Annotated in this window: 58 protein-coding genes and 1 riboswitch (1 of these 59 only partly in view); of the genes, 31 read left to right on the forward strand and 27 right to left on the reverse strand. The window is 68.5% G+C overall.

The window, feature by feature from the left end:
• Positions 1-66: 66 nt before the first annotated feature.
• Genes AC6EUH_RS11475 through AC6EUH_RS11490 form a run of 4 tightly spaced genes read right to left on the reverse strand, consistent with a single transcriptional unit; the run spans position 67 to position 3139 of the window.
• On the reverse strand, positions 67-1116 hold the full coding sequence (locus tag AC6EUH_RS11475; protein ID WP_499738710.1) for a sulfate/molybdate ABC transporter ATP-binding protein: 1050 nt from the start codon (positions 1114-1116) through the stop codon (positions 67-69).
• Positions 1113-1961: an ABC transporter permease gene (locus tag AC6EUH_RS11480; RefSeq protein WP_499738711.1), complete on the reverse strand. Its 849-nt coding sequence runs from the start codon at positions 1959-1961 to the stop codon at positions 1113-1115. Before AC6EUH_RS11480 ends, AC6EUH_RS11475 begins: the two co-directional genes overlap by 4 nt.
• Positions 1962-1967: 6 nt before the next feature.
• A complete protein-coding gene (gene modA, locus AC6EUH_RS11485; protein WP_499738712.1) occupies positions 1968-2732 on the reverse strand; it encodes a molybdate ABC transporter substrate-binding protein in 765 nt (254 codons plus the stop codon).
• Entirely contained in the window at positions 2729-3139 is a 411-nt protein-coding gene (locus AC6EUH_RS11490) for a TOBE domain-containing protein (RefSeq protein ID WP_056430616.1), read from the reverse strand. The genes modA and AC6EUH_RS11490 overlap by 4 nt, the downstream gene beginning before the upstream one ends.
• Before the next feature lie 172 nt (positions 3140-3311).
• On the opposite strand from AC6EUH_RS11490, the gene AC6EUH_RS11495 reads away from it, so the two are divergent.
• The 3 genes from AC6EUH_RS11495 to AC6EUH_RS11505 all read left to right on the forward strand — a co-directional run bounded on the left by AC6EUH_RS11495 (position 3312) and on the right by AC6EUH_RS11505 (position 6837).
• Positions 3312-4646, forward strand: coding sequence for an FAD-binding oxidoreductase (locus AC6EUH_RS11495; RefSeq protein ID WP_499738713.1), 1335 nt, complete (start codon positions 3312-3314; stop codon positions 4644-4646).
• A 102-nt stretch (positions 4647-4748) separates the two neighbouring features.
• Positions 4749-5942, forward strand: a complete 1194-nt coding sequence (locus tag AC6EUH_RS11500) for an AI-2E family transporter (protein ID WP_499738714.1) — start codon at positions 4749-4751, stop codon at positions 5940-5942.
• A 25-nt stretch (positions 5943-5967) separates the two neighbouring features.
• Complete coding sequence (locus AC6EUH_RS11505) at positions 5968-6837, forward strand: DUF4031 domain-containing protein (RefSeq protein WP_499738715.1); 870 nt, start codon at positions 5968-5970, stop codon at positions 6835-6837.
• A gap of 25 nt (positions 6838-6862) precedes the next feature.
• On the opposite strand, the gene AC6EUH_RS11510 is transcribed toward AC6EUH_RS11505, so the two are convergent.
• On the reverse strand, positions 6863-7375 hold the full coding sequence (locus AC6EUH_RS11510; RefSeq protein WP_499738716.1) for an SRPBCC family protein: 513 nt from the start codon (positions 7373-7375) through the stop codon (positions 6863-6865).
• Between the two features lie 22 nt (positions 7376-7397).
• The gene (locus AC6EUH_RS11515) at positions 7398-7811 is read right to left on the reverse strand and encodes a YccF domain-containing protein (RefSeq protein ID WP_056430626.1); all 414 of its coding nucleotides are present in this window, start codon (positions 7809-7811) and stop codon (positions 7398-7400) included.
• Positions 7812-7943: 132 nt separating this feature from the next.
• Here AC6EUH_RS11515 and AC6EUH_RS11520 point away from each other — a divergent pair, with 132 nt between their 5' ends.
• Positions 7944-8102 carry a hypothetical protein gene (locus AC6EUH_RS11520; protein WP_499738717.1) on the forward strand — a complete coding sequence of 53 codons (159 nt, stop codon included), beginning with the start codon at positions 7944-7946 and terminating at the stop codon, positions 8100-8102.
• Positions 8103-8127: 25 nt separating this feature from the next.
• Positions 8128-8523 (forward strand): hypothetical protein, encoded by a 396-nt coding sequence (locus tag AC6EUH_RS11525; protein ID WP_056430629.1) that lies wholly within the window; start codon positions 8128-8130, stop codon positions 8521-8523.
• Between the two features lie 19 nt (positions 8524-8542).
• Here the strand turns inward: AC6EUH_RS11525 and AC6EUH_RS11530 are convergent, their stop codons facing one another.
• From AC6EUH_RS11530 to AC6EUH_RS11550, 5 genes are all read right to left on the reverse strand, one after another.
• Entirely contained in the window at positions 8543-9088 is a 546-nt protein-coding gene (locus AC6EUH_RS11530) for a YceI family protein (protein ID WP_056431017.1), read from the reverse strand.
• Between the two features lie 121 nt (positions 9089-9209).
• The gene (locus AC6EUH_RS11535) at positions 9210-10247 is read right to left on the reverse strand and encodes an LLM class flavin-dependent oxidoreductase (protein ID WP_499738718.1); all 1038 of its coding nucleotides are present in this window, start codon (positions 10245-10247) and stop codon (positions 9210-9212) included.
• A gap of 394 nt (positions 10248-10641) precedes the next feature.
• Complete coding sequence (locus AC6EUH_RS11540; RefSeq protein ID WP_499738719.1) at positions 10642-11088, reverse strand: hypothetical protein; 447 nt, start codon at positions 11086-11088, stop codon at positions 10642-10644.
• 154 nt (positions 11089-11242) lie between these two features.
• On the reverse strand, positions 11243-11920 hold the full coding sequence (locus tag AC6EUH_RS11545; RefSeq protein ID WP_499738720.1) for a TM2 domain-containing protein: 678 nt from the start codon (positions 11918-11920) through the stop codon (positions 11243-11245).
• Positions 11921-12021: 101 nt separating this feature from the next.
• Positions 12022-12633: a phosphoribosylanthranilate isomerase gene (locus AC6EUH_RS11550; RefSeq protein WP_056430641.1), complete on the reverse strand. Its 612-nt coding sequence runs from the start codon at positions 12631-12633 to the stop codon at positions 12022-12024.
• A gap of 179 nt (positions 12634-12812) precedes the next feature.
• On the opposite strand from AC6EUH_RS11550, the gene AC6EUH_RS11555 reads away from it, so the two are divergent.
• Complete coding sequence (locus tag AC6EUH_RS11555; RefSeq protein ID WP_499738721.1) at positions 12813-13475, forward strand: HutD/Ves family protein; 663 nt, start codon at positions 12813-12815, stop codon at positions 13473-13475.
• Here the strand turns inward: AC6EUH_RS11555 and AC6EUH_RS11560 are convergent.
• From AC6EUH_RS11560 to AC6EUH_RS11575, 4 genes are all read right to left on the reverse strand, one after another.
• Positions 13472-14299, reverse strand: a complete 828-nt coding sequence (locus tag AC6EUH_RS11560; protein ID WP_056430647.1) for an ABC transporter permease — start codon at positions 14297-14299, stop codon at positions 13472-13474. The genes AC6EUH_RS11555 and AC6EUH_RS11560 overlap by 4 nt on opposite strands.
• 41 nt (positions 14300-14340) lie before the next feature.
• Positions 14341-15270, reverse strand: coding sequence for an ABC transporter permease (locus AC6EUH_RS11565; RefSeq protein WP_082492714.1), 930 nt, complete (start codon positions 15268-15270; stop codon positions 14341-14343).
• A 1-nt stretch (position 15271) separates the two neighbouring features.
• On the reverse strand, positions 15272-16459 hold the full coding sequence (locus tag AC6EUH_RS11570) for an ABC transporter substrate-binding protein (protein WP_056430651.1): 1188 nt from the start codon (positions 16457-16459) through the stop codon (positions 15272-15274).
• 62 nt (positions 16460-16521) lie between these two features.
• Positions 16522-17598 (reverse strand): ABC transporter ATP-binding protein, encoded by a 1077-nt coding sequence (locus AC6EUH_RS11575; RefSeq protein ID WP_056430653.1) that lies wholly within the window; start codon positions 17596-17598, stop codon positions 16522-16524.
• Positions 17599-17823: 225 nt separating this feature from the next.
• Here AC6EUH_RS11575 and AC6EUH_RS11580 point away from each other — a divergent pair, with 225 nt between their 5' ends.
• The 6 genes from AC6EUH_RS11580 (at position 17824) to AC6EUH_RS11605 (ending at position 22133) form a co-directional block, all read left to right on the forward strand.
• Positions 17824-18564 (forward strand): FadR/GntR family transcriptional regulator, encoded by a 741-nt coding sequence (locus AC6EUH_RS11580; RefSeq protein WP_499738722.1) that lies wholly within the window; start codon positions 17824-17826, stop codon positions 18562-18564.
• A 28-nt stretch (positions 18565-18592) separates the two neighbouring features.
• On the forward strand, positions 18593-19306 hold the full coding sequence (locus AC6EUH_RS11585; RefSeq protein WP_499738723.1) for a cache domain-containing protein: 714 nt from the start codon (positions 18593-18595) through the stop codon (positions 19304-19306).
• Between the two features lie 197 nt (positions 19307-19503).
• Positions 19504-19568: riboswitch (guanidine-III (ykkC-III) riboswitch) on the forward strand.
• 9 nt (positions 19569-19577) lie between these two features.
• Complete coding sequence (locus tag AC6EUH_RS11590) at positions 19578-19901, forward strand: DMT family transporter (protein ID WP_499738724.1); 324 nt, start codon at positions 19578-19580, stop codon at positions 19899-19901.
• 26 nt (positions 19902-19927) lie between these two features.
• Positions 19928-20296 carry a DMT family transporter gene (locus AC6EUH_RS11595; RefSeq protein WP_499738725.1) on the forward strand — a complete coding sequence of 123 codons (369 nt, stop codon included), beginning with the start codon at positions 19928-19930 and terminating at the stop codon, positions 20294-20296.
• Between the two features lie 153 nt (positions 20297-20449).
• Positions 20450-21460, forward strand: coding sequence for an aldo/keto reductase (locus AC6EUH_RS11600; RefSeq protein ID WP_499738726.1), 1011 nt, complete (start codon positions 20450-20452; stop codon positions 21458-21460).
• A gap of 22 nt (positions 21461-21482) precedes the next feature.
• A complete protein-coding gene (locus AC6EUH_RS11605; protein WP_056430668.1) occupies positions 21483-22133 on the forward strand; it encodes an MBL fold metallo-hydrolase in 651 nt (216 codons plus the stop codon).
• Between the two features lie 149 nt (positions 22134-22282).
• Here AC6EUH_RS11605 and AC6EUH_RS11610 read toward each other — a convergent pair whose 3' ends face one another.
• Positions 22283-24190 (reverse strand): DEAD/DEAH box helicase, encoded by a 1908-nt coding sequence (locus AC6EUH_RS11610; protein ID WP_056430671.1) that lies wholly within the window; start codon positions 24188-24190, stop codon positions 22283-22285.
• A gap of 330 nt (positions 24191-24520) precedes the next feature.
• Positions 24521-24895: a hypothetical protein gene (locus AC6EUH_RS11615; RefSeq protein ID WP_235500240.1), complete on the reverse strand. Its 375-nt coding sequence runs from the start codon at positions 24893-24895 to the stop codon at positions 24521-24523.
• Positions 24896-25094: 199 nt separating this feature from the next.
• Between AC6EUH_RS11615 and AC6EUH_RS11620 the strand changes: the two genes are divergently transcribed.
• From AC6EUH_RS11620 to AC6EUH_RS11670, 11 genes are all read left to right on the forward strand, one after another.
• Positions 25095-25760, forward strand: a complete 666-nt coding sequence (locus tag AC6EUH_RS11620) for a methyltransferase domain-containing protein (protein ID WP_499738727.1) — start codon at positions 25095-25097, stop codon at positions 25758-25760.
• A gap of 156 nt (positions 25761-25916) precedes the next feature.
• On the forward strand, positions 25917-26408 hold the full coding sequence (locus tag AC6EUH_RS11625; RefSeq protein ID WP_056430677.1) for an Asp23/Gls24 family envelope stress response protein: 492 nt from the start codon (positions 25917-25919) through the stop codon (positions 26406-26408).
• The gene (locus AC6EUH_RS11630) at positions 26405-26596 is read left to right on the forward strand and encodes a DUF2273 domain-containing protein (RefSeq protein ID WP_056430679.1); all 192 of its coding nucleotides are present in this window, start codon (positions 26405-26407) and stop codon (positions 26594-26596) included. The genes AC6EUH_RS11625 and AC6EUH_RS11630 overlap by 4 nt, the downstream gene beginning before the upstream one ends.
• Entirely contained in the window at positions 26593-26964 is a 372-nt protein-coding gene (locus AC6EUH_RS11635) for a hypothetical protein (RefSeq protein WP_200913047.1), read from the forward strand. Before AC6EUH_RS11630 ends, AC6EUH_RS11635 begins: the two co-directional genes overlap by 4 nt.
• The gene (locus tag AC6EUH_RS11640) at positions 26961-27542 is read left to right on the forward strand and encodes a hypothetical protein (RefSeq protein ID WP_499738728.1); all 582 of its coding nucleotides are present in this window, start codon (positions 26961-26963) and stop codon (positions 27540-27542) included. The genes AC6EUH_RS11635 and AC6EUH_RS11640 overlap by 4 nt, the downstream gene beginning before the upstream one ends.
• Positions 27539-28144 (forward strand): hypothetical protein, encoded by a 606-nt coding sequence (locus tag AC6EUH_RS11645; RefSeq protein ID WP_499738729.1) that lies wholly within the window; start codon positions 27539-27541, stop codon positions 28142-28144. Before AC6EUH_RS11640 ends, AC6EUH_RS11645 begins: the two co-directional genes overlap by 4 nt.
• 64 nt (positions 28145-28208) lie before the next feature.
• Entirely contained in the window at positions 28209-28439 is a 231-nt protein-coding gene (locus AC6EUH_RS11650; RefSeq protein WP_499738730.1) for a CsbD family protein, read from the forward strand.
• 118 nt (positions 28440-28557) lie between these two features.
• A complete protein-coding gene (locus AC6EUH_RS11655; protein WP_499738731.1) occupies positions 28558-29160 on the forward strand; it encodes an RNA polymerase sigma factor in 603 nt (200 codons plus the stop codon).
• Entirely contained in the window at positions 29157-29783 is a 627-nt protein-coding gene (locus tag AC6EUH_RS11660) for an Asp23/Gls24 family envelope stress response protein (protein WP_056430698.1), read from the forward strand. The genes AC6EUH_RS11655 and AC6EUH_RS11660 overlap by 4 nt, the downstream gene beginning before the upstream one ends.
• Entirely contained in the window at positions 29780-30115 is a 336-nt protein-coding gene (locus tag AC6EUH_RS11665) for a hypothetical protein (RefSeq protein WP_056430700.1), read from the forward strand. The genes AC6EUH_RS11660 and AC6EUH_RS11665 overlap by 4 nt, the downstream gene beginning before the upstream one ends.
• Positions 30116-30550: 435 nt before the next feature.
• Positions 30551-32032: an amino acid permease gene (locus AC6EUH_RS11670; RefSeq protein ID WP_056430704.1), complete on the forward strand. Its 1482-nt coding sequence runs from the start codon at positions 30551-30553 to the stop codon at positions 32030-32032.
• An 83-nt stretch (positions 32033-32115) separates the two neighbouring features.
• Here AC6EUH_RS11670 and AC6EUH_RS11675 read toward each other — a convergent pair whose 3' ends face one another.
• Positions 32116-33546: an MFS transporter gene (locus AC6EUH_RS11675; protein WP_499738732.1), complete on the reverse strand. Its 1431-nt coding sequence runs from the start codon at positions 33544-33546 to the stop codon at positions 32116-32118.
• 164 nt (positions 33547-33710) lie between these two features.
• Here AC6EUH_RS11675 and lhgD point away from each other — a divergent pair, with 164 nt between their 5' ends.
• A complete protein-coding gene (gene lhgD, locus AC6EUH_RS11680; protein WP_499738733.1) occupies positions 33711-34916 on the forward strand; it encodes an L-2-hydroxyglutarate dehydrogenase in 1206 nt (401 codons plus the stop codon).
• Positions 34917-35075: 159 nt separating this feature from the next.
• Here the strand turns inward: lhgD and AC6EUH_RS11685 are convergent, their stop codons facing one another.
• On the reverse strand, positions 35076-36308 hold the full coding sequence (locus tag AC6EUH_RS11685; protein ID WP_056431026.1) for an MFS transporter: 1233 nt from the start codon (positions 36306-36308) through the stop codon (positions 35076-35078).
• A 143-nt stretch (positions 36309-36451) separates the two neighbouring features.
• Positions 36452-37060, reverse strand: a complete 609-nt coding sequence (locus tag AC6EUH_RS11690; RefSeq protein ID WP_056430711.1) for a class I SAM-dependent methyltransferase — start codon at positions 37058-37060, stop codon at positions 36452-36454.
• 86 nt (positions 37061-37146) lie between these two features.
• Between AC6EUH_RS11690 and trmB the strand changes: the two genes are divergently transcribed.
• Both trmB and AC6EUH_RS11700 read left to right on the forward strand, forming a co-directional pair.
• Positions 37147-38070 carry a tRNA (guanosine(46)-N7)-methyltransferase TrmB gene (gene trmB / locus AC6EUH_RS11695; RefSeq protein ID WP_499738734.1) on the forward strand — a complete coding sequence of 308 codons (924 nt, stop codon included), beginning with the start codon at positions 37147-37149 and terminating at the stop codon, positions 38068-38070.
• 171 nt (positions 38071-38241) lie between these two features.
• Positions 38242-39048: a DUF1206 domain-containing protein gene (locus tag AC6EUH_RS11700; protein ID WP_056430719.1), complete on the forward strand. Its 807-nt coding sequence runs from the start codon at positions 38242-38244 to the stop codon at positions 39046-39048.
• Between the two features lie 29 nt (positions 39049-39077).
• On the opposite strand, the gene AC6EUH_RS11705 is transcribed toward AC6EUH_RS11700, so the two are convergent.
• The 3 genes from AC6EUH_RS11705 to AC6EUH_RS11715 form a co-directional block, all read right to left on the reverse strand.
• Positions 39078-40856, reverse strand: coding sequence for a hypothetical protein (locus tag AC6EUH_RS11705; RefSeq protein WP_056430722.1), 1779 nt, complete (start codon positions 40854-40856; stop codon positions 39078-39080).
• Positions 40857-40990: 134 nt separating this feature from the next.
• Positions 40991-41668, reverse strand: a complete 678-nt coding sequence (locus AC6EUH_RS11710) for an anti-sigma factor family protein (RefSeq protein ID WP_499738735.1) — start codon at positions 41666-41668, stop codon at positions 40991-40993.
• Positions 41665-42165, reverse strand: a complete 501-nt coding sequence (locus AC6EUH_RS11715) for a sigma-70 family RNA polymerase sigma factor (RefSeq protein WP_056430727.1) — start codon at positions 42163-42165, stop codon at positions 41665-41667. Before AC6EUH_RS11715 ends, AC6EUH_RS11710 begins: the two co-directional genes overlap by 4 nt.
• A gap of 205 nt (positions 42166-42370) precedes the next feature.
• Here AC6EUH_RS11715 and AC6EUH_RS11720 point away from each other — a divergent pair, with 205 nt between their 5' ends.
• A complete protein-coding gene (locus AC6EUH_RS11720; protein ID WP_499738736.1) occupies positions 42371-42898 on the forward strand; it encodes a COG4315 family predicted lipoprotein in 528 nt (175 codons plus the stop codon).
• 37 nt (positions 42899-42935) lie between these two features.
• On the opposite strand, the gene AC6EUH_RS11725 is transcribed toward AC6EUH_RS11720, so the two are convergent.
• Positions 42936-43808 carry a DMP19 family protein gene (locus AC6EUH_RS11725; protein WP_499738737.1) on the reverse strand — a complete coding sequence of 291 codons (873 nt, stop codon included), beginning with the start codon at positions 43806-43808 and terminating at the stop codon, positions 42936-42938.
• A 602-nt stretch (positions 43809-44410) separates the two neighbouring features.
• Here AC6EUH_RS11725 and AC6EUH_RS11730 point away from each other — a divergent pair.
• On the forward strand, positions 44411-44761 hold the full coding sequence (locus AC6EUH_RS11730; RefSeq protein WP_499738738.1) for a DUF3846 domain-containing protein: 351 nt from the start codon (positions 44411-44413) through the stop codon (positions 44759-44761).
• Between the two features lie 225 nt (positions 44762-44986).
• Complete coding sequence (locus tag AC6EUH_RS11735; RefSeq protein ID WP_056430737.1) at positions 44987-48499, forward strand: DEAD/DEAH box helicase; 3513 nt, start codon at positions 44987-44989, stop codon at positions 48497-48499.
• Between the two features lie 14 nt (positions 48500-48513).
• Here the strand turns inward: AC6EUH_RS11735 and AC6EUH_RS11740 are convergent, their stop codons facing one another.
• Positions 48514-48981 (reverse strand): hypothetical protein, encoded by a 468-nt coding sequence (locus tag AC6EUH_RS11740; RefSeq protein ID WP_056430740.1) that lies wholly within the window; start codon positions 48979-48981, stop codon positions 48514-48516.
• A gap of 9 nt (positions 48982-48990) precedes the next feature.
• Positions 48991-50925 (reverse strand): primary-amine oxidase, encoded by a 1935-nt coding sequence (locus AC6EUH_RS11745; protein ID WP_499738739.1) that lies wholly within the window; start codon positions 50923-50925, stop codon positions 48991-48993.
• A gap of 118 nt (positions 50926-51043) precedes the next feature.
• On the opposite strand from AC6EUH_RS11745, the gene AC6EUH_RS11750 reads away from it, so the two are divergent.
• Both AC6EUH_RS11750 and AC6EUH_RS11755 read left to right on the forward strand, forming a co-directional pair.
• A complete protein-coding gene (locus AC6EUH_RS11750) occupies positions 51044-51643 on the forward strand; it encodes a TetR/AcrR family transcriptional regulator (RefSeq protein WP_499738740.1) in 600 nt (199 codons plus the stop codon).
• Positions 51644-51769: 126 nt separating this feature from the next.
• Positions 51770-52741 carry an AraC-like ligand-binding domain-containing protein gene (locus tag AC6EUH_RS11755; RefSeq protein WP_499738741.1) on the forward strand — a complete coding sequence of 324 codons (972 nt, stop codon included), beginning with the start codon at positions 51770-51772 and terminating at the stop codon, positions 52739-52741.
• 111 nt (positions 52742-52852) lie between these two features.
• Here AC6EUH_RS11755 and AC6EUH_RS11760 read toward each other — a convergent pair whose 3' ends face one another.
• Positions 52853-53757: the 3' portion of an APC family permease gene (locus AC6EUH_RS11760; RefSeq protein ID WP_499738742.1), read on the reverse strand. Its footprint extends 565 nt past the window's final position; only the last 905 of its 1470 coding nucleotides appear in the window; its start codon lies beyond the right edge, outside the window — the gene reads right to left on this strand; it ends in the stop codon at positions 52853-52855.

A 53757-nucleotide genomic window follows, 5' to 3' on the forward strand; every position in this document is an offset into this window, starting at 1 on the left:
AGGGCATGTCCCCTCGTGTTCGCCGGGCACGCCGTGGCGACCGCCGCACCCGCACCCCGGCCGCCGTCACGACGGGTAAATCGACACCGCCGCCGCCTTGACCACGAAATAGACGTCGAGGCCGGGAGCGAGGCCGAGGTCCGCGGAGGCAGCCGCGGTGACGTCCGCGGACAGCTCCCCGGCGCGGACCCGGATCTGGTCCCCGTGCGGCTCCAGGTCAGTGACCGTGACACGGAACGAGTTCCGCGGGCTGCCATGCGCCTCGCCCAGGAACACCGAGACGGCCGACGGCGGGAATGCCGCCACGCCGGCTTGCCCGGCGACGAGCGGCGCGTCGTGCTGGCCCGCGAATTCGAGGCCCCCGGCAGTCCTGATACCCGCTGACGTCACAGTGCCCGAGACCAGGTTCAGTCCGGCCAGCCCGGCGGCGAAGCGGCTGCGCGGCCGCCGGAGCACCTCGCGGGTGGGCCCGTCCTCGGTGATCCGGCCCTCCTCCATAACAATCACCCGGTCCGCCAGCATGTAGGCGTCCAGGACGTCATGGGTGACGATGATGGCGCGCCGCCCGGCCAGCACCCGCTTGAGCAGCCTTCGCAGCAGCGGGGCCGCGTGGATGTCCAGGGCGGACAGGGGCTCATCCAGCAGCAGCACCTCCGGATCCACGGCCAGGGCACGGGCCGCAGCCACTCGCTGCGCCTGCCCGCCGGACAACTCCCCCGGTCGGCGGTCCGCGAGATCCGCGGCGTCCACCTCGGCCAGCCAGTGCCGGGCGGACTCCCGGGCCTCCCGTTTGGGCATCCCGGCACTCCGGGGCCCGAAGGCGACGTTTTCGAGGGCGCTCAGGTGCGGAAACAGCAGGGGATCCTGGGCCAGCAGGGCGGTTCCGCGGCGGTGCGGCGCGGTCCACGTGTGCACGCCGGGACCCAGCTCGAACAGGACCCGCCCGTTCACCTCGGCCCGGCCGGTGTCCGGGCGCAGCAGCCCGGAGATCACCGAGAGCAGGGTGGATTTTCCCGCCCCGTTCGGGCCGAGCACGGCCACCGTCTCGCCCGGCGCCAGGCTCAGTGACACGTCAAAGCGGCGGGCGGCGAGGGCGGCGTCGAGCGTAAACGTCATGCCGGCACCCGCCCGGGGGTGCCGGTACGCGCTGATCTGCCGCCGGACCCGGCCGGCGCCGGTCCACGGTAGGAGAGCCCGACGACGACGACCGCCACCACAACGAGGAGCAGGGACAGCGCGACGGCGGCGTCGGCGTCGGTCTCCCGCTGCAGGTAGATTTCCAGCGGCAGCGTGCGGGTGACCCCCGGCAGGCTCCCGGCGAAGGTGAGCGTGGCGCCGAATTCGCCCAGGCTCCGCGCGAAGGAGAGCACCGCCCCGGACGCGAGCCCGGGCAGGACCAGCGGCAGGGTGACCCGGCGCAGGACCGTGGTGGGGCGCGCGCCGAGGGTGGCGGCCACGGACTCGTACCGGCTGCCGGCCGAGCGGAGGGCGCCTTCGAGGCTGACCACAAGGAACGGAAGCGCCACGAACGTCTGGGCGAGGATCACCGCCGTCGTCGTGAACGCGATCTGGAGGCCGGCGATGCCGAGGCTCTGCCCCAGGAGGCCCTGGTGGCCGAAGGCGTAGAGCAGCGCGATGCCGCCCACCACGGGGGGCAGCACCAGCGGCAGCAGGACGAAGGACCGCAGCAGCCGCTGGCCGGGGAAGTCGCCGCGGGCCAGCACCAGCGCCAGCGGCACCCCGAACAGCACGCACAGCACCGTGCTCGCGGCGGCCGTGCGGAGGCTGAGTCGCAGTGCGGTGAGCGAGGATTCGGAGGTGATGAGCGGGATGAACTGCGGCCAGTTGACCCGGCCCAGCATGGCCGCGAGCGGCAGCAGCACAAACAGCGCCCCGACGGCGGCAATGGCCGCGACCCAGCGCGGGATCCCGGTGTACATGGTGTCTCTCCGGCGTTTCATCAGGGCCTAAGGCGTTCCGAAGCCGGCGCCGCGGAGGATCCGCTGGCCGTCGGTGCCCGTGACTGCCTCGATGAAGGCGTCCGCGAGGTCCTGGTTCTTGCCGGTCCGCACCGCAGCGATCGGGTAGGTGTTGACTGCTTGCGCGGACTCGGGGAAGGGGATCGCCTGCACTTTGTCCCCGGCGGCTTTCACGTCCGTGACGTAGACCAGCCCGGCGTCGGCTTCGCCCGAGACGACCTTGCCCAGGACATCGGTGACGGACGATTCCTCACTCACCGGTGTCAGCGTGGTGCCGGTTTCCTGTTCGACCCTCTTCGTGGCCGCGCCGCACGGGACCTGCGCCGCGCAAATCACGGTCCTGACCCCCGGCTTGGCGAGATCCGCGAAGGAGGCGATGGACGCGGGGTTCTCCGGGGGCACCGCGATGGTCAGCACGTTGGTGGCGAAGTCCCGGGGTGATCCTTCCACCAGGCCTGCGTCACCGAGCTTGGCCATGTTTTTCGTGTCGGCGGAGGCGAAGACATCCGCCGGTGCGCCTTGGCTGATCTGGGTGGCGAGGTCGGAGGACCCGGCGAAGCTGAGGGTCACGGTGGTCCCCGGGTGCGCGGCCTCAAACGCCTCGGCGAGCGCAGTGAAGGGGGTCTGGAGGGATGCCGCGGCGAAGACTGTGAGGGTTTTGCCGGCGTCTCCGGCCGGTGCGGCGCAGCCCGTGAGGACGGCGGCAACGGTTCCTGCCGCCAGCACCGCGGCGGCCCTGATGCCGGGCCTCATATAACGCCCTTGCCCTTGGGCGTTTCGATGATCACCGTGGTGGCCTTGACGACGGCGGTCGCCACCGAGCCGAGCTCCAGGCCCAGCTCCCGCACGGCCTCACTGCTCATCAGCGACACCACCCGGAACGGCCCGCACTGCAGTTCCACCTGGGCCATCACGGTATCGGCCGTGATGGCGGTGACGAGGCCAACGAAGCGGTTGCGGGCCGAACTGCCCGCCTTGGCCGGGTCGTCGGGAAGCTGGGCCTGCTCCCGGGCGAGCCGGGCGAGTTCCAACCCGTCCACGGCGAGTCGGCCAGCGTCGTCCTTGAGCGGGGTCAGGCTTCCGTTCTCGGTCCAGCGCCGGATGGTGTCGTCACTGACGCCCAGGAACCGGGCCGCCTCGGAAACGCGAATATTGGGCATAATGACACCCTAACCCGCATTCACGGAACTTTGATGGGATTCTGCCCGCGATTCCGAATCGGCGCGCAGGCCCCCTCCGGCCGCCACGCAGGTTTCTCCCCTAGCCCCGGCGCCGCCACGGGACTTAAAATTTCTGCGAGGGGTGGAGCCGCGGTCGCCGAGGAGCACCGCCGTGAAGTGGATTACACCTGTTGACCCGGGCTACAACGAGTCCCGGACGCTGTTCAACGCCATGATCGACCGCCACCCGGCGGTGATCGCCCCCTGCAGCGACGCGGACGACGTCGCCGAGGCCCTCAAATACGCAGGGGAACACCACCTTGACGTCGCGGTCCGCGCCGGCGGCCACTCGGTGGCGGGCATGTCACTGAACGACGGCGGCCTGGTGATCGACGTGCGGCCGATGAAGTCCGTCCGTGTGGACCCGGACGCCCGCACGGTCACCGCCGGCGCCGGACTGACATGCGGGGAATTCGACCGGGCCACCCAGCAGCACGGCCTCGCCCTCACCGGCGGCCGGGTGTCCACCACGGGCCTGGCCGGGTTCACCCTCGGCGGCGGCTCCGGCTGGCTGGAGCGTGCCTTCGGTTTCGCCTGCGACAGCCTCCTCTCCGTGGACCTGGTGACCGCTTCCGGGGAACGGGTGACGGCCAGCGCCACGGAGAACCCGGAGCTGTTCTGGGCCCTGCACGGCGGCGGCGGGAATTTCGGCGTCGCCACCTCCTTTACCTTCGGGCTGCACCGGCTGGGGCCCCGGGTCCACGCGGGCCTCATGCTGTGGCCCGGCGACGCGGCGGATGAAGTCAGCCGGGGCTTCCGGGAGCTGGCGCTCGCGGCACCGAACGAGGAAACCGGGGCCATCATCTACCTGACCGTCCCGGACGAGCCCGACATGCCGCCGGAGATGGTCGGCAAGATGGCGGTCGCCGTCGTCTACCTCTACGCCGGGGACGCCGCGGAGGGGGCTGAACACACGAAGCCCTACCGCGCGCTGAAGCCTGCCGCGGACTTCCTGGAGGACATCGACTACGCCGACTTCCAGTGCTCCCTGGACGATCCGCCGGGCAAGTACAACTACTGGAGCGCGGACTACCACGACGACCTGTCCGACGACGCCCTCGACGTCATCGTTGATTCCGCTCGGAACCTTCCAGGGCCGAGTTCGCAGCAGCTGATTGCCCGATGGGGCGGGGCGGTGGGCGGCCCGGCCGCGACGGCGACCCCGCTGATGAACAGAAACGCCAGCTGGGTGACCCATCCCTTCGGCCTGGGCGAAACACCGCAGGGCGGGCAGGAAGCGAAGGCCTGGGTCAAAAGGTTCCGCCAGGACATCGCGCCGTATGCGACCGGCGGCGTGTGGCTGAACTTCATCGGCGATGAGGGCCAGGAACGGGTCCGGGCGGCCTTCGGCGAGGAGAATTACAGCCGGCTGGCCCGGGTCAAACAGGAGTTCGATCCGGAGAACACCTTCCACGGAAACCAGAACATCCGGCCAGCCGCGTCCTGAGGCCCCGGACAGCGTGTGCGGGCAAGTCCCGCGGGTCTGCGGCTCCGGCTGTGAGACGGTTGGTAAGTAACATGACCAACCGACAGTGGGAGACACATCAGCATGGGCAGTCCGGACAAGACAACCCCCTGGGGCGACAGCCTGGGCCGCGCCAGCATCAGGACCGCCCAGGTGCTCCTGCTGCTGGTCCTGACCGTCGTGGTGGTCTATGCCCTGATCCAGGTGCGGCTCGTGGTGATTCCGGCGCTGCTGGCCCTCATCCTCGCCGCCGCGATCGCCCCGTTCGTCCACTGGCTGCGCCGCCGCGGCTGGCCCAGCACGGCCGCCACCACCCTGTCGTTTGTGCTGCTCCTGCTCGCGTTCGGGGCCGTGATCACCGGCATCGTCTTCGCCGTCATGAGCCAGGCGGACGAGCTGGGCAGCAAGGCCACGGAGGGCTTCGACCGGGTCTACGACTTCATCCGCACCGGCCCCATCCCAATCGATGACCAGCAGATCCAGCAGGCGCGCGACGCCGCCATCGACTTCGCCACCAGCAGCACCGTCGGCGCCGGCGCCATTTCCGGACTCAGCGCGGCCGGCAACTTCATCACCGGCGCGGTGCTCATGGCCGTGATCCTGTTCTTCTTCCTGAAGGACGGCGAGAGCATCTGGGCCTTCATGCTGCGGGCGTTCAAGGGCCAGAACCTGGTGAAGGCGCGCCGGGCCGGGGAGCGAAGCCTCAACGTGCTGGGCGGCTATGTGCGCGGTACCTCCATCGTGGCCTTCGTGGACGCGTTCTTCATCGGCCTCGCGCTGGTAATCATGGGCGTGCCGCTTGCGCTGCCGCTCGCCGCGCTGACCTTCATCGGCGCCTTCATCCCGCTGATCGGCGCCACCCTGGCCGGCATCCTCGCGGCGCTCGTCGCGCTGGTGGCCAACGGACCGCTCGCGGCCCTGGTCGTCATCATCGTTGTGATCGTCGTCAACCAGCTGGAGGGCAACTTCCTGCAGCCCGTCGTGATGGGCCAGGCGCTCAACGTCCACGCCCTCGTGATCCTGCTGGCCCTCACCGCCGGCACCATCCTCGCCGGCATTATCGGCGCGATCCTCGCCGTTCCGCTGGTGGCCGTGGCGTGGGCCGCGATCAAGGCCTGGAACTCAGGGGGCGACATCACCCCCGAGGCCGTTGCCGAGGCCGAGCATGAGACCCGGCTGAACGAACAGGGCGAAGGCGTCCGTTCCAAGCCGCGCAGTGCACGGACGCAGGACGAGGAGCAGTCCGACACCGCTGCCGCCGACGCCAGCCATGGCTGATCCGGCGCCGGAATAGACTTCCCCCATGGCCATCTACATTGATCCTCCGCTCTGGCCGGCGCACGGAACGCACTTCTCGCACCTGATCTCGGACACGTCCCTGGCGGAGCTGCACGCCTTCGCGGCAGCGGCCGGCATTCCGGACAGGGCGTTCGACGGCGACCATTACGACGTCGCGGAAGCGCGCTACGGCGCACTCGTGGCGGCCGGGGCCGTCCCCGTGGAGGGGCGGGTCCTGGTCCGCAAACTGATCGCCAGCGGCCTGCGGATCCCGGCCCGGCGGCGCAGCAGCTCCCTCAAGCTTCCCCTGCTGACACGCTGGAACGCGGTGCTGCCCGGCCACGACGCGCTCTTCCTGGACCTGCTGGACCGCTGGGGCGAGGAGCACCGGAAGTACCACGGCCGCACCCACCTGCTCGCCGTCCTGGAGGCCCTGGACCTCCTCACCGAACCGGCTGATCCGCCCCGCACCGTGCTCCTCGCCGCCTGGTTCCACGACGCGGTCTACCGCGGGGTCGCGGGCCAGGACGAGGAGGAGTCGGCCCGGCTCGCCGAGGACCGGCTGGCCCAGGCGGGCCTTCCTGCGGCCGAGGTGGACGAGGTGGCCCGCCTGGTGCGGATGACGGCCGACCACCGGCCGGAGGCCGGCGACGGCGCGGCCGCCCTGCTCAGCGACGCTGATCTCTCCGTGCTGGGCGGGGAGCCGGCAGCCTACGCCCGGTACCTGGCCGCCGTCCGGCAGGACTTTGCGCACATCGGCGACGACGACTTCGCCGCCGGACGCGCCGCCGTCGTCCGCCAGCTCCTGCAGCTGGATCCGCTCTTCCACAACCCGCGGGGCAGGGACCTGTGGCTGGACGCGGCGCGGCGGAACCTGCAGGCCGAACTCGGGTAACCGGGCCGACGCCAGCGACGCGGGGTCAGGCGCCCCGGCGGAGGTGTTCGGCGAGGCGGTCGAAGGATTCGCGCCAGCCGACGCCGTGGCCGTCGCGGTTGTCGATGGTGTCGAAGGGGCCCTGGATGAACGTCATCCGGGTGCCGCCGTCGATCTCGTCCAGCTGGAAGGTCACTTCGGTTTCGAAGCCGCGGGTGCCGTCGGGTTTGTCCCAGGCGTGGGTGAAGACGAGGAGGTTGGGCGGTTCGATGTCCGTGTGGACGCCGCTCCACCACTGCTCCTCCCCCGTGCTGTCGTGGACCATGCAGGCCCGGTAGAGGCCGCCGATCTCCAGGTCCGCGTCAATACTCTGCCTGGGGGTGTGGAAGCCGCGCGGTCCCCACCACGCCGTGGCCTGGTCCGGGTCCGTGAGGGCAGACCACACCCGGGTAATGGGGGCCTGGAATTCACGGGTAATGACCAGCATGAGATCTTCGGCCGGAGCGGGGGATTCACTCTGGCCGGTCGTTGCCGGAACAGCGGTGACATGCTCGGACATTGCGGTCCTCCTCTGATGGTGGCTAGCGGTAGGCTTTGCTGTAGGTCGTCACGAAGGGCCTGTCAGTCGGGACGATCTGTTTGCCCAGGGGCATGAGCGAGACCGGAATGAGCTTGAGGTTGGCGATGGCCAGCGGGATGCCGATGATGGTGATGGCCATGGCAAAGGCGGTTACCACGTGGGCGATCGCAATCCAGATGCCGGCGACCAGCAGCCAGATGACGTTCCCGAGCAGGGCGAACAACCCGGTTCCGCCCGGGCGGTCCACCACCGTGCGGCCAAACGGCCAGAGCGCATAGTTGGCGATGCGGAACGATGCGAGTCCCCACGGGATGGTGACGATCAGCAAGCAGCAGATGACCCCGGCCGCGAAGTATCCAAGCGCGAGCCACAGCCCGCCAAAGAGCAGCCAGATGATGTTAAGCAATGTCTTCATGGCTCCATTGTCCTCCGCCGGAGGCCGATCCGGCCTAGGGGTTCACCCTGAACAATTCCTGAAACGGCCCCGGTGACGCCGGCCGCGGGCGGGGAGCTTTGCGAACGCCCAAAAGGGCACAATACTGGGAGCATGCCTGCACTCCTGAAGATCGCCCTCATTGTCGCCCTTGTCCTATTGGTTGTCGGGCTTGTTGTGAAGGCCGTGCAGTTCCTGCTCTACGTGGGCCTCCTGGTCCTGGTGGGCGCAGGCATCCTGTTCGTCGTGCGCCGCTCGCGCGTCACGCGCTGACACCGCCCGTCCGGCCCGCGCGCAGATGACTAATTTCGGGGACCTCCTCGGGCCCATTCTCGAGGTCATGACGTGGGTGGGCTTCGTCCTGGGCGTGCCGCTGCTGGTGTGGGGCTGGATTGCCCGGCGGCGGCACTGCGAGTGGGTGGGGACCACCGGCACGGTGATCAGCGCCGGCGGCTTCACCGGTTACAGCTGGACTGACCACCACGACGCCGACCACCGGTCCCTGTTGCCCGCGGCCGAGTCGCACGGCCTGGTGGTCGGCTCCGACGTCGACCTCTTCTACGACGTGTGCCACCCGTCCCGCTGGGGACTCACCCCGCCGAAGCACGATAACGCGGCGTGGACCCTGGGCTGGATCCTTACCGGGGTGGGCATCCTCTCCACGGTCGGCGGATTCGTTTTGCTGCTTTTCTGATCGGCCGGCGGCCCGCCCGCTAACCCTGCTTCACCATGGCGGCTTCGACGCTGATTTTGACCTTGTCGCTGACCAGCAGCCCGCCGGCTTCGAGCGCGGCGTTCCAGGTCAGGCCGAATTCCTTGCGGCTGATGTCCGCTTCCGCGCTGAACCCCGCGCGGGTGGCGCCGAACGGATCCACCGCGATCCCGGTGAACTCAACCTCCAGGTCCACCGGCTTGGTGACGCCGCGGATGGTCAGGTCGCCGGTCAGCACGTAGTCCTCGCCGTCGCCCCGGATGCCCGTGGCCCGGAACGTCATCTCCGGATACTGTTCGACGTCGAAGAAGTCAGCGCCGCGGACGTGGGCGTCGCGGTTGGCGTCGCCGGAGTCGAAGCTGGCAGTCTTGATGCTCGCATGCAGGCTGGAGTCGGCGAGGGAATCGCCGACGTGCGCCTCCGCCGAGGCTTCGTTGAAGCGGCCGCGGACCTTGCTGATGCCGGCGTGCCGGACGCTGAAGCCGACTTCGCTGTGGGACATGTCCAGTGTCCAGACGCCGGGGGTCAAACCTTCGGGCAGAGTCACAACGGTCTCCTTCGCACGCATGGCGGGCCGGGCCCGCCGGGTCATCGGGGTACTCCCCCAAACAGCCATGCTAGCCACGGCAACGCGGACCGGCTAGCCTTTCGCGGTGCCGCGGCCCGGGCTAGGACCGGGACTTCGGCGCCCAGCCGATGGCCGGGGCGATATGCCGGACCACGGTGCCCAGCAGCTTGGCATTGAAATCCACGCCGAGCTGGTTCGGGACGGTGAGCAGCAGGGTGTCGGCATCCCGCACGGCAGCGTCGGCGGCAAGGTCCTCGGCGATGGCGTCGGGGGCTCCGACGTAGCTCCGGCCGAAACGCGCCACCAGCCCGTCGATCACCCCGACCTGGTCGCGTTTCTCCCGCAGCGCGCTGAGGCCGAAGAACCGCCGGTCCTCCTCGTCGACGATCGGCAGGACGCTGCGGCTGACGGATACGCGCGGCTCGTGCTGGTGGCCGGCGTCGGCCCAGGCCTTGCGGAACATGCCGATCTGCTCGGCCTGCAGCTGGTCGAACGGCACACCCGTGTCCTCGGTGAGCAGCGTGGAGCTCATGAGGTTCATCCCCTGCTCCGCAGTCCAGACGGCGGTGGCACGCGAGCCTGCGCCCCACCAGATCCGCTCGCCGAGCCCGGGTGAATGTGGCTGCACGGGCAACAGCCCGGACCCGCCGCCCGCGTAGCGCGGCTCCGCCTCCGCCATCCCGGCCCCCGAGATCGCACGGCGGAACACCGCGGTATGCCGGCGTGCCATGTCCGCGGCGGTCTCACCGTCCTCCGGCACATGGCCGAAGGCGGCGGCGCCGTCGCGGGCGGGTTCGGGTGAGCCCCGGCTGATCCCCAGCTGCAGCCGCCCGCCGCTGATCAGGTCGGTCGCGGCGGCCTCTTCGGCCATGTACAGGGGGTTCTCGTAGCGCATGTCGATCACGCCGGTACCCATTTCGATCCGGCTGGTCCGGGCGGCGACGGCGGCCAGCAGGGGGAACGGTGAGGCTTGCTGCCGGGCGAAGTGGTGCACGCGGAAAAACGCGCCGTCCACGCCCAGTTCCTCGGCGGCGACGGCCAGGTCAATGCCCTGCAGGAGGGCGTCGCGGGCGGTCCGGGTGCGGGAACCCTCGCCGGGCCCCCAATGTCCGAAGGACAGGAATCCGATGCGCTTCATGTCAGGGGCAACGCGGCGCGGGCCGGCGGCATTCCTGCCGGCTGGTCAGGGGTTCGGCGTCGGCATTGGCGTCAGTGGCTCCGACGTAGCTCCGGCCGAACAGGGCCACCCGTCCGCCCTACACCGACCGGGAGGATGTTGACCGGCCAGGTTGCAGGCGCAGACGTTGAGGCAGACGCTGGCCGGGGGAAGAAACGTTCTCGGCCAAGGCAGGTGTCGCGGGCACTCCGCTGGTCCGAGTGTTCGCCCGGCGCCCCATGGTGGGCGCGGTGTTCCAGACGGTGTAGTTGCCGCCGTCAGTAATGATGTCCCACACCGTGCATTTCCGGGCATTGATCAGTGTCTTGGACTCGTAGGATTTCATGTCACTGTCGGGCCAGTGACAGTCCGGAACTTAGCACTTCGCCGCCGTCTGCAGGTCGCTGACGGCGGCCTGGACGTAGGCTGCTTCGTCTCGCAGGGAACCGACTGCCTGGGTGAGGGTTGCATCGTCGGGAACGTCCTTGACGGCTCGATCGAAGTTCTTTTCGGCCGCTTGAACGGCGTTCACCTCGTCTCTTGCGACGTCCTGGCTGGCCTTGATCAGATCGTCGTAGGTCTTCGCGACCTGGTCTCGCGCCGAGCGGATCTGCTCCACCGTGGCACCAGGCTTCAGCGTCTGCTTGAAGTTTGTCAGGGCTGCCGCGTAGGCACTGGCAGCAGCGCACGCCTGAGAAACGTTCTCCTGCGCTCTGGCGCTGCTGGCGCTCGTCCCGGGGCTGGAGGGGCTGCAGCCCGTGAGTAGCGCTGCGGCTGCCGCGAGTGCGATCGATCCTTCAAGGATTGCGTGACGTCTCGACATTGGAGGCTTCTTTCCGATGAGGGTTGCGACAGGTGGGTCTGCCACTGGCGAGTACGACCATTTTCGGGCCCCACCGGGGGCGCGGACCTCATCCGGGGAAGATGATTCCCGGTGGTACAACAGGCCCGGAGTCTGGGCAACCGGCCGGCCGGCGCTACCCGGGGATCCGGAATTCCTGGGCCGTCAGCGTCCACGCGGTTCCGGTGGCGCTCACTATCAGTGTGTACGTCCCGGGTTCCACGGTGACCCCGATCGCCCCGGCGCCGCCGGCCTTACCCAGGGACAGCACAGTGATGGCGGGTCCTTTCACGGGTTGGAGGTAAGCGACGGCCGGCCCGGTGAACTTGTACTCGATGTGGACCCTGCCGGTGAGGGTCACGAGCGAAGCCGGGGCCTTAGTGCTGGAGGACTCCGCGACGGTGACCCACTCTTTCGTCGGTGGCGGTGGGACCGGGTCCAGCAATGCCTTAATGGCGGTGACAGTCCCTGCGATGGGGGCCGCACTGACGCAGATCAGGACACCCGCAAGTGCGGCGACCAGAACAGCCGAGGCGACGCGCAGGCCTCGGCGCAGTGCGTTCGTCCCGGCCAACGGCATGGATGCACCGTCGGCGGCGTACTCGTTGGTGATCCGGAACAGGTCAATGATCCACCAGATCCCGAGCCCACCGAGCGTCAGCAGCTTCAGGGTGCCGGAGACGGGCTGGCGGAGGTAGAACCGGTCCGCGCCGGCGATGCCCAGGAACAATGCCAGCAGCCACGCCGTGCGCAGGGAGCGCATCGGCGGCAGTTCACCTTCGAAGAACAGCCCATGCTGCTCGGTCAGAGTCACATTTCCGATTCTCGACCGGCCACGCGCAGGATGTCCACGGTCTTTCGGCACGGATGGAACGTCGCAACCCGGGTCAGGACCCGGGATTCAAGGCTTCCGATTCAGGGCTTCGGCGCCGGGGACTTGGCTGCCGACACGAAGTTCCTGATCCTGGCCAGGTCCTTGACCCCGCGGGAGGACTCGACGCCGGAGGAGACGTCCACCCCCCACGCGCCGGCCTGCAACCCGGCGTCGGCGACGTTGGCGGGATCGAGCCCGCCGGCGAGCAGCCACTTGCGCCCCTCCAGTCCCTTGGCGCGCACCGAGGCGTAGTCCCAGGCCTCGCCGGAGCCTGGCACCGCGGCGTCGATCAGGAGCAGGTCCTCGCCCCAGTCCGCAAACGCGTCGGGCGCGGCGGACATGGTGACGGCCCGGATGAGTTTCAACCCGGCGTCGTGCACGGTATCCACGTCCTCCGGCGTGCGGTCGCCGTGGAGCTGAACCCAACCGAGCCCGGCTTCACGGGCGACGACGACGGCGTCCGCCGCCGCCTCGTGCCGGAAGACGCCGACGGCGGGGAGGCCGGCCGGGACGTGGGCCAGGAGCTCCCGGGCCTGCGCCGGAGTCACTTCGCGGGGGCTGCGGGTCAGGACGAAGCCGACGGCGTCCGCCCCGGCCTCCGCGGCGGTCCGCACCGACTCCGGGGTGCTCAGCCCGCATACCTTGACGAACATTCGGCTCCTTCTGGTGTGTTTCCTACTTCTGTCTCCGACGTTTCTGCCTCCGACCGTAGCAAGGACCGAGGCCTGCCGGCTTGCCCGGCCCGCGAGGTGAGACTTCGCGCCCATGTTTGCCGGGAGCATGGGCGCGAAGTCTCACCTCGGCGCTCGTGGCCGGCGGATAGGGTGGAGGGATGGAAATCATCCGCTATGCCGAGCTGAAAGCCCAACCCTGGCGCAACGGCGGCGGGGTGACCCGCGAGGTGGCCAGCCATCCTGCGGGCGCATCTTCCGCGTCCGGCACAGGAGACGGAGGCTGGGACTGGCGCGTGAGCATCGCCGAAGTGTCCAAAGCGGGCGACTTCTCGGCGTTCCCCGGCATGGACCGCGTCCTCACGGTGGTGGAAGGTGAATTGCTGCTGCTGAGCGTCGATGGCGCCGAGCACCCGCTAGAGAAATACCGTCCGTTCCGGTTCTCCGGCGAAGCCGCTGCGGCCGGTTCACTTCCCACCGGCGACATCCGGGACCTCAACGTCATCACCCGCAACGGCGTGTTCAAGGGCTACACCTCCATCATCGAACTCTCCAAGAAGCGGGCGCATCCCGTGTTCGGCGGCCAGCTGGGGATTCTGCTGCAGGGCCAAGCGGCGGTCACCCCCGGCACAGCCGGAGCCGGTCAGGCCGGCGTCGAACCCGCCGACGCCGCACCGGCCGGAACAGCCGGCGCGGCTGGAACCCCGGACGGGCCGACGACGCTGGCCCGCTATGACGCCGTCGTGGGTTCCGATACGGACACTCCGGAGATCCTGGGCCGCGGCTTCCTGGCCGTCGTGTCGATCGACCCGGTCAGCGACTAACCCTCCGCAGCTTTCACCCGCGTTCCGCCGATTCCCACTGAATCCTGCGACAGGCGTTGCGCGAGCCAGATCGGCACAATCGACACGACGATCAGGACGACGGCCACGACGTTGACCACCGGCGCCTGGTTGGGCCGGAAGAGGTTCTGCAGGATCCAGATCGGCAGGGTGGTGTCGCCGGCGCCGATGGTGAACGTGGTGACGATGATCTCGTCGAAACTCAGCGCGAAGGCCAGCAGCCCGCCGGCCAGCAGGGCGGAGCGCAGCTGCGGGAACGTGACCAGCCGGAACGTGGTGAACACACCGGCGCCCAGATCAGCGGACGCCTCCTCCAGGCCTGCGTGCATCCGGCGCAGCCGCGCAATGACGTTGTTGAACACGGTCACCATGCAGAAGGTGGCGTGCGCGATCACCACCGTCCACATGCTCAGCGAGACCCCCAGGATGGTGGTGAACATGTTGTTCAAGGCGATGCCGGTCACGATGCCGGGCAGCGCGATCGGCAGGATCACGAGCAGGCTGATGACGTCCCGGCCGAAGAATTTGTAGCGCAGCAGGGCCAGCGCCAGGAGCGTGCCCAGCACCAGCGAAATGACGGTCGACACCGCCGCCACCCACAGCGAGGAAACCACGGCCTCGCGGACGCCGGTGGAATCCAAGGCCCGACCCCACCACTCCAGGGTGAACCCCTGCGGCGGCCAGCCGAAGGTCCGGTCCGCGTTGAAGGAGTTCACCACCACCAGCAGCAGCGGGACATAGATGAAGAGGAAGACCAGCGCGGTGACGACGCCCAGGATGACTTTGGCACTTCGGGAAAGTCTCATGGTGCTCCTGCCGCCTGTTCCGGGCTACACGCCGCCACTGTTCACAGGCTGTTGAGGGCGCCGGAGCGCCGGACGATAAAGAGGTACAGGGTGATGATCGCGATCGGGACCAGCGAGACGGCCGCGGCGAACGGCAGGTTGTTCGCGGCCCCCACGTTCGCGTAAACCACGGTGCCGAGCATCTGGGTGGTGCCTCCGACGATCTGGGCCGTGATGTAGTCGCCCAGCGAGAGCGAGAACGTGAAAATGGTCCCGGCAATGATGGAGGGCACCAGCAACGGGAACATGACCAGGCGCATGGTGGTCAGCGGTTTCGCGCCCAGGTCGCCGGAGGCCTCCAGCAGCGAATCGGGCACCCGGTCGAATCCCGCGTAGATCGGCAGGATCATAAACGGCAGCCAGATGTAGGCCAGCGTCAGGATCACGGCGGTTTCACCGTACCCGGGAGATTCCAGCCCGATCGGCGTCCCCAGCCACTCCAGCAGTCCGCCGTCGGCGAGCACGTTCCGCCACGCGTAGGCCTTCACCAGGTAGCTCGCCCACAGCGGCATCAGCACGGCCACCACCAGCAGCTTCTGCCACCGGGGGCTGGATACCTTGGCGATGAAGAACGCCATGGGCAGCGCCAGGACCAGGTCGATCAGCGTCACGGCGATGGCGATCCACAGTGTCCGCAGGGTGATCCGCTGGTAGACGGGATCGGTCAGGACCGTCACCACGTTTTCCGTGGTCCATTCCGTGGACACCTTGCCGGTGAAGGTGTCCACGGTCCAGAACGCGGTGATCAGCAGCGCCGCGAGGGCGGCGATGTAGACGAGCACCAGCCAGCCGGCGGGGGCGGTAACCAGCCCCGCCAGCCGAAGGTTCGGCGAGCGGTGGAGCAGCGCCGAGAACTTGTGGGCCTTGGGCCGGGGCACGGCGGCGGCTGCCGGGGGCGTGCCGGGGACCGGGTGCTGCGTCTGGAGCGCCATGTCAGCCCTTGATCTCCGTCCAGGTCTTCGTCCACTCCGAGTAGTCGGTGCACTGGACGTCCGTCCGGCCGTCCAGGCATTTGGCCACCGGAGTGGTCCAGTACCAGATCTGCTCCGCGTAGGCTTCGTCACCGGAGTGGTAGGTCTCGCAGTGCGCTTTGTCCTTGGTCAGATCGCACGCCTTGGGGTTGGCCGGCGATTCGCCGAAGTACTCCGCCACCGCCGCGTTGGCCTCGGGGCTGGCGATGTAGTCGAGCCACAGGTAGGCGCAGTTCTTGTTCTTGGACTCCGAACCGATCATCCACGTGTCCGACCAGCCGGTGGCGCCCTCTTCGGGGAGCAGGGTCTTCACATTGGTCCCGTTCTCGACGGCGATGTTGGCCCCGACCTGCCACGTGGTGCCCACCACGGTGCTGCCGCTGGCGAAGGCCTGGACCTCCTTAACGACGTCGCTCCAGTACTCGCCGATGTGCTTGCGTTGCTCCTTCAGCAGTTCAACGGCTGCCGCGAGCTGGTCCTTGTCCAGCGCGTAGGGGTTCTTGATCCCGAGTTCCGGCTTGTGCGCCATGAGGTACACGGCCGCGTCCGCGATGTAGATTGGCGAGTCGTACGCGGTGACCTTGCCGCTGTGCTGGGCGGCGTCGTCGAACACGGCCCGCCAGGACGTGGGCGCCGGGGTGACGGTGTCCACGGAGTACATCAGCAGGTTGGCTCCCCAGCCATGCGGCATCCCGTAGTTTTGGCCGTCCACGGTGTTCCACGCTTTGTCCTTCAGGAACGGGTACACGTCGGCGTAGTTTTTCAGCAGGCTCATGTTGACGGGCTCCACGTCGTTGCCGGCAATCAGCCGCAGCGAAGCGTCGCCGGAGGCCGAGACGACGTCGTACTGGCCGGTGCGCATCAGGGTCACCGCTTCGTCCGAGGTGCCGAACGGCTTGAAGCTCACCTTGCATCCGGTCTGGGTCTCGAAGGGTGTCACCCAGTCGACGGCGGGGTCGTTGCTGCCGTCCTCGACGTAGCCCGGCCAGCCGAGGATGGAGAGCTGTCCTTCGCCGGCGCCGATTTCGGTCTTGACCGGCTGCGCGGACGGGCTGGCCGAGCCTCCGCCGGTGGTGCCGCAGCCTGCCAAGGCGAGGGCTGCCGCCGCGGCCACCCCAACCACGAGGGAGGCCCTATTCCTTGATGCCATGATCCTTACCTTTCGTTGGAGGGGTGAATCAGAAGCAGGCTCCGCGTGACGCCACGCCGACGTCAGGTGCCGGTGGACGACGGCAGCCAGACAGCGGCGTCGTCGTCCCAGCTCACCGTGACGCGCCGGTCCACAAGGTCCGCGTCGCCGCCGGGCAGCGTTTCCGGCGCCAGAACGACGACGGCGGGACCGCCGTCGAGCTGCACCCGCACCTGGGTGGCGTGCCCCACGTAGACGAGTGACGTGACGGTGCCGGGGCGGGAGGTGACGCCAGTGCGCGGTTCCGGGGCCGCCGTCCAGGACAGGCGCAGCCGTTCCGGCCGGATGCAGACCTGCTCCGCGCGGCCGTAGAGTTCCTGGGCGTGGGCGGCGTCGAAGATATTGGAGGTGCCCACGAAGTTGGCCACGAACGCCCCGCCCGGGCGCTCGTAGATCTCGTGCGCCGTCCCGATCTGTTCCACGCTCCCATTGTTGAAGACGCCGATCCGGTCGCTCATGGTCAGGGCTTCCTCCTGGTCATGGGTGACGAAGATGAAGGTGATGCCCAGGGAGCGCTGCAGTTCCTTGAGTTCCACCTGCATCTGCTGCCGGAGCTTGAGGTCCAGGGCGCCCAGCGGCTCATCCAGCAGCAGGACCTTCGGCTGCACCACCAGTGCACGGGCCAGCGCCACGCGCTGCCGCTGGCCGCCGGAAAGCTGGGCAGGCTTGCGTCCGAGAAACTTCCCCAGCTGCACGCGTTCCAGGGCTTCGCGGGCCCGCTCGTGGCGCTCCTTCCTGGCCATGCCGCGCACGCGCAGGCCGTAGGCGACGTTGTCGATGAGGGACATGTGCGGGAACAGCGCATAGTCCTGGAACACCGTGTTGAGGTCGCGTTCGAAGGGCGCCATCCCCGTGACGTCCTTGCCCTCAAGTTCGATGCTCCCCGAGGTGGGCAGCTCGAAGCCTGCGATTAGGCGCAGGACAGTGGTTTTGCCGGATCCCGACGGCCCCAGCATGGAGAAGAATTCACCCTGGCGGATGTCCAGGTCCACGGCGTTGACGGCGACGGTATCGCCGAAAACCTTGGTGAGTTTCCGCAGGCGGATCGCAGGAACCGCGTCCGATTGCGTCTGCCTGCCGGCGGCGAGCGTTTCGGTCATGGGATGCGCCCTAACTCCGTTGCCGGATCGTCTCAGATGCGACACAGCGGGGTGTGATCCAGGCCACAACAGGCTGCTGGGCCAAATACTATTACTCCATAGGTTTTGTGTATAGACCCCCGCGAAAGCCCGCATTAGGATGGCTTCAACCGGGGCGCGGGCAGCCCCCAGCGCCCGCTCCTGGTTCTGGAACCGCGACGCCAAAAACTGCCAGGGAGGCCCCGGATGCTGCTGACACCGCAGGGCGCCTCCCGGAGCCTGGCGGCCGTGTTCACGCCGATCAAATCTCGGGGCCTGGTGGATGAGGTGTGCGGCCGGATAGAACAGGCCGTGGAAACCGGGTTGCTCACCAGCGGCCAGCGGCTGCCCAACGAAACGGAACTGGCCGCCGCCCTGGGGGTCTCCGCGGTGACCGCCCGGGAGGCGCTGTCGCAGCTCCGGACCTCGGGCATCATCCGCACGGCCCGGGGCCGCAACGGCGGAAGCTTCATCGCGGATGACGTCCTGCCCTCCCGGGAACGCGCCCTGGACCAGCTCCGGGAACTGACCCGGCTCCAGATCAGTGACCTGGGACTGCACTACCAGGCCATTGCCGCAGCCTGCGCCAGCGTCGCCGCCCGGCGCTCCGACGCCGCGGACATGGCTACCTTGCGGTCCTTCATCCCCAGCACGGAGGTGGATCCGTTGCACTGGCGGCTGGCCCTCTCCGAGTTCCTGCTCGAGGTGGCCGCCATCGCCCGCTCGGCCAGGCTGGCCCGGGAACTGATCCGCCTGCAGGCAGACCTCGGCCCCCTGACGCTGCTGCCATGCGCCGACGCCGGATACCGTGCCAGGACCAGCGGCCTTCTCGAGGAGGTCGCGGCCGCCGTCGAAGCCCACCAGCCGGCGGCAGCGGAAGCCGCGGTGAAAGCCCTGGTGGCCGCCACCACGGACTGGTTGCTGACCGAGCAGTCCCAGCGCTACTGACCCCGTTCCTTCGAGCCAAGGACTCCCGATGCCTGAAACCACCGCCTCCCCGGACCCACTGACCCTGGACGCCGCCGGGGAGCTCGACGCCGCCGTCACCGGCATCGAGGGCAGGCTCGCGGCGTGGGCGTCGGAAACGGGAGCCCCACTGGCTGCGCTCTCCGCCAAAGTCACGGGCACCGCCGTTGACAAGCTCATCCGTCCGGTGGTCGAAGAACTGGTGCGGGCCCCCGACAGCTACGTTGCCGGCGCCGGCTTCCTCGCGAACGCAGGGCTGCTGGGGCCCGACCGCAGCTACATCGCCTGGTGGCAGGGCGAGGAGATGGAGCATGTGGACGCCCTCGCCAACTTCAGCCCCAACTCCATCAGCCGCTACGTCAAGTCCGAGTGGTTCCGCGTCCCGGTGGAAACCGGACAGGCCCACGTGACCGGGCCATACGTGGATTTCCTGTGCACCGACGAATACGTCCTGACCTTCACACACCCGGTGTTCTGCCGCCCGGACGGTCCGGTGGTGGGCATTGTGGGGATGGACGTCACCGTGCAGCGGCTGGAGCGCGGCGCCATGCCCGGCCTGCGCCGGATCGGCGAACGGGCCACGCTGGTGAACTCCGACGGCCGCGCCATCGTCTCGGCAGCCCCGGACATCGCCGCCGGGGACCTCGCCGCCGCCGAGGAGGGCTGCGGCGTTTATCCCGCGGGCCGCAAGTGCCGGATCTGGAGCGGCGCGACGGCGCTGTGACCTGACACTGCGGCCTGCCCTCGAGTGCTCCCCACCGGCTCCCTCGCCCTCGCAAGCTCGGCCAGGGAACCCTGCCGGCGTGGGCCCAACTGCCGTTTGAGGGTGCATAAGGGCATCTGCGGAGCACTTGATGCTGGCTACGACTTCTCCCCGGGCCGGCGGGTTCGCCCCGCCGCCGGGGCGTTGCTAAGCTGGAATGAAGGCCCCATCTTGGGCCTCCGGACGACGGATCAGTACCCGGCACGCGACAAGACTGGCCACAGGAGTAGTCATGTCGTGGTTAATTCTCATTCTTTCAGGCTCGTTGGAGGCCGTCTGGGCTGCAGCCCTGCACCGGACAGCGCAGGCCACGGGCCGCCGCCGGATTGCACCGGCCGCAGTCTTCCTCATTTCCGTCCTCGCAAGCACCGGCGGGCTGGCCATCGCCATGCAGTCCATCCCGACCGGAACCGCCTACGCCGTCTGGGTGGGCGTCGGTGTGGTGCTGACCTCGGCGTATGCCATGTTCACGCGCGTGGAACCGGCGACGGCGGCGCGGATCCTGCTGCTCGGCGGGATCGTCGCCTGCGTGGCCGGCCTGAAGCTGGTGGCGTAACCATGGCCGCGGACCGCACAGCGAAAATGACAAACAAAGCACCGGCCACCACGGTGGTCTGGCTCATCCTGCTCGCGTCCGCCGTGCTGGAGGCGGTCTGGGCCACGGCCCTGGGCCTCTCCGACGGCTTCACCCGGCCGCTGCCCACCCTCGTGTTCGCGCTGACCGCGACCCTGAGCATGGTGGGGCTGGGCCTGGCCGTGAAACGCATTCCGCTCGGCACGGCCTACGCCGTCTGGGTGGGGATCGGCGCGGCCCTGACGGTCGGCTGGGCGATGGTGACCGGCGTCGAACCGGCCAGCCCGCTCAAGCTGCTGTTCATCGCGGGCATTGTGGGCTGCGCGGCGGGCCTGAAGCTGCTGCCGGCCTCCCACGCTGAATCCCCCCGGATTTGAGCCAGTACGACGGTGTGTCCCGGCGACGCGCCGTCGTACCGGCACAGCGAGATTCAGAGGTGGGGAGAATCCGGCGACAAGGCCCGGAATAGCCGCGCGCCCATCGGAGTTCTTGGCTGGGACAACACTTCCGGCAGCGAATGGAGACCCAAGATGACGGCAGCATCAGTCCGGCTCGGCGACGGTTTGACGGTGAGTCCGCTGGGGTTCGGCGGCATGGCACTGACCCCGGTGTACGGGGATGTGGATCCGGCCAAGGCCCTGCGGACCCTGCACCACGCGGTGGATGCCGGCGTCAGCTTTATCGACACGGCGGACATCTACGGCGGCGGCAGCAATGAGGAACTGATCGCCAGGCTTCTCAAGGAACGCCGCGGCGAGGTGCAGCTGGCCACCAAGTTTGGCCTGGTGGGCACCCCGTCGACCGGCTACTCCGATATCCGGGGCGACGCCGACTATGTGCGGCAGGCGGTGGACCGGAGCCTGCGCCGGCTGGGCACCGACACCATCGACCTGTACTACATGCACCGCCGTGACCTCCGCGTTCCGATAGTGGAAACCGTGGAGGCCATGGCGGGGCTGGTGCAGGCCGGCAAGGTGCGGCACCTTGGCCTGTCGGAAGTGACGGCCGAGGAGCTGCGTGATGCCAGCAGCGTCCACCCGATCGCCGCGGTCCAGAGCGAATGGTCCATCTGGAGCCGCGACGTGGAACGCAGCGTTGTTCCCGCGGCGGCCGAACTCGGCGTGGGTTTTGTGCCTTACTCGCCGCTGGGCCGGGGATTCCTCACCGGCACCGTTGACGCGGCGTCACTGGGCAGCAACGACTTCCGCCGCAACATCCCCCGCTTCGCCGAAGCGGCGCTGGACGCCAACCAGGGCGTGGTCGCCGCCGTGCAGGCCGTCGCCGCCGAGATCACCGTCTCCGGTCAGGCTGCAACCCCCGCCCAGGTGGCCTTGGCCTGGCTGCTCGCCCAGGGCAGGAAGCTGGGACTGCCCGTGGTCCCCATCCCCGGCACCCGCAAAGCGGCCCGGATCGACGAGAACCTCGGCGCCTTGAAACTCGACTTCACCGCGGCGCAACTGGAGAAGCTCGACGCCGCCGCGGACGCCGTCGTCGGCTCCCGCTCCGCGGACCCCAACTGGGTATCCGAGGGCCGTGAATAGCGTCTTTCGTAGACTGAAGCCCATGGACTCGCTCATTCACTCATTACGTGACATCACCATCCGCCGGATTTCGGTCAGCGAGATGGACAACAACGTGTACTTGCTCACCGGCAAGGCATCGGGCGCGCAACTCCTGATCGATGCGGCCGATGATCTGGCCGCCATCCAAGGGCTGCTGGCCGACGCCGCCGCGGATACCTCCGCGACGCCGAAGCTGGCGCTGATTGCCACCACCCACCAGCACTGGGACCATGTCCGTGCGCTGCCGGGCCTGGTGGAAGCCACCGGCGTGAAGACGGCGGCCGGGACGGACGATGCCGCCGAGCTGCCGGTGCCGGTGGATGTACTGCTGGATCACGGGGACGTCGGCAACTTCGACGGCTTCGACGTGACGGCAGTGCACCTGCGCGGCCACACCCCGGGGTCGATCGCGCTGGTGTACCAGGACCCGGAGGGCCCGGCGCATATCTTCTCCGGCGACTCGCTGTTCCCCGGCGGCGTGGGCAACACGCAGCAGGATCCCGAGCGGTTCGCGCAGCTGGTCAGCGATGTCAGCGAGCGGTTGTTCGACGTGTACCCGGATGACACGGTGGTGCACCCGGGCCACGGCAAGCCCACCACCCTGGGTGCGGAACGCCCACACCTGGAGGAGTGGCGCGCCCGCGGCTGGTAGCTGGCGCTGCGCTTTCAGACTGGCGCTGCGCTTTCGGACGGACGCTGCGGGAATCCCCGTAGCGTCCGTCCGTTTGCGTAGCGGAAAGCCTGGGGCCACGACCGCCGGGTTCCCTGACCGAGCTTGCGAGGTTAGGGAGCGGTTGGGGATTAGCGGCTGCGGCGTTCGTTCGACGCCGGGGCTGACGCGCGGCGGGGTCCGCCGCTGCGTGCCGGACGGCCTTCGCCGGAGCGGCCGTTGCCGCCGCCTGCGTAGGATCCGCCCGAGGTGCCGCCGGTGTTGGAGGACCAGACAGCCGCGTTGCCACCGGCGTTGCCGGTCTTGGCGCCGGCAGCTGCACGCTGGCCCGTTGCCGGACGTCCGCCACGCTGGCCGCCGGTTGCGCCACCCGTGCGGGGAGCGCCACCCGTACGGGGTGAGCCGCTGCGCTGTGCGCCGCTGCGGGGAGCCGAGGCGCCCCGGGCGTCGCTGCGTCCTTCTGCTGCGCGACCGTCGGAACCGCGGCCGGCCGACGCGCGGCCGCCTGCGGCTGGAACATCGTTGCGGTGGGCGCCGTACGACGTCGAGCGGGCGCGGGCGCTTCGGCGCTCGGCGCGCTCGGCATCCATCCGGTCCTCGTTCCGCTCGATGACACGCTCTGCAGCGTTGCGGGCAGCGGCCTGGCCTTCGTAGGCCACGGCGCGGCGCTCGGCGCGGGGAAGATCGGTGCGGGGAGCCTCGGCTCCGACACGTCCGCGTCCGCCACGGCCGCCCCGGCCACCCGCGGTGGGTGCAGCCTGGGTGGTGCGGCGGGCGCGCTTGCGCTCGGCGTTGGCACCGGTGGAGCTGCCGCCGCCCTGGTTGGACTTGGCGGCCAGCAGCGCGGCGCGGGTGCGCGGATCGATCTTGTCGGCCATTTCGCCCACCAGTTCTGCAACCAGCGGGGAGTTGGCGGTGACGCGTTCGAAGTTGACCTCTACACCGGCAGCCTTCATGAGCTTCTTGACGTCGGACTGCTGCTCCGGCAGGGTCAGCGTGACCACGGTGCCGTCGGAGCCGGCGCGGGCGGTACGGCCCGAGCGGTGCAGGTAGGCCTTGTGCTCCGTGGGCGGATCCACGTGGATGACCAGCTCGACGTCGTCGACGTGGACGCCGCGGGCGGCGACGTCGGTGGCGACCAGGACGCGGACCTCACCCGAGGAGAACTCGGCCAGGTTGCGGTCACGGGCGTTCTGCGAGAGGTTGCCGTGAAGGTCGACGGCGGGGATGCCGGCGTCCGTCAGGGTCTTGGCAAGCTTGCGGGCGTGGTGCTTGGTGCGCAGGAAGAGCACGCGGCGGCCGGAACCCGAGGCGAGCTCGACGATCAGCTGCTTCTTCACGGTCTGGTCGTTGACCACCAGGACGTGGTGTTCCATGGTGGTCACGGCGGCCTGCGACTCATCCACGGCGTGGGTCAGCGGGTTCGACAGGTAGCGCTGGACGATCTTGTCCACACCGTTGTCCAGGGTGGCGGAGAACAGCAGGCGCTGGCCCTGGCTGGGGGTCATGTCCATCAGCTTCTTGACCACGGGGAGGAAGCCGAGGTCGGCCATGTGGTCGGCCTCGTCCAGCACGGTGATCTCGACGCCTTCGAGGGTCAGGATGCGCTGGCGGATCAGGTCCTCAAGGCGTCCCGGGCAGGCAATGACGATGTCGACGCCGGCGCGCAGTGCCTTTTCCTGGCGGGCCTGGGAGATGCCGCCGTAGATCACAGTGGTGTTCAGGCCCATGGCCTTGGCCATCGGCTCGATGGTCGCGTTGATCTGGGTGGCCAGTTCACGGGTCGGCGCGAGGACCAGGCCCATCGGGCGGCCGGGCTTGCGGAAGTGCTTGGCTTCCCGCTCAGCGAGTCGCGCTACAAGCGGGATGGCGAAGGCGATGGTCTTGCCGGAGCCGGTGCGGCCGCGGCCCAGGACGTCGCGTCCGGCCAGCGTGTCCGGCAGGGTCTTGACCTGGATGGGGAACGGTTCCACGATCCCCTGGGCGGTGAGGGTGTCGGCCAGAGCCTTGGGCGTGCCGAGGGCAGCAAAAGTAGTCATAGGTTTCAAAGGTCTTTCAGGCGGTATCCATGCGGATATCGGCCCCCGGTGCCGGTTGGCCCAAGGGTTCGCCGAAGAAAAGTCAGGTGATCAACCGGGCTGCTACCAACCTTGCGGCAGTAGCGGCCGGGACCAAATAGAACGCGTTCATCGACGCAGGATGTGCCTCTCACATGAAAAAATCCCACTCCCTGTGACGGAATCCGTAAGGAATCCAGCAGGGGAACCGGTTGATGAACCGGACCGATCATTCAAGACCAAAGTGGGCATCACTGCACATCAAGTTCCCTCAGTCTATCATCCGGCGAGGCCAGGGCCGTTTCCGCCCGCTCAGGGCACCAGTGCGGGCGCCTGGAACAGCGGAACGTGTGACGCCGGGCGCACGGCCTCCGGCGCCTCCACCGCTGGCAGCCCACGCAGCACGCTCCCTGCCGCTGCGCCGCGCCCGGCCGCCGCGCCGTAGGTACTACCCGCCGCGCCAGACGTGGCCGCCGGAGCCGCCACGCGCACGATCACCAGAGCCTCGGAATCGATCAGCCGCCGGGTTCCGGTCCGCTCATCCAGGATCCAGAACAGGTCCGTCGCCGCAACAGTCCGGACCACCTCGCCCCGATGGAAGAGTCTGCCGTTGTGCCACGCTTCAATCTGGTCCCCCACCGACAACTCCCCACACGATTGAACCTGCCGCGATACCTCTGCAGTCATGGCCTGCTCCTTCCCCGGATCCGGATTCACCCCAGTGTCATTCCGCTCTCCGGCTCCAGCCTCCACCAGAAAGGTTTCGACGGCGTTTCCGTGGGGTGATTTTCTCGTGTCGCCTTCAGGCTGGTTTCGCGGGCAGCCTTCCCCTGCCATGATGCGGGAAACGGCCCAGCCCGACACCTACAGACCTGCGAGGACAACCATGGCGGAGCGCACCCAGCCCGATGACAACAGCGACGTCAGTGCGGCCCAGATGTGGGACGAGATGTACCGCAGCCGGGCCAGGATCTGGAGCGGCGAGCCGAACCCGCAGCTGATCGCCGAGGCCGCGCCGCTTCCGCCCGGGACGGCCCTGGACTTGGGCTGCGGCGAGGGCGCGGACGCCATCTGGCTCGCCAGCCGCGGCTGGAAGGTCACCGCCGTCGACGTCTCCGCCGTCGCGCTGGAACGGGCCGAAGCGCACGCGCAGGAACGCGGCCAGGGCGGGAACATCACGTGGGTGTGGCAGGATCTCGCCGCCTGGGTGCCCGGGGAGCTCTTCGATCTGGTGACGGCGCAGTTCCTGCATTCCACCGTAATGCCCCGGCAGCAGGCCCTGCAGCTCGCCGCCGCGGCCGTGCGCACCGGCGGCACGCTGCTGGTTGTGGGCCACCACCCGGACGGGCTGCCGCCGTGGGGGCAACACCATAATCATGGGCTGGAGCGGTTCTACACGGCTGAGCAGCTGGCCCGCGAACTGGGCCTTGAGTCACCAGACTGGCGGCTCGACGTCGTCGACACCCGGCACCGCAGCGCCACCGGACCCGACGGAGCGGCTGCCGCGCTGACGGACGCCGTGCTGCGCGCCACCCGCCTCGCCGCCCGCTGAGTTAGCAGCGGAAGCGCGTCATCCGCCGTCGACGTCGCCGATTCGGAGGCATGTGACACAGCTCACCCCAATTGGACCGTGAGGTTTCCCGTGCGGGCACCGTCTTACTTGGGACGGCGCCACCGGGCGCCCCCGATCCGATCAGGAGTGATTGCATTGACGATCCAGACGCACACGCCCGCAGATGTTGCCCCTAAAAACGCTCCGGCAAACACCACAAAGGCCCCCGCGCCAGCCGCCCGCCAAAGTGCCGGCCCGGACGGCCGCGGCGCCACCACGGTCGCCGACGGCGTTGTGGCCAAGATCGCCGGCATCGCGATCCAGGAGATCGACGGCGTCTACGCGCTGGGCGGCGGAGCTGCCCGGGCGCTGGGCAACCTGCGGGAAAAGGTCGGGCAGAAGGACCTGACCCAGGGCGTCAGTGTGGAAGTCGGCCAGACCCAGGTGGCGGTCGACGTCACCCTGGTGGTCGAGTACCCGCACCCCCTTCAGCAGGTCGCGGACACCGCCCGCGACGCCGTCTACCGGGCCATCGAGGACCTCGTCGGCATGGAGGTCACTGAAGTAAACGTCACCATCACGGACATCCACGTCCCGTCCGACGACGACGCTGACGACGCCGCCCTTGCTGAGCCGAGGGTGGCATGAACCCCACCGTCACCGGCATGGCCGTCGGCGCCGTCCTCGCCGTTGTGGCCCTTGCGTTCGGCTTCTGGGGCTTCCTGCTCGCGGCGCTCCTGATGGGAATCGGCGCTGTGCTGGGCCGCACTGCCGAAGGACGGCTGGACCTGGGCGGGGTCATCGACGCACTGCGCGGCAAGCGCTCTTCCGTATGACGCGCGCGGGCCACACCCGGATTACCCAGGCGGCCCTGCTGCGCACGGTGGAAGCCATCACGGCCCGGGCCTTTGGTGTTCAAGCCTCCGGGGTCTCGGCCAGACTGGACGACGATTCCGGCAAGCTCGGGGTCGCCGTGTCGGTGCCGCTGGCGCTCCCGTCCTTGCTGGAACCGCGGACGGCAGCCGGCCAGAGCATTGTGGACCGGTCCCGCGAAGCACGGTCCGCCATCATCCGCGAGGGCCTCGCCATCACCGGAATGATGCTGGGACGCGTCGACATCCGGCTGCTCGCGGGAAAGCATCCCGCGCCGGCCGGAACGGTCGGCCCGACGCAAATCCGACGCCAGGAAGGAACGGCCCAGTGAACGCGGAACGAACCAAGCGGCGCCTGATACGCCGGGAAACCCATTCCTCACGGGCCGCGGCCTCCATTGCGGCGGCCGCCGTGCTCGCCGCAGGATTCCTGTGGCTGGCGTCCGAAGCCGTGCTGGCGCTGCTCGGCGGGAACGCGCTGCTGGCTGGTCCCGCGCAGCTGGGGCGGTGGCTCGCAGGGATTCCCGCCGCCACCCTCCCGGCCGGCCTGATGGCCGCCGGGGCAGGAATGGCGCTACTCGGCGTCCTCCTGCTGGGCACCGCCCTCCGGGCCGGCCGCCTCCCGCGGCACGCCCTGGACAGCGAGCGCAGCGCCATCGTGGCGGATGACGACGTCATCGCCGCGGCCCTATCCGCCCGGGCACGCCGCACCGCTGGCCTTGCCCCGGGACAGGTCACCACCACCGTCGGGCACCGTTCCGTCCATGTCCGGGTCCGGCCGACGTCGGGCCTGCCGGCGGACGGGGCTGCCATCAGCGCAGCGGTGGCGAGCGAACTCGCCAGCTACGCGATGGACCGCCGGATCGCACCGCGCGTCACCATCAGCAGGGAAGGGGTGCTGGGGCAATGAGCCAGACCAACAGAACACGCAACCGCATTCTCCTGGCACTGCTGGGTCTGGTGCTGCTGGCGGCAGGTGCGCTGACCGCCGCGGCCGGCGTCGTCCCCGAGGTCTCGGCAGCCTGGACCTCGACGGCGGCATCCGGCCTTGACCGGTCCAGCGAGCTGCTGGCGACGGCATCGCTCCCCGGCGCGGCCCGGAGCTGGTGGGCCGTTGGTCCCGTTGCCGGGCTCGTCCTGGCCGCGGCTCTCAGCGCCGCCTGGCTGGCATCGCAGGGCGGAGGCAGGACGCCCCGCGCCGCCACTGACGTTGACGGGGACCGCGGCAGCACCGTCGTGGACATCGGGTTCGTCGCCGCGTGCGTCAGCGAAGCTCTCGCCGGCAACCGCCAGGTGCTCGGCACCTCGGTGTCGGCCTGGCGCGTTCACGGCACGACGGGCCTGCGGCTGGGGCTTGAGGCACGGAAAGGCGCGTCCCCGCGGGAGATCGCCGACACGGCAGAGGAACTGGTGCTGGGTTTGGACCGGCTGCTGGGCCATCCGGTTCCCGTCCTGGTTCGAATCACCAGCGGCACGCGATCCAGGCTGGCCGGAGTTAAACGCGTGCGCTGACCGCCGGGGACGCAGCGCACCACCGATAGACCGCTACATCAAGGAATCACCGGAAGGCAAGATCATGGCAATGGACTACAAGGTCAACAACACGGTCATCAACCACCTCGGCGCGGCCAAGGAAGGTGCCGGCAGGCTCACCGGCAACGACGAGCTCAAGCGTGAGGGCCAGCATGACCAGGTCCAGGCCAAACTGCAGGAGGCAGGCGAGAAGGTGAAGGACGCGGCGGCGGACGCCGGGGAAAACATCAAGGACGCCGCCCGCAAGCTCAAGCAGGGCTTCAGCCGGGACTAGGTTGCGCACCGGAGCGGTTCCGCCACCGCGGAGCCGCTCCGCGCATTGCACCGCCGCTGAAGACGCCTCCCTCCCGAAGACGCCTCTGGCGGGCCCGATCGTATGAAAGCAGGGAAACGTGACTGGTTCCCCACCGGCGCCGGACCATTTTGACCTCGTTCCCGACGCGCTGCTCGCGGGACGGGCGGCCGACGGCGACACCGTCGCCTTCGAGGCCCTGGCCCGGCGCCACGGTCCCCTGATGCGCGCGTCCGCACGCCGCCTTACCGGCTCCCTCGCCGACGCCGATGATGTGGTGCAGGAATCGCTGGTCCAGGCGTGGAAGCAGCTGGATACCCTGCGCGACGGTGACGCCGTAAAAAGCTGGCTGCTTCGGATTACCGCCAGCCGCAGCATCGACCAAGTACGCCGCCGAAAAAACCATTCCGACCTCAGCGACCTCGACCAACGGCTGGCCGCCGGGTCCGGGCTTGCAGGGGGCGGCGCGGCTGGGGCCGGAAATCCCGAAGCCGCGGCCCTGAGCGACTCCCGGATGGAGGCGCTGAAGGCGGCCGTGGCCGCCTTGCCCGAGGAGCAGCGGCGGTGTTGGGTGCTGAAACAATTCAATGACCAGAGCTATGAGGAAATCGCGCAGACTTTGAACATCAGCGTTGCCAGCGTTCGCGGCCGCCTGGCCCGGGCCCGGGTTGCCCTGGCCCGCGAAATGGAGGGATGGCGATGAGCGCTTCCGGCGACAACTTCGAGTGCGGACACAGCCTCGAGGAGCTAAGCATCTACCTGGATACGGGCGAGTTCAGCGATCCGGGCCACCTGACCGAATGCCCCGAGTGCCAGTCCGGGCTGGCCGCGCTGCGCCGTCTGGCCGCCCTGGGCGATGAGCTGGTCAGCGCCGACATTGCCGCGGCCGGCAGCGGAACGGACGACTGGATGCAGTCCATCCTGGACAATCTGCGGCTGGAGCTGCGGCCCGGCAGGGACATTCCCGTGCGCCCTGACACCCCGGGGGACATCCTGACCGAAACGGAAGGCTCGATTTCCGCTCTCATCCGCTCCGCCGCTGATTCCCTTCCCGGGACGGCCGCCGGCAAATGCCGGCTCGACGGAGACGTCAGCACACCGGGGTCCCCCATCACAGTGCGCGTCGACGTGGCAGTCGTCTTCGGACATCCGCTGGAAGAACGGGCCGACGCCCTCCGACGCGGCATAGCAGCGACGCTCGCCCGGCACACCGAACTCAACATCGCAGCAATCGACGTGACGGTCGCCGATGTCCTTGAACCCGGGTTTCCCGGGCCTGCTGCCGGACCAGCCCGCCCGTCCGAGTCCTCCGAGGAGAAGCCATGAACCAGTCCCTTCTTCCCGGGGACACCACACCCGCGGGCCTGGCCGCCGCACTGCGCGACGTGATCCTGGACGTCGACGGCGTCGCCGAGGTGTTCCCAGCCCGGCCGCTGTGGCAGAACATCGCCGGTGCGGCCCGCTCGGCGGTGACAGGGGAACCTCTGCCGGTTGTGCAGGTCGAGTTCGACGGGGAGGCAGTGGACGTCTTGACGCGCATCGGCGTCAGCACCGCCCTCCCTGCTCCTGCCGTGGCCAGGTCCGTGGCGGCGGCCATCCGGGAGCATCTGGGCTCGCGGACCGCTACCGTCCGGGTGCAGCTTGTCCAGGTCCGCTAGAGACGGCGTCCCGTCGACTTCGCCTATTTCCCAGGCCCCCGGCGGTTTCAGATATGACATGGGACACGGGACGACAACTGAGGCAAGGTTTGTCGACAGATGTCGAGCACGTGACGGCGGCGCACACCCGGCCCGCGGTGCGCGCCGGCCCGGCAGCGGCGGGCTGCTGCCGGCGTCGGGAATTCCCGGACTCGCACCGGAGAAAGCATTCTTCCGGCCCGATCGGGACGGCTCCCGCAACGCCGGCAGGCCCCGCCGCGGGACGCACGACGGCGCCCGGCCGCCGGTCGGCGGCGTCGCGGGGTCCCCCGGATCCCGCCCGTACGCTTAATCCACACGACAAAGTGTTACCTCCGTCACACCTTCGATGGATCCGTGCGGGCCCCGGCGGAATGTCCTCCGCCCGCGGCCCGCCTGTAACAAGGAAGAAGCCTAATGTCTGAACGCACCACCACGGCTGTCCCGAATACCGCCCAGGAGTCCCCCAGCAGCCAAGGCCAGGAACCGCACCTCGCCCGCGCCCTGGGCAACCGCCACATCCAGCTGCTGGCCATCGGCGGCGCGATCGGCACCGGATTGTTCATGGGCTCCGGCAAGACCATCTCGCTGGCCGGCCCGTCCGTCATTTTCGTCTACATGATCATCGGCTTCATGCTGTTCTTCGTCATGCGGGCCATGGGCGAGATCCTGCTCTCCAACTTGAACTACAAGTCCTTCAGCGACTTCGCCGGCGACCTCCTGGGCCCCTGGGCGGGCTTCTTCACCGGCTGGTCCTACTGGTTCTTCTGGGTGGTGACAGGCGTGGCCGACATCGTCGCGATCGCCGGGTACGTGGACAAACTCGCCCCCGGCACGCCGCTGTGGATCCCTGCCCTGATCACGCCGGTTGTGCTGATCCTGCTGAACCTCCCCACCGTCAAGGCCTTCGGCGAAGCCGAATTCTGGTTCGCCATCATCAAGGTGGTGGCCATCCTCGCGCTGATCGGCACCGGCATCGTTATGATCGCCACGAACTTCACCTCCCCCAACGGCGCGGTGGCGAGCCTGGCCAACATGTGGAACGACGGCGGCATGTTCCCGCACGGCATGTTCGGGTTCATCCTTGGCTTCCAGATCGCCATCTTTGCCTTCGCCGGCATCGAGCTGGTGGGCACCGCGGCAGCAGAAACCAAGAACCCCGAGAAGAACCTGCCCCGCGCCATCAACTCCATCCCCATCCGGGTCCTGCTGTTCTACGTGGGCGCCCTGGTGGTCATCATGGCGGTCAACCCGTGGCGCACCATCGATGCCGCCAGCAGCCCCTTCATCGGCATGTTCACCCTGGCCGGACTCGGAATCGCCGCGGTGGTCATCAACCTGGTGGTGCTCACTTCCGCGGCTTCCAGCGCCAACTCCGGCATCTACTCGACCTCGCGCATGGTCTACGGCCTGGCCCAGGACGGCAATGCCCCGAAGGCCTTCGGGAAGCTCAGCATCCGCAAGGTTCCGCAGAACGCCCTGCTGTTCTCCTGCATCTTCCTGCTGGCGGGCCTGGTCCTGCTCTACTCGGGTGACTCCGTGATCGGGGCCTTCACCGTGGTCACCTCGGTGGCGTCCGTGCTCACCATGTTCGTCTGGTCCATGATCCTGATCAGCTACATCGTGTTCCGCCGCCGCCGTCCCGAGCTGCACGCGGCCTCGAAGTTCAAGATGCCCGGCTCGGGCTTTATGCCCTACGTGGTGCTCGCCTTCTTCGGCTTCATGCTGGTGGCACTTGGCCAAGCCGATGACACCCGGCTCGCGCTACTGGTAGCACCGATCTGGTTCATGCTGCTCGGCGGTGCCTGGTACTTCAACCGGCAGACGCCGCTCCAGCAGGCCCGGATGGCGGAATGGAAGGCAATTCGCGACGCCGAAAAAGTCCCCGTAGCGGGTTAGGCGGCACCCGCCTGCCCGGAAGGGCACACCCCCGGGAGCTCCGGCCGGATCCAACCGGCCGGGGCTCCCGTCGTCGCGCCGGCCTACCGGCGCCCGGCGACCCGCGGGGCGACCACAACGGCTGCAACGCCGATCACCGCTGTGAGGGCGAAGACGCCGCCGAAGGACGCCGCCGTCGTCGGGAACGCGGCAAAGATGATCCCAGTGGTGGCGAGGGACAGCGCGCCGCCGAGTGAATCGGAAATGGACATCGCCGAGCTGTTGAAGCCCTCGTTCTCCCGGCTGGACAGGGCCAGGGTCATGACGCTCAGGCGCGCGTACATCAGCCCCATGCCGCCCCCGGCGAACACCCAGGCGGCGATCGCGACGGCGGCCGGCCAACTGAGGAGCGTGGTCACCAGCACCAGGACGACGGCGCCGAGGACGAGTGCCGCTCCAATCCGGACCGCGCGGCGGTGATCAAGCCGCGTCCCGAGCCGGCCCTGGACCGCCGAACCGGCGGCCCAGGAAACGGCTCCGCCCGTAAGCGCCAGGCCGGCGAAGGTGGGCGAAAAATCGTAGCGTTCCACCAGCAGATAGGGCAGATACACCTCGGCGCCGAAGAACGCGGCAGAAGCCAGGCCGCGCGTGAGGATAACGCTGGGGAGGCCGCGGCGGGCCGTCAGGGTGCCCTGCGGCACCAGCGGGCGGACGGCGATGAGGGCCACGGCTACGGCCGCCACAGCCACGACGCCGCCTGCCACCGGAACCCGGGCGGAGAGGTTCAGGCCGAGCACGGCGAGCGCCGCGAGGGCGGCCCAGGCCAGCCTGAAGGAGCCCGAGGGCTTGCGCGGGGCAGGAGTGGGCATGTCCTCCGGCGCGGACGTGCCCCGGGTTCGGGCTGGGGTTCCGTGCGGGGTACTGCCTGGAGCTCCGCGCAGGCCGCGCAGCGCCGGCACAATCATCAGCAACGCGGGAACCACAAGCCCCACGACGCCAAGGAACACCCAGTGCCAGCTGGCCATCTGCGCCACGACGCCCGCGGCGAAGGGTCCCACCAGCGAGGGAATCACCCAGGCCGCCGAAAACGCGGCAAAGATCTTCGGGTGCAGCACGGGCGGATAGACCCGGGCGATCACCACATACAGTGCCACGGTCATGGCGCCGCCGCCCAGGCCCTGGACCAGCCGGCCCGCCACGAGGGCCGGCATGGTCGCTGCTGTTCCGGCGATCAGCAGACCCAGCACAAACATGACCACGGACGCGTACAGCGGCCCCACCGGGCCGCGCCTGTCGGACCAGTTGCCGGCCGCCACCATACCGATGACCCCGGTGGCGAGTGGGCCGGCGAACGCCAGGGCGTAGAGGGCGGCCCCGTCCAGCTCCCGGCTGACCAGCGGCATGATCGTGGTCACCGCCAGGGATTCGAAGGCGGCCAGAAATACGAGGGCGCAGGCTCCCAGGGTCACCAGGAGGTAGTTGCGGTGGAAGATGCCGGCTGATTCGAGAGTCGGCGCGGGGGTGGTTCGGGGCAAGGTGGCGGCCTGATCGGTGGTGATGGACGGGCGAGTGAAACCCGCGGAGCCGGGACGTTCGACTCAAGGGGAAGCATGCCACAGCCGGCGGCCGGGACGCAGCCCCCGCCGGGCGGCCGCGGTCTATACTCGCGGGAAGACCGCGGCGACAAGGACGCAATGACGTGACTGAACGAATCGGAATCATCGGTGGCGGGATTGTTGGCATCGCGCTGGCACGCGCCCTTGCCCGGGCCGGGACCGGTGACGTCACGGTCCTTGAGAAGGAGCACCGGCTGGCCGCCCACCAGACCGGCCACAACTCGGGAGTCGTACATGCAGGCCTCTACTACGCCGAGGGGTCACTGAAAGCGCAGCTGTGTGTTGCCGGGCGCGCCGCCCTGCGGGACTTCTGCCTGCAGAAGAACCTTCCGTACCGGGAAGTCGGCAAGCTGGTGGTTGCAGTCGACGAGTCCGAGCTGCCTGCCCTGGCCGACCTCGAAAGGCGGTCCCGGGCGAACGGCGTGCCCGGCCTGGCCCGGATCAGTGGCACCGCGCGGCTGCACGAGATCGAACCGCACGTTACAGGGGTGGCAGCGGTCCATTCGCCGCACACCGCCGTCGTCGATTTCGCGGCGATTACCGAAGCGATGGGCCAGGACGTGCGAACGGCCGGCGGCACCATCCTGCTCGGACAGGAAGTGGTTGCGATGGCCGTCGAAGGCGGCACCGTACGGGTAGGAACCGCCGGGGCCGAGCACGTCTTCGACCGGGTGATCGCCTGCGCGGGCTTGCAGTCGGACGTGGTTGCCGGCCTGGTGGGCGCCGACCCCTCGCCGAAAATCCTCCCCTTCCGGGGTGAATACTGGTCGCTCAACCCGGAGCGGAACCACCTGGTGCAGGGGATGATCTACCCGGTGCCGGACCCCCGGTTCCCGTTCCTCGGCGTGCACTTCACCCGCGGCGTGTACGACGACGTGCACGTGGGTCCCAATGCCGTCCCGGCGCTCGCCCGCGAGGGCTACGGCTGGCTCTCGGTCTCCGTGAAGGACACCTGGGAGTCGGTGCGGTGGCCCGGAGCCGGCCCGCTGGCGAGAAAGCACTGGCGGATGGGTGCCGACGAGATCAGCGCGTCACTCTTCAAATCGGCCTACTACCGGAAGGCCCGGCGCTTCATCCCCGAACTCACCATGGCGGACCTGACGGCGAAGACGGCTTCCGGTGTGCGGGCCCAGGCCTGGGGCCGCGACGGGTCCCTCGTGGACGACTTCGCCGTGGACCAGGTGGGGCCCGTGACACTGCTGAGGAATGCGCCGTCGCCCGCGGCCACGTCCTGCCTGGCCATCGCGGACTACCTCATCGACCAGTACCTGCGGGTCCGGAGGCCTTAGAAGTTGGCGCAGGGATGGATCCGGGAGCTTCAGGGCCTGTCGTGGAACCTGGTTCCCGTCCTCACCGTGCTGGGCGGAGTCACCGGATGGATGCTTACCGGCCCCCGCCACCCCCGCCACTGAGTAGGCGCTGAGTATGCGCTGAGCCGCCGCCCGGCGTCAGCCGCCGATGAACCGGTTCCGCCCGGCACGGTAGCCGAATACCGCGGCCAGTGAGCCCACGACGAGGAACAGCACGCCTGCCGCCGCGAAAGACCCCGTGGCCTGATGCAATTGCCCCACCATCAAAGTGCCGGTGGAGCCCACGCCGTAGCCCACGCCCTGCATCATGCCGGACAGGTGAGCCGCGGTGTGCCCGTCCCGGGTGCGGACCATGATCATGGTCAGCGCGACGGCGGTCAGGCTGCCCTGGCCCAGGCCCAGCAGCCCGGTCCACAGCCAGATCAGCTCCAGCGGACCGAAAACGCTCAGCGCGAAGCCGGCACCGGTCATCAGCGCCACCACGGTATTGATGCCGCGCTGGTCCCGGAACCGGGTGGCGAGCGCCGGCGCAAACAGTGACCCCAGCATCTGCAGCACGATCGAGACGGAGACGATCACCCCGGCCGTGCCGCCGTCCACACCGCGTTCGCGCAGGATCGGCGCCAGCCAGGCAAACACACTGAAGGACATCATCGCCTGCAGCACCATGAAGATGGTCACCTGCCAGGCGATGCCCGAGCGCCACACGTTCACGCCGCCGTGCGAAGTCCGCTGCCGGCCGTGGCGCTGCCGGACCGCGACCGGCAGGAACAGCAGCAGAACGACGCCGGCGGGCAGCGCCCAGAACCGCAGCGCCGCGGTCCACTCCCCCGTCGCGCTGAACACCGGATAGGTGAAACCGGCGCCGAGGGCCGCGGAGGCGCAGATCGCCGTGGTGTAGAGTCCGCCCATCAGTCCGAGCCGGTGCGGGAAGTCCCGCTTCACCAGGCCGGGCAGCAGCACGTTGCAGAGCGCGATCGCGGCACCGCAGGCCGCCGTCCCGGCCAGCAGCGCGGGGAGGTGTCCGGCGTCGCCGGCGTCCAGGGGCCGCAGCAGCAGTCCGGCCGTGAGCACCGCCATGGCGCCCAGCAGCACACGTTCGGCGCCGAAGCGGCGGGCCAGGATGGGCGCCAGCGGCGCGAAGACTCCCAGCAGCGTCACCGGCACGGTGGTGAGGACCACCACCGCCCAGCCCGGCAGCCCGGCGTCGGCCGTCACCTCCGGAAGCACCGCAGAGAAACTGGAGAAGACCGTACGAAGGTTCAGCCCGATCAGGACAAGGCACACACCGAGGTAGGCCAGTGCGCGGCGGCTGGCCACCCGCGTGGGTTCCGCCGCGGGGACGTCGTCAATTTCGGCGTCCACCAGCATGCCCGGGCGGTCCCGGTCCTCAATGCCGGTGACGGCGGATTCCTGGGCGTTCTTCGGTACAGTCACGGACCCATTCTGGCAGGCTCGTCGCCGCAAGCGTTGTCAACAGCGGCCATGTCAACAGCGCACTCGCGGCCGTCCCGTCACCTCCGGCTGATGAGCAGGTAGCGTTCGTCGCTGATCTCCTTTCCCCACAGCGCCGGGTCGGTCAGCGGAACGACGTCGGCGTGGCGGCGGTGCCGGAGGACAAGTTCCTGGCATGTCCCCGACGGAATGCCGGCACCGGCGCCCCACAGTCCTTCCACTAAGAGCATCGTTCCGGGGGTCCGCAGGAGCCGCGTCCACCGGCCGAGGGCGTCGTCCGGATCCGGGAGCGCCCACAGCACGTGGCGGACCAGCACAACGTCGCAGCTTGCCGGCGGGTACGGCGGTTCAGAAGCGTCACCCTGCCGGAACTCAACCGCTGCCGGACGCCCGGCGCTGGCTGCTTCGGCGGCCTTGGCACGGGCGGCTTCCACCATCCGGCCGGAGAGGTCCAGGCCCCTGACGCGGTGCCCCGCCTCCGCCAGCAGCACGGACAAGCTGCCGGTCCCGCAGCCCAAGTCCGCCACCTCGCTGCCGGGCAGCGGAATGAGCGGCAGGACAAGCTCCGCCCACGCCCGGCGGACGCCGGGATCCAGCAGGCCATGATCGGCTTCCCGGTCGAAGTCCGCCGCTTGACCGTCCCAGTATTCGCGTGTTGCGTCGATCATGCGGACAGTCTGCCACGGACCCCGGACAGGAACAGTTGCCCTGGCCCCAGCCTGCCGGACGGCGGAACTCCACTATTCTGGAAGGGATGAGTGAATCCCCAGAATCCCCCGAAACACCGCAGCCACCGCGCCCGGTGACCCCCGGCAGCCAGGCCTCCTTCGGCACGTACGGAGGCCGTCCGGTCAGCTTTGTGCGCCGCGGCACCAGGCTGCAGGGCCGCCGGCAGGTTGCGTGGGAGGAGCATTCCGACCGGTGGGCGGTCGACGTCCCGCGCCACGTCGCCAACACCTCCGTGCACCCGGACTACGTCTTCGACGCCGAAGCCGAGTTCGGCCGCAAGGCACCGCTGATCGTGGAGATCGGCTCAGGACTCGGCGACGCCGTCTGCCACGCCGCCGAGGAGAACCCGGACAAGGACTTCCTTGCCGTCGAGGTGTACACCCCGGGACTGGCCAACACCCTGATCAAAATCAACAGCCGCGGCCTGAGCAACGTCCGCGTCGTGGAGGCGAATGCCCCCGAGGTGCTCGCCACCATGCTGCCGCCACGTTCCGTGACGGAACTCTGGGTCTTCTTCCCGGACCCCTGGCACAAATCACGGCACCACAAGCGCCGCCTCATCCAGCCCGCCTTCGCCGAGCTCGCCGCACGCGCCCTCAAGCCGGGCGGCCTCTGGCGCATCGCGACGGACTGGTCCAACTATGCCGTCCATGTACGGGAGGTCCTGGCCGGCTCCCCCGACTTCGAGAACCTTCACGACGGCGAGCGCAGCGGCGCGGACAGCCCCCTGACCCAGGTGTGGGAATCCGGTGTCGAGTCCCTCGTGGGCGGTGCTCCGGTCAAGGAGGGCCGCGCCCCGGTGAGCACCGAACACACCGGCCCGAACGAGGGCATCGACGAGGCAGGCGGCTGGGCGCCGCGGTTCGACGGCCGGATCCTGACGAGTTTTGAGAACAAGGCACACGAGGCGGGCCGGGTGATCTTCGACCTCAGCTACCGCCGCCGCTAGGCCGGAACCGTCTCGGGCGGCCCCGTGCAGCGGCCCTTCCGGGCCCGGATTCGGGGGTGCTGTTCCCGGGCGGCTCCACGTGGCACGATTACCGAAGATGCAAGAACCGGGCGGAAACGGAAGCCCGGCAGAACCACCGAGTCAGTTGAGGAATCCGCCATCAAAAGAGAACTGAAAACCGCCGCGGACACTGCGGAAGAGATCACCAATTCCCGGGCGTTGGAGCTGGTGGCCCGGGCCGGTTTTGCCGTGAGCGGCATCCTGCACCTCCTCATCGGAGTCGTCGCGATCCGGCTCGCCATGGGCGGTCAAGGCAAGGCTGATGTCAGCGGCGCCGTGGAGCAGCTCGGCGGTCAGCCGGCCGGTCCGTTGTTGTTGTGGACGTCGTTCGCGGCGTGTGTGGCCCTCGCCATCTGGCAGGTCAGTGACGCCATCTTTGATTTCGAGCACCTGCCGGCCAAGAAGAAACTGGCCAAAAAGCTGAAAGCGGCACTCCAGGCCGTGGTCTACGCCGGCCTGGCCATCACATTGTTCTCGTTCGCCCGCGGCGCCGGCACTGATCAAAGCAGCTCCACGAGCGATCTCACGGCGACCATGATGAAAGCCCCAGGCGGCGTTGCCATCCTGCTCGCCATCGGGGCGGCCGTGGCGGTCACCGGAGTCGTGTACGCCATCCGGGGGTTCCGCCAGTCCTTCGCCAAACACCTCCGCCTCCCGGCTTCGGAGAAGGCGAGGAAAGCGGTGACGGTCCTGGGCGTCGTAGGCTATGCGGCCAAAGGTGTCGCCCTGCTGCTGGTGGGGCTGCTGGTCATCATCGCCACGGTCAAAGCGCACCCCGAGGAGTCAACGGGGATTGACGGCGGGTTGAAAGCCCTCCGCGAGCAGCCTTTCGGCGTGTACATGCTGGCCGCCGTCGGAATCGGCCTGATCTGCTATGGCATCTTCATGATGGTGCGGGCGAAACTCGCCAAGATGTAGGGCGCGATGGCGGCGCTCCCGCCGCCTGGTCAGGGCTTGAAGTCGTCGTGGACCACAACACGCGAGAGCTCAACCGAGCCGTCCGGCAGGCGCCAGTAGTGCAGCCGCCGGGCCGAGGCCACTCTCTGCTCGATCGCCGCGCGGAAGCATTTCGCCCCGTCCCCGCGTACCACCTGGGCGGCGTCGCCGCCCCCGTCGGTCCGCAGCGCATGCACTTCCCGCGCGGCATTCCGCTCCGCCACCCCGGTCAGGACCTCCACCGCGGCCTTCAGCGCCTTGCCCACGACGCCGGGCTCGGTGAAGCCGTACAGGCTTGCCGCAAACTGGGGGCCTGCTGTCCATCCCGCAGGCAGCTGAAGCCGCGCTTTGTCGCACGCGGGAACGTTCTTGGCCCAGGCGAGATATACATCGTGCCGCAGCCGCTCCTCGTCGGTCACGAACAGCCCCTCCGAATCGGCAGCCAGTGCACGCTTGAGCGCGGGCTGCGTCCGGCGTTTGAAGGCCCGGAGATCGAGGAGTTCATCCTGCCGCCGGGCGAGCCGGTCCGCCACGTCCTCCAACGCCACCCTGGCCCCCTCCGCGATTTGTTTTTCCGCGTCGAGTTCCGCCCGGAGGGCATTCTGCTCCTGCTGGAGGCTGACGAGCCTGGCCCCTGCCTGGCTGGCGGCGGCGACCAGGTCCTGCAAGGCTGCCACCTTCCTCCGTTCCGCTTCGAGCTGGAGCTGTGCGGTCATCAGCGCGGCCGACGCTTTGGGGGCGGGCACTGCCTGAGCCGCGGAGCCGCCGTCGGGCTCCGCGGTCCCGGCCGCTGTTTCCCCCGGGGCGCCGGTCCCCTCGGCGGGGAACGTCCGGCCCGAGGCGGGCTGTTCGGCAAGGTGCCTCCCGGGCAGCAGCCAGGGGGTGCCGCCGGTCAGCAGCGCGGGCGCGTCCTCGACGCCGGCGTCATCGTCGACGTCGAGCAGTGACAGCACCACCGCCCCGTGTTCCCGCAGGAACCGCGCCACCACCACCTCGCCTTCCGTCACCAGGCTGTCCACCGTGTCGAGGGGGTTGGACGAGACCCGGGCCTGGTCAACGGTCCAGCTTGATCCGGGATAGAGGGTGAGCTTCGCGTTCCTGGCGCTCACTTGTTCGGCCAGGGCGAGGACCAGGTCCCCGGACCGGTACAGGTCCGCGAGCCGGGGAGCTGTCCGCAGGTCCTTGATATCAAGCGTCTTGTCGTCGTCGTTGAGTTCCCCCTCGACGGGCTGGCCAAGCTTCAGCATCCAATCGAGGCGGACCGGCGGGGACACGTGCTCGCGCTGGATCGTGCAGCAGCTGCCATCGCCCAGTTCGACGATGGCCCGGGACCCGGCGCTGGCGAAAGCCTTGACTGTGCCTCGGACGCGCCGGGGCACGGTGCGGACCGGCGGGGCCTTCGGCGGAACCACCGTGATCAGGTTCAGCACGTCCTCGATGATGTCCTCGGCCGCGCGGGCAGCCGCCCGGCGGTCCCGCGCCATCCGGAGCGGGCTGCGGTGCACGTCCTCCATCCAGCGCAGATCCTCCGAGTAGACGCGCGCCGCGTTGCCGAACACGTGCGCCCCGTACGGCAGGCTGTCGCCGAACGCATAGCTCTCCGGACCGTTTTCCAGCCAATAGACTTCGGCCAGGCCTCCCACCTCCCGGGCGATATGTTCGACGTCGATCCGGTTGTCCCGCTGTTCCGGATGCCAGGAAACAACCGCCGCCGGTTTGGTCCGCCCGGCGGCCGTCAGGCGCAGCGCGAGTTCTTTCCCGGAAGTGACAACCACATAAGCCTGGTCCATAACGAATCCCCATTCGCAGGTGCGGACGTCCGTGCCGCAGGTGGTGGAGATGCCAACAGCTCTCCCACCATGAGTAGAACAGGGGGCTATGACAAAGTAGCCTGGCAGGCAAAGTTGCCGGGCCGGCGCCGCCGCTACCCGTGCGGCACGGCGATGACGGCCATGGTCTGCTGCTGCGCGTTCCGCATCTCGACGCTGGCGATGTTGGTCAGCTGCAGGGGCGTGGCCCCGGTGATCCTGACCCTGCCGCTGGGCGTGGCCGTCCAGGAGCAGGCCCGGTCTTCGCCGCCGTCGCTGTCCGTCACCCACAGCGACAAGGTGCCGTCCACCGGCAGGCTCCGGCCCTCAACCGCGAGCTCCGTGCCCCAGGTCTTTTTAACCATGCCCACCGTGACCTGCAGTCCGTCGCCGGCCTGGACGGAATAGCTGGCATCCGGTTTGGGCGGCGGGTTGAACAGAGGCGCGGCCAGGATCCCCAGCGCGAGGCACGCAGCAGCCGCCGCAGCCAGCGCCGCGCTCCAGCGGAGCCGTGCTTTCCGCCGCCGCGTGGCGAGCTCGTCGAGCAGCCGCCGCGGCGCGGCGGCCGGCGCGGGAACCGACGTCGCCGGTTCCCGCCCGGCCGCCGTGCCGAGGGCGACGGCGTCGGGCACCGGGAGCGCGTCCAGGAGCGCCGGGATGCTGGCCAGCTCGTCCAGCTCCCGCCGGCAGTCCGGGCAACGCCCCAAGTGCTGCTCAAAGAGGTCGGCCTCGCCAGGTTCCAGGCCGCCCAGCAGGTAGGCACCGAGCAACTGGTGCGGGTCTGTGGCGTTCACCGTTGCACCCCCATTTCATCAAGGATCGTCCGGAGGGCACGTACGGCGTAGAACGCCCGGGACTTCACTGTCCCGCTCGGAATGTTCAAACTGACCGACGCCTCCTGGACGGTATAGCGGCGGTAATGGAGAGCCACCAGAACTTCCCGGTGCTCCGCGCTGAGCCGCAACAGCGCCTCTTCCATCAGGACCTTGTTGAGCAGTTCATCGATGCGTTCCGCGCCGCCCGCCGGGTCGGCCAGTTCCCGGTCCGTTGTCTCGCGGGGCCGGCGCTGGGCCTTGCGGTAGTTGTCGATCATGATGTTCCGGGCCGTCCTGAAGAGGTAGCTCCGCAGGCTTCCGGTGATGTGCGGTGCCTGCTGCCAGACCCGCAACACGGTCTCCTGCACGATGTCGTCTGCCAGTTGCGGATCCCGGCAGGCGCTGAGGACGAAGCGCCGGAGGGCCGTCCCGTGGTCGCGGTAGATCGCTGCCACCACGTCTTCGTCCAGCGGCATGACCACCCTCCTTGGCTCTGAGGTTTCCGCGCTCTCCGGTTTCGGCGCTTCTGCCCGTACGACGTCCGGGCCGCCGGAAAGGTTCACGCCCCCCGGATTCCGGGGCGCAGTCCAGGGGCCCGCTGTGAACCATTCTTCCCCCGGCGGCGTCGTAACGGTTAGCGTCGGCCGGACCAGCCGGCCGGTCCGAGTCAAGGATCAACAAATGAAAAAGAGCCTCAGCATCGGCCTGTCCGCTTTCGCCCTCGCCGCCCTGCTCTCCGGCTGCGCCGGCACCAGCGGAACCGCCACGTCCCCGACGACGACGCCCGGCAGCGCAGCGGGTTCGACGTCGGCACCGGCGTCGACGTCCGCTCCGGCCGCGGCCACCGCGGACCTCAAGGTCACGGAATCCACCGCCGGGCCGATCGTGGTGGACGGCAAGGGCATGAGCGTCTACTACTACACGAAGGACGTCAAGGACTCCGGGACAAGCACCTGCACCGGCGGCTGCCTCGAAGCGTGGCCCCCGGTCCTCGCCGCGTCTGACACACCAACGGTCGACGGCGTCACCGGCACCGTGGGCACCATTGCCACCCCCGATGGGAAGAAACAGCTGACCGTCAACGGGATGCCCGTGTACTACTACGCCGAGGACCTGGCTGCCGGGGACATTAAGGGCCAGGGCGTCGGCGGCGTCTGGTACCTCGTGGCGCCTTCCGGTGAAATGATCACCGCGGCCGCCGGGTACTGACCTGCAGGCGGGCCGTCCCGGCGGCCGGGACGGCGGCTCAGTCGTCCTCGTGCGCGAACTCGACGGCTGCCAGAATCTCCTTGGTGTCCGGGTGGATCATGACCGCTTCGTCCTCACCGTCCAGCATGAGGAACTCGCCCTGGTCCGTGGTGAAATGCCATGCCAGGGAGGTCTGGCCGTCATGTTCATAGTTGGGGTCGCCCATGGTGATTTTCAGGAGCGTGTGGCCGGCGACGTCGCAGAGCTCGCGGATGATCAGCTCGAACTCCGGGGCACCCAGGAGGTCGTCCTCGGCGGCGTCGGCCTGGCGTTCCGCGAGGTTGGGGATGCGGGAGACGCGCTCGGCGATGTGACGGTCCAGGTCCTCCTCGTCCAGCACGAGGAGGTCTGCCTGGCTCCGGAGCCAGGCCGCGTTCAGCGCGATGATGTCTTCGGCCTCCAACAGGGTGTCGAACTCGCCGTCGAGCTCTTCCAGGAGCCGGACGGCGTCCGTGACGCCGCCGTCGGTGTCCCCGTCAAGGTCCGTGTCCATGTCAAGGTACGCGGCTGCTTCCTCCTCGGAGAGCGAGTCGAAGGCCGCCGTGATGCGGTTGAAGAGGTCCAAGTGCGCTGCGGCGCCCATCCCCTCCAGACCTGCCCGGATGTAGGCGTCGATGTCTTCGCGTTCGGGCGCGGTGAAGACGTACTGCGCGAAACCGCCGCCCAGCGACTGCGCCAGGTAGAAGTCAACGTAGTAGCTGCGCAGTGCAGTCGCCGCGATTTCCTCGATGTCCAGCAGCTCCGCGTACATCGTGTTGACTACGTCCACATTCGCGTCGACAACGTCGGCGTCGCTGCCGTTGATGCACTCCCGCGGCAGGACCGTCGCGTAATTTGTGGCGGGAAGGGTGGTGGCAAGGTCGGTGCTCATGGAAGATCCTCACTGCAGAAGGCGGGTGGCGCTCCGAACCCTTTCAACGTACGTTGCACCGCCTGCCCTGCGGTTGAGCCGGAGCTGAACGTCCGGCGAAGTCTGGGTGTCCCGGGGAGGCCCGTCGCGGGCCGGGCTGCGCCTTCGTTCGGACGGTAAGAGTTCCAGTCTCTTTTGCGCCCGGCCGGGTAAATAATTTGCTCTAAACCCGTGGACTGGCATTTAAAATATAAGTAGGTATGGTGATGGGTAGATAGCGTTTAGAAAGGCGTGATTCCCATGTCAGGAAAATCTCCCAGAAACATCAATGCCAAGAAAACGGGAAAGTCGATTCTCGAAAAGAGAGCCGAAAAAAGGGCAAAAAGCGAATCCAGCGAAACTCTGTTCGCAAAGCCGCGTAAAAGCCAGAGGTGACACCTCTGCCCTGATGCACCAGCACGTACAACGGGCCTGCGGGCAGTGGCCCCCTGCATGTTGAAATAACTGCGGGCAGCCGGACTCTATACTCCTAGCCGTTCGGCTGCCCGCAACAACCGGCCCGGCTGGACCGCTTTTCAAGCCTGTGTAAATTGCCGGTCGGTCTGAGATAGAAAGATCCAGTCATGCGCCAAACACTTACCGCTCTCATTATTCCGGCCCGCGTTAGCCACCCCATTCACGTCGAAGAGATCGACAATTCTGTGGCGGCACGGCAGTCCCTGGTTGAAGGAAACGTCGGGGCAATCACTTGTATGGATTGGCACGTCTATCTGAACGACGAGGCAGACTTCATCCCCCTGCCCCTGAACGCCCGGGCCGAAGTGCTGATCCGCGAAGCAGGCCTACATCTTGACGGGACGGTCAGCGGGACGGCGGTGTTCCTCGGACACGGAAACAACGGCGACGACGCGGATGCCCCTGCACATCTGCTCCGGCTGGCCGAGCGGCTCTTCGACACAGCGTTGGCGGTCTAACGACAAGGAAGAATCCGTGCAGCCAACCCCGACTGCGTCCTGCCCTCCGCTTCCGTGTGGGCCGCTGCCCATGAGCCAGCGGGAGACTTCGGAACCGCGCCCGCCGCCGGTCATTGGCCGGGAGGCGAAGCACTCACTCGGGTCCCCGGCTGGCCCCGGGTACGGGGAGCCCGGCCACGCTCGCTAAGATGGATCAGATGACCAACTGCTGAAAGTAGTGCGCACATGCCATCCCATCCGGACGAGAGTGCGGCACTGGCAATACAGACTCCCGCGATCAACGACCGCTCCCTCGCGGCCGGACTTGCCTACGCCATGGGGAGCCGCGTTTCCGGGATATCCTTCGACGCCTCCACCGGGCTCATGCTCGGGAAGGTGCGGGGCGGCGCCGATGTGCCGTACTCGACGACGGCGAAACTGGTCCGCAAGGCCGGCGGCTGGAGCTGCACCGTGGGCGTCTGCAGCTGCCCGGTCCGGAAGGACTGCAAGCATGTGGCCGCGCTGTTGTTCTCCGCCGAAGACAACCCGGCGATCCGGGTCCAGCTGCTGGCCCCGGCCGATGTCAGCCGGCTGTCCCGGCAGGTCCCGGTGCTGGACGTCCCGGACTGGGAGCAGGCCCTCAGCCCGCTGATCGCCCAGCCGGGGATCACCCAGTCCACCAACGGCATCCCGCTCGCGCTGCAGTTCGAGATCGAAGAACCTGCGCCGCATTTCTCCTACACCGGCCGCCGGGATCCGCTGCGGAGTGTGCGCCAGCTGAAGGCGCGTCCCGTCATCATGGGCGCCAAGGGCAAGTGGATCCGCGGCGATGTCTCGTGGAACACCCTGAGCTACCTGAGCTACCGGCGCGAGTGCAATGAGGCCCACGTCGAGTGGATGCAGGAGTTCCTCGCCTCGCACACCGCCCAGGCCAACCGCCAGCACGCCGGGACCGGGCTGTGGCTGGGACTGAACACCTATGCCGGCAAGAACCTGTGGAGCCTGTTGGCCCAGGCCCGGAAGATCGGCGTCGCCCTGGTGCACAGCCGGGGTTCGGACCCCGTGCGCCTCGTGGAGCAGCCGGCCGCCGTCGGGCTCAACCTGACCCGTTACGGGACCGCGCCGGCCGACGGACCCGACGCCGACGCTGGCACCGCGCTGCCGGCAGCCGCCGGCGGGGACGGCGGCGGGCTGTCTCTCGCCCCCACCATCACGGTCGAGGGGGATGTGGTGGATCCGGCTTCCGTCGGGACCATCGGACGCCCGGCCCACGGGATCTTCCTGACCTCCGGGGCGGATGCCCTGCCCGGCGTCCCACCGTCCGACTCCGTCATCACGCTGGCCCCGCTGGAGGGCGGGCTCAGCGAGGAGCTCCTGACCTTCGTCACGGCCGGGACCACCCTGCATATACCGGCCCGGGACGAGAGCCGGTTCCTGACCGGTTTCTATCCGAAACTCAAGCAGAGCGCCCGGGTCACGGCCACCGACGAGTCCGTGGAACTGCCCCAGCTGGCCGTTCCCACCCTGTCGCTGCTGGCGAACTACGGCGCCGACCACAGGGTCCGGCTGCACTGGGAATGGCATTACAAGTCCGGCAAGCTCGTCACGGCCCAGCCGCTGTGGCGCCACCCGGGCGATCACGGCTACCGGGACGACCCCGCCGAAGCCCGGATCCTCGACGCCGTCGGGCAACCGTGGGACGTGGTGCCGGCGCTGGGCGAGTCGGCCACCGGCGGCTGGGGAACACCGCGGCTGGCGGCCTCGGCTGAACTCAGCGGCCTCGACACCCTGGCCTTCACCGAGGAGCTGCTCCCCCGGCTCCGTGAGGTCCCCGGCGTCACCGTGGACACCGCCGGCGAGATCGCCGACTACCGCGAGGCGGAGGAGGCCCCGGTGGTCTCCATCTCCACGAAGGCCACCGAGCAGCGGGACTGGTTCGATCTGGGCATCCAGATTTCCCTGGAGGGCCAGCCGGTGTCCTTCGCGGCCGTTTTCTCCGCCCTGGCCGCAGGCCAGACCAAGATGCTGCTGCCCAGCGGCGCCTACTTCTCTCTGGACCTGCCCGAACTGCACCAACTGCGGGCCCTCATTGAAGAGGCCCGGGAACTGCAGGACAACAAGGACGCCCCGCTGCAGATCAGCCGCTTCCAGGCCGGGCTCTGGGACGAACTCGCCCAACTCGGCATCGTGGACCAGCAGGCCGCGGCGTGGCGCGAGTCCGTCGGAGGGCTCCTCGAAGGGGACGTGGTGGGCCTGCCGCTGCCGGCCACGCTCAACGCGGAGCTGCGCCCGTACCAGTTGGAGGGGTTCAACTGGCTCAGTTTCCTCTACCGCCACGGCTTGGGCGGGGTGCTGGCCGATGACATGGGCCTGGGCAAGACCGTGCAGGCGCTGGCGCTGATCTGCGCCGCCAAGGAGGCGGCCGGGAAGCTGACTGAAGCGGCCGACGGCGGCGCTGCCGCCACGGCGCTGGCCACAGACGACGGCGCTGCGCAGCCGGCCGGGGCTACGCCCGGCTCCGCGCCTTTCCTGGTCGTCGCCCCCACCAGCGTCGTGGGCAACTGGGAGGCCGAAACCGCGCGGTTCGCCCCGGGCCTCACGGTACGGGCCATCAGCGAGACGTTCGCCAAGAGCGGCTCTGACCCGGTGGCCGCCACCGCGGGCGCGGACATCGTGATCACCTCCTACGCCCTGTTCCGGATCGACTACGAGGCCTACGCGTCCAAGGAATGGGCCGGCCTGGTCCTGGACGAGGCCCAGTTCGTCAAGAACCACCAGTCCAAGGCCTACCAGTGCGCCCGGAAGCTACCGGCAGTGTTCAAACTCGCCATCACCGGCACCCCGCTGGAGAACAACCTGATGGAGTTCTGGGCGTTGACGTCGATTGTCGCGCCGGGGCTCTTCTCCAGCCCCAAGCGCTTCGCCGAGTACTACCAGAAGCCGGTCGAGAAGAACGGGGACAAGGCGCAGCTGGACAAGCTCCGCCGTCGGGTCCGTCCGCTGATGATGCGGCGCACCAAGGAACAGGTCATCCACGACCTGCCGCCGAAGCAGGAGCAGATCCTCGAAGTGGTGCTGAACCCGCGGCACCAGAAGGTCTACCAGACCCACCTGCAGCGCGAACGCCAGAAGATCCTGGGCCTGATCGATGACGTCAACAAGAACCGTTTCACCATCTTCCAGTCGCTCACGCTGCTGCGGCAGCTCAGCCTGGACCCCTCGCTGATCGATCCCTCGCTCTCCGGGGTGCGCTCCAGCAAACTCGATGTGCTCTTCGAGCAGCTGGAGGACCTCGTGGCGGAAGGGCACCGCGCCCTTATTTTCAGCCAGTTCACCGGCTTCCTGGGCAAGGTCCGCGAGCGGCTCGTCGAGGAGAACATCGAGTTCTGCTACCTCGACGGCAGCACCCGCAACCGTACCGACGTCGTCAATGAGTTCAAGAACGGCGCCGCCCCGGTGTTCCTGATCAGCCTCAAGGCCGGTGGCTTCGGTCTGAACCTGACGGAGGCGGACTACGTGTTCCTGCTGGACCCGTGGTGGAACCCCGCCTCGGAAGCGCAGGCCGTGGACCGCACGCACCGGATCGGGCAGGCCCGGAACGTTATGGTCTACCGACTGGTCGCCAAGGACACCATCGAGGAAAAGGTCATGGCGCTCAAGGCCAGGAAGTCCCGGCTGTTCGCCGACGTCATGGAGGGCGACGCGCTCTCCGGCGGGGCGCTCACCGCGGAGGACCTGGCCGGGCTGTTCACCGACTGACGAGGGCAGGAGCGTCAGCACGCCCTCGGCAGGGGTGCCCGGAGCCGGGCCAGGAGCGTCGCGGCGAGCATCGCCGTCGTCACTTCCACCGCAATGATGACCAGCAGCGCAACGGCACCCGAGGACGCCGCGCCGGCTGATACGGGCGCCGCGCCGGCTGAGGCGGCAGCTGCAGCATGGTGGATGTGGCCCGATGCCCCGGCACCGGCACCGAGGAGCAGCAGCGCATGCACCCCGGTCATCGCCAAAGCCGAGGCCATGACCCGGCGAAGGGCCCCGACCTGCCCGTGGCGCCAGATATGCACGGTACACGGGAGGCACACGGCCACCATGGCAAGCATCACCAGGTTCAGCCACAGCCCGTGGTGGTTCCCGGCGACAAGCCACACGTGCAGGAGGCACGACGCCGCCGTCACGGCGGCGCAGATCCGGGAATGGAGGACCGGGCGGGTCCGGCGATCCACCCCTGCTGCGACAGTCACGGTGCCGGCCTAGCCGTGGCAGTGGCCGCCGGCCGGCTGTGCACTCGCGGGCACATCCAGCACGGGGCTGCGGTCGAAGAAGCCCTCCGGCCGGAGCTTGAAGCCCACGGTGTCCACCGGCATGATGGGCCAGTCCTCGGGACGCGGGAAGTGGGTGAGGCCGAAAGTGTGCCACACCACGATGTCCTGGCCGTCGATGTCGCGGTCCTGGGCGATGTAGGCCGGCAGGCCGGCCCCGCCGGCATGCTGGTTCACGAAGTCGCCCGTGGGGTAGCGCTCATCGTCGGCGTACCGGGTCACCCACAGGTCCTTCGTGGCGAAAGCGGCGCGCCGGGCGATGGAGGACTCCGGGGCTGCGAGCAGGGTGGGCTGATTCCCGGAGTGGAGCTTGTAGGCCACGGGTTCGCCGAGACGGTTCCGGGACTGCGGGTTCGAGATGACCCATGTCCTGCCGCTTGCGGCATCTGCCTCACGGCCCCCCTCGGATTCCCGGGAAAGGACAGTGCGCTTCCGGGAGAAGGCGTTGCCGCGCTCGTTGCCCGCACCCATCGCCTGCCGGACCACGTCCTCCTCCTCGACCCGGTTGGTGAAGCCGTCGATGGCCATGTCCAGTCGGGCGCTGAAGAGGTGCTGGTGGAAGGGTGCCCCCAGGCCGGGGGCCAGTTGGGAAATGTTGTCCGATCCGCCCTCCGGGAAGGCGGAGGTGAAGACCACGCCGGTGGCTTTTGCTTCGAACTCGATGGTGCCGTCGAGGTAGAGGTACCAGTAGAAGCCGTAGTCGTAGTTGCCGATCGTGGTGAAAAAGGAGATCACCAGGCGGCGGTTGCGTCGGGTGTAGTTGATGCCCGTCCACAGGTCGCTGTGCTTGGCCAGGATGCCCCAGTCCTCCTCGTGCATGCAGATGCCGTTGCGGATCTCCCGGGGGTTGCCGAACGCGTCGCTGATGACGGGGCTGAGGTACGTGATCTCGCCGAGGCAGTCGCAGCCCAGTTCCAGGGAGTTGGCGTACTGGCCCACGAGGTATTCGCCGGTGTCGAAGTAGTTCTGCCAGGACCGGACCGGTGACGGGTCGCCGTACGGGACCACCATCTCGGCGATGGACGCCCGGTTGATGATGGGCCGCTTCCGGTCACCGTCCTGGAAGGCAATGTTGTGCAACACCACACCCTCGCGGACATCGAAGCCGACGTCGAGGCTCCATTTTTCCCACTCGACGTGGTTCCCGCCGCTGACAGTGAAGCTGGGCCCGTCCGGCTGGGTGATGCTGATGGGCTTCTGGGTGGTGCGGAGCGGTCCGGTCAGTTCAGGGTCGGTGTAGTTGCCGTGCTCCTTCGGGACAGGCACGGCGCCCAGGTCCAGAACCTGCGTCACTTCACGGCTGACCACATCGACGTAGGCCACGAGGCCGTCCACAGGGTGGGCCCAGGCGCTGTCCGCGGGGAAATCCTGCACGAAGGCCAGGCCACGCAGGATCCTGCGCCCTTTTTCTTCCGGGTACTCGAAGACACCCGCAGACAGGGGCGCGACGCGGACCTTGCTGACGTCGAGCCCGCGCGCTGCGAGCGCTTTGAGCCAGCGCTCGTCGGCGGCGAGGAGAGCCTCCACCACCTCGAACTCTTCCTCGAGCACCGGAAGCTCGCCGGTGACGGCGGTGTCCAGTTCGACGGCCGAGACCACCTCCCGCCCGGTCGCGGAGACCACGGCATCTGTGGGTGCACCGCCGGAGATGTCATGGATGAAGATGCGGAACCGGCGGTCCTCAGCTCCCTCCGGCGCGTTCCTGGCCGGGTCCATCAGGCCCAGATAGGCGATGCGCTTGGTCTCGCCCAGCAGGCCCGCCGCGCGCAGGATCGCCTGGACTTCGGTGATTTCGGCGTCCGCGGCCAGGCGGTACAGGCTGTACGGACTAGACGAGGTGCGGGTGTCGGTTTGTGCGGTCATCATGACGGCCTTCGTTCGGGGACCCTGGCGGGTCAGAACTTTATTTTCTATAGTTGTAGAGAATACGGAAATGTAAGCTGTGCCACAAGAGTCCGACGCAAGAAAATTGGGGAGCTGTCCCGTGCCAAAGATTGTCGACCACAACCAGCGGCGGCTCGAACTGGTCGACGCCACGTGGCGGATCATCGCCCGGCTCGGGATCGAAAGTGCCACCATGCGTGAAATTGCGCTCGAGGCGGGCTTTGCGAACGGCGCCCTCAAGCCGTACTTTCCCACCAAGGATGACCTGCTGACTTTCGCGTTCGGGCACGTCTTCAACCGCACCAACAAGCGGATCGCGGAAGTCACCGCGGGACAGGTCGGACTCGCGGCCCTGCGGGCTTTTTGCGTCGAGGTGCTGCCCCTGGACGAGGAGCGGATCAACGAGGCCCGGATCGTCATCCCGTTCTGGCAGAAGGCCATCAACGACCCCGACAAGGCCCGGATCCACCGCGACTCGATGGAGCAGTGGCTTGCAGCGATGCGCCAGTACCTCACCGAGGCCCGGCGCGCCGGCGCCGTCACCACCACCGTCAGCGACGCCGCCCTGGCCGGGCAGCTGCTCAACCTCCTCCTCGGCGCGCAGATCGCGGCGGCACTTGCCCCGGACGGCCAGGTGGAACTCGGGCTGAATGAGCAACTGGAGGGATTCCTGACCCTGCTGGGCTGCCAGGCCCGGTAATCGGGCCCAGGCGATCTTTTTTCGCCGGTTGTCGAAAAAAGATGACAGCGGCGGACTGCGGCGCTACCCTGAAAGGACTGTGTCCCATGACACACTCCCAGAAATACGACGGCGTCAGGATCTCCTATGACCGCAGTTGCAGCCCGCCCCTCGCTCGGTCCCACCGGACAGGACGTCCGAACCAGCACGGCGGAATCCTTCGACCACTGGCGGCACCTCGTCGCGGAATCCTTCGTTCCCTTGGCCGCCTCGAGCGCAAATGCGGACCACTTCCACGGTCGCATGCGGGCCCGCAGGCTGGACCGTGTGGCACTCGTCGAGGTCTCCTCCACAAGCCATGAGGTCCACCGCACACCGGCGCTGATTGCGCAGTCCCACCAGCGCTATTTCAAGCTCAACCTCCAGCTGCAGGGCACCGGGCTCCTCATCCAGGACAACCGCGAGGCAGTCCTGCATCCGGGCGATCTCTCCATCTATGACACCAGCCGCCCCTACACGCTTGCCTTCGAGGGCGACGCCCGGCTCATGGTGGTGATGTTCCCTTGGGACGCGCTGTCCCTGCCGCCGGAGTGCATCGCACAGCTTTCGGCCGTGCGTTTGGCCTCCGACGGCGGCCTCGCCGCCATCGTCGGGCCGTTCATCGCCCACCTCGCGGAGAACCTGGATGCGCTTAGCGGCCCCAGCGGGTCCCGCCTCGCCACCAATGCCCTCGACCTGGTCTCCACGATGCTGCATTCGGAACTGGATATCGCGCCGGACCGGATGAAGCCGCAGGCACTGCTTGCCGTTTCCGTCCGTGAGTACATCGAGGCGAATCTTGCGGATCCCTTGTTGTCGCCGGCGACCATAGCCGCGGCCCATTTCATCTCCACCCGCCACCTGCACAACGTCTTCCACGAAACAGGGACCACCGTTGCCAGTTGGATCCGGACCCAGCGGCTGGAAGGGGCGCGCCGGGAACTGCGGGACCCGCTTCACTCCGGAAAGTCCGTGGGTGCCGTCGCCGCCCGGTGGGGTTTCCTTGATGCGGCACACTTCAGCCGCACCTTCCGGGACGCCTTCGGCGAATCCCCCAGCGACTGGCGGCGCGGCGCCTGAGCACGACCTTCACCCGTGGTTGACCTCACCTGCCATTGGCAGCATCAGCCGTGACCCAAAGGGGCGGTGCCGGATCTGTCCGGCACCGCCCCTCAACTCTTAAGCCGGTTGTCAGGCGGGGACCGCCGCGAGCGCCGCCTTGCGTTCCACGCCGACTTCCACCAGCACGCCGGCCGCAAACACGATCGGGACGGCGATCAGCAGGCCCAGGGCCGTTTCGGAGCTCCCGCCGATCAGCGCCGTGAAGTTGCTGACCACGAGGTATAGCACCCAGACAAGCAGCGCGGTGGCGAGCACTGGCGCCACGGCGGTCTGCCAGAGTTGGCCAGTCACCTTTTCGCGCCGGAAGTATGCGACGACGGCAAGGGAGCACAAAATATACAAGACCAGCAGCGCCGCCACGGCCAGCCCGCTGAACCACGAAAACAGGGTCAGGACGGGATCCAGGGACAGCAGGGCGAACGGCGCCACGAGCACAAACGCGATCACGGTCTGGATCCGGGCGGCGACGGCAGGAGCCCGGTGCCGGTTGGTCCGGGCAACAACGCCGGGCATGGACCCGCGCAGTGCCAGCGAGTGGAGGTAGCGGTTGATGCCGTTGTGGAAGGCGATGATGCCGGCCAGCAGGGATGTCACCAGCAGGATGCCGGTGGCTATGCCGGCCCACGGACCGAACAGCTCCACCATCGGCGTCAGCACGAAGGAAGTGGAGTCGCCTGATTCGAGGGCCGCCCCCGCGGCATCAATGACCTGCGAGGGGCCGTAGTAGCTGACCAGCATCCACGAAATGAAGGAGAAGAAGACCGCGATGACCCCTACGGACAGATACGTGGCACGGGCCACCGTGCGGTGGGCGTCCTTGGCCTCGGCCGAGTAGATGGCTGTGGATTCGAAGCCGAACATGGAGGCGACGGCGAACATGATGGCCACGCCCGGGGCGCCGGCGGCGATCGCCGCCGGAGAGAAGGACGCCGCCAGGCTGATTCCTTCCGGTCCGCCGCCGCGCATCAGCACGG

Source organism: Arthrobacter sp. 001422645 (genome assembly GCF_059816125.1).

What these genes read in the sequence shown, in the direction of transcription:
- AC6EUH_RS11550 (WP_056430641.1), bottom strand. Translation starts at nt 12,633, where the DNA reads ATGTTCGTCAAGGTATGCGGGCTGAGCACCCCGGAGTCGGTGCGGACC.
- AC6EUH_RS11605 (WP_056430668.1), top strand. Translation starts at nt 21,483, where the DNA reads ATGGACTCGCTCATTCACTCATTACGTGACATCACCATCCGCCGGATT.
- AC6EUH_RS11595 (WP_499738725.1), top strand. Translation starts at nt 19,928, where the DNA reads ATGACAAACAAAGCACCGGCCACCACGGTGGTCTGGCTCATCCTGCTC.
- AC6EUH_RS11565 (WP_082492714.1), bottom strand. Translation starts at nt 15,270, where the DNA reads ATGGCGCTCCAGACGCAGCACCCGGTCCCCGGCACGCCCCCGGCAGCC.
- AC6EUH_RS11615 (WP_235500240.1), bottom strand. Translation starts at nt 24,895, where the DNA reads ATGACTGCAGAGGTATCGCGGCAGGTTCAATCGTGTGGGGAGTTGTCG.
- AC6EUH_RS11510 (WP_499738716.1), bottom strand. Translation starts at nt 7,375, where the DNA reads ATGTCCGAGCATGTCACCGCTGTTCCGGCAACGACCGGCCAGAGTGAA.
- AC6EUH_RS11540 (WP_499738719.1), bottom strand. Translation starts at nt 11,088, where the DNA reads ATGTCGAGACGTCACGCAATCCTTGAAGGATCGATCGCACTCGCGGCA.
- AC6EUH_RS11730 (WP_499738738.1), top strand. Translation starts at nt 44,411, where the DNA reads ATGCGCCAAACACTTACCGCTCTCATTATTCCGGCCCGCGTTAGCCAC.
- AC6EUH_RS11575 (WP_056430653.1), bottom strand. Translation starts at nt 17,598, where the DNA reads ATGACCGAAACGCTCGCCGCCGGCAGGCAGACGCAATCGGACGCGGTT.
- AC6EUH_RS11620 (WP_499738727.1), top strand. Translation starts at nt 25,095, where the DNA reads ATGGCGGAGCGCACCCAGCCCGATGACAACAGCGACGTCAGTGCGGCC.
- AC6EUH_RS11515 (WP_056430626.1), bottom strand. Translation starts at nt 7,811, where the DNA reads ATGAAGACATTGCTTAACATCATCTGGCTGCTCTTTGGCGGGCTGTGG.
- AC6EUH_RS11490 (WP_056430616.1), bottom strand. Translation starts at nt 3,139, where the DNA reads ATGCCCAATATTCGCGTTTCCGAGGCGGCCCGGTTCCTGGGCGTCAGT.
- AC6EUH_RS11755 (WP_499738741.1), top strand. Translation starts at nt 51,770, where the DNA reads ATGACCGCAGTTGCAGCCCGCCCCTCGCTCGGTCCCACCGGACAGGAC.
- trmB (WP_499738734.1), top strand. Translation starts at nt 37,147, where the DNA reads ATGAGTGAATCCCCAGAATCCCCCGAAACACCGCAGCCACCGCGCCCG.
- AC6EUH_RS11650 (WP_499738730.1), top strand. Translation starts at nt 28,209, where the DNA reads ATGGCAATGGACTACAAGGTCAACAACACGGTCATCAACCACCTCGGC.
- AC6EUH_RS11600 (WP_499738726.1), top strand. Translation starts at nt 20,450, where the DNA reads ATGACGGCAGCATCAGTCCGGCTCGGCGACGGTTTGACGGTGAGTCCG.
- AC6EUH_RS11670 (WP_056430704.1), top strand. Translation starts at nt 30,551, where the DNA reads ATGTCTGAACGCACCACCACGGCTGTCCCGAATACCGCCCAGGAGTCC.
- AC6EUH_RS11735 (WP_056430737.1), top strand. Translation starts at nt 44,987, where the DNA reads ATGCCATCCCATCCGGACGAGAGTGCGGCACTGGCAATACAGACTCCC.
- AC6EUH_RS11745 (WP_499738739.1), bottom strand. Translation starts at nt 50,925, where the DNA reads ATGATGACCGCACAAACCGACACCCGCACCTCGTCTAGTCCGTACAGC.
- AC6EUH_RS11580 (WP_499738722.1), top strand. Translation starts at nt 17,824, where the DNA reads ATGCTGCTGACACCGCAGGGCGCCTCCCGGAGCCTGGCGGCCGTGTTC.
- AC6EUH_RS11475 (WP_499738710.1), bottom strand. Translation starts at nt 1,116, where the DNA reads ATGACGTTTACGCTCGACGCCGCCCTCGCCGCCCGCCGCTTTGACGTG.
- AC6EUH_RS11505 (WP_499738715.1), top strand. Translation starts at nt 5,968, where the DNA reads ATGGCCATCTACATTGATCCTCCGCTCTGGCCGGCGCACGGAACGCAC.
- AC6EUH_RS11480 (WP_499738711.1), bottom strand. Translation starts at nt 1,961, where the DNA reads ATGAAACGCCGGAGAGACACCATGTACACCGGGATCCCGCGCTGGGTC.
- AC6EUH_RS11500 (WP_499738714.1), top strand. Translation starts at nt 4,749, where the DNA reads ATGGGCAGTCCGGACAAGACAACCCCCTGGGGCGACAGCCTGGGCCGC.
- AC6EUH_RS11560 (WP_056430647.1), bottom strand. Translation starts at nt 14,299, where the DNA reads ATGAGACTTTCCCGAAGTGCCAAAGTCATCCTGGGCGTCGTCACCGCG.
- AC6EUH_RS11635 (WP_200913047.1), top strand. Translation starts at nt 26,593, where the DNA reads ATGACGCGCGCGGGCCACACCCGGATTACCCAGGCGGCCCTGCTGCGC.
- AC6EUH_RS11665 (WP_056430700.1), top strand. Translation starts at nt 29,780, where the DNA reads ATGAACCAGTCCCTTCTTCCCGGGGACACCACACCCGCGGGCCTGGCC.
- AC6EUH_RS11645 (WP_499738729.1), top strand. Translation starts at nt 27,539, where the DNA reads ATGAGCCAGACCAACAGAACACGCAACCGCATTCTCCTGGCACTGCTG.
- AC6EUH_RS11525 (WP_056430629.1), top strand. Translation starts at nt 8,128, where the DNA reads ATGACTAATTTCGGGGACCTCCTCGGGCCCATTCTCGAGGTCATGACG.
- AC6EUH_RS11630 (WP_056430679.1), top strand. Translation starts at nt 26,405, where the DNA reads ATGAACCCCACCGTCACCGGCATGGCCGTCGGCGCCGTCCTCGCCGTT.
- AC6EUH_RS11705 (WP_056430722.1), bottom strand. Translation starts at nt 40,856, where the DNA reads ATGGACCAGGCTTATGTGGTTGTCACTTCCGGGAAAGAACTCGCGCTG.
- AC6EUH_RS11685 (WP_056431026.1), bottom strand. Translation starts at nt 36,308, where the DNA reads ATGCTGGTGGACGCCGAAATTGACGACGTCCCCGCGGCGGAACCCACG.
- AC6EUH_RS11555 (WP_499738721.1), top strand. Translation starts at nt 12,813, where the DNA reads ATGGAAATCATCCGCTATGCCGAGCTGAAAGCCCAACCCTGGCGCAAC.
- AC6EUH_RS11585 (WP_499738723.1), top strand. Translation starts at nt 18,593, where the DNA reads ATGCCTGAAACCACCGCCTCCCCGGACCCACTGACCCTGGACGCCGCC.
- AC6EUH_RS11725 (WP_499738737.1), bottom strand. Translation starts at nt 43,808, where the DNA reads ATGAGCACCGACCTTGCCACCACCCTTCCCGCCACAAATTACGCGACG.
- AC6EUH_RS11720 (WP_499738736.1), top strand. Translation starts at nt 42,371, where the DNA reads ATGAAAAAGAGCCTCAGCATCGGCCTGTCCGCTTTCGCCCTCGCCGCC.
- AC6EUH_RS11535 (WP_499738718.1), bottom strand. Translation starts at nt 10,247, where the DNA reads ATGAAGCGCATCGGATTCCTGTCCTTCGGACATTGGGGGCCCGGCGAG.
- AC6EUH_RS11715 (WP_056430727.1), bottom strand. Translation starts at nt 42,165, where the DNA reads ATGCCGCTGGACGAAGACGTGGTGGCAGCGATCTACCGCGACCACGGG.
- AC6EUH_RS11570 (WP_056430651.1), bottom strand. Translation starts at nt 16,459, where the DNA reads ATGGCATCAAGGAATAGGGCCTCCCTCGTGGTTGGGGTGGCCGCGGCG.
- AC6EUH_RS11690 (WP_056430711.1), bottom strand. Translation starts at nt 37,060, where the DNA reads ATGATCGACGCAACACGCGAATACTGGGACGGTCAAGCGGCGGACTTC.
- AC6EUH_RS11610 (WP_056430671.1), bottom strand. Translation starts at nt 24,190, where the DNA reads ATGACTACTTTTGCTGCCCTCGGCACGCCCAAGGCTCTGGCCGACACC.
- AC6EUH_RS11590 (WP_499738724.1), top strand. Translation starts at nt 19,578, where the DNA reads ATGTCGTGGTTAATTCTCATTCTTTCAGGCTCGTTGGAGGCCGTCTGG.
- modA (WP_499738712.1), bottom strand. Translation starts at nt 2,732, where the DNA reads ATGAGGCCCGGCATCAGGGCCGCCGCGGTGCTGGCGGCAGGAACCGTT.
- AC6EUH_RS11660 (WP_056430698.1), top strand. Translation starts at nt 29,157, where the DNA reads ATGAGCGCTTCCGGCGACAACTTCGAGTGCGGACACAGCCTCGAGGAG.
- AC6EUH_RS11520 (WP_499738717.1), top strand. Translation starts at nt 7,944, where the DNA reads ATGCCTGCACTCCTGAAGATCGCCCTCATTGTCGCCCTTGTCCTATTG.